Origin of the sequence: Azohydromonas lata (assembly GCF_034427735.1) — a bacterium.
GTDB lineage: Bacteria > Pseudomonadota > Gammaproteobacteria > Burkholderiales > Burkholderiaceae_C > Azohydromonas > Azohydromonas lata.
Genome location: NZ_JAXOJX010000002.1, coordinates 1 through 56,485, shown reverse-complemented (window position 1 = coordinate 56,485; position 56,485 = coordinate 1). Strand labels below are relative to the sequence as shown.

General features: G+C 70.3%; 49 protein-coding genes and 1 pseudogene (1 of these 50 cut by a window edge). 27 read left to right on the top strand and 23 right to left on the bottom strand.

Going from position 1 to position 56,485, the window contains the following annotated elements; genetic code table 11:
- From gspD to SM757_RS02295, 4 genes are all read left to right on the top strand, one after another.
- Positions 1-2,306 carry the 3' portion of a type II secretion system secretin GspD gene (gspD, locus tag SM757_RS02310; RefSeq protein WP_238455683.1) on the top strand. Its footprint begins 130 nt before the window's first position, so 2,306 of the gene's 2,436 nt are visible here — the last part of the coding sequence; its start codon lies beyond the left edge, outside the window; its stop codon occupies positions 2,304-2,306.
- Between the two features lie 48 nt (positions 2,307-2,354).
- Positions 2,355-3,776 carry a type II secretion system ATPase GspE gene (gspE, locus tag SM757_RS02305; RefSeq protein ID WP_066332169.1) on the top strand — a complete coding sequence of 474 codons (1,422 nt, stop codon included), beginning with the start codon at positions 2,355-2,357 and terminating at the stop codon, positions 3,774-3,776.
- Between the two features lie 8 nt (positions 3,777-3,784).
- Positions 3,785-5,005: a type II secretion system inner membrane protein GspF gene (gene gspF / locus SM757_RS02300; RefSeq protein ID WP_066332171.1), complete on the top strand. Its 1,221-nt coding sequence runs from the start codon at positions 3,785-3,787 to the stop codon at positions 5,003-5,005.
- 189 nt (positions 5,006-5,194) lie between these two features.
- The gene (locus SM757_RS02295) at positions 5,195-6,199 is read left to right on the top strand and encodes an AAA family ATPase (RefSeq protein ID WP_066332260.1); all 1,005 of its coding nucleotides are present in this window, start codon (positions 5,195-5,197) and stop codon (positions 6,197-6,199) included.
- Between the two features lie 31 nt (positions 6,200-6,230).
- Here SM757_RS02295 and ydiK read toward each other — a convergent pair whose 3' ends face one another.
- The 3 genes from ydiK to SM757_RS02280 form a co-directional block, all read right to left on the bottom strand.
- Positions 6,231-7,343: an AI-2E family transporter YdiK gene (gene ydiK / locus SM757_RS02290; protein ID WP_322464234.1), complete on the bottom strand. Its 1,113-nt coding sequence runs from the start codon at positions 7,341-7,343 to the stop codon at positions 6,231-6,233.
- A 74-nt stretch (positions 7,344-7,417) separates the two neighbouring features.
- Positions 7,418-8,359 carry a hypothetical protein gene (locus SM757_RS02285; protein ID WP_066332174.1) on the bottom strand — a complete coding sequence of 314 codons (942 nt, stop codon included), beginning with the start codon at positions 8,357-8,359 and terminating at the stop codon, positions 7,418-7,420.
- Positions 8,360-8,558: 199 nt separating this feature from the next.
- Positions 8,559-9,287 (bottom strand): Crp/Fnr family transcriptional regulator, encoded by a 729-nt coding sequence (locus SM757_RS02280; RefSeq protein WP_066332176.1) that lies wholly within the window; start codon positions 9,285-9,287, stop codon positions 8,559-8,561.
- Positions 9,288-9,414: 127 nt separating this feature from the next.
- Between SM757_RS02280 and SM757_RS02275 the strand changes: the two genes are divergently transcribed.
- The 9 genes from SM757_RS02275 (at position 9,415) to SM757_RS02235 (ending at position 19,232) form a co-directional block, all read left to right on the top strand.
- Positions 9,415-11,355 (top strand): AMP-dependent synthetase/ligase, encoded by a 1,941-nt coding sequence (locus SM757_RS02275; RefSeq protein ID WP_066332177.1) that lies wholly within the window; start codon positions 9,415-9,417, stop codon positions 11,353-11,355.
- A 44-nt stretch (positions 11,356-11,399) separates the two neighbouring features.
- Positions 11,400-12,215 (top strand): ABC transporter ATP-binding protein, encoded by an 816-nt coding sequence (locus SM757_RS02270; RefSeq protein ID WP_066332262.1) that lies wholly within the window; start codon positions 11,400-11,402, stop codon positions 12,213-12,215.
- Between the two features lie 32 nt (positions 12,216-12,247).
- Positions 12,248-13,177, top strand: a complete 930-nt coding sequence (locus SM757_RS02265; RefSeq protein WP_066332179.1) for a branched-chain amino acid ABC transporter permease — start codon at positions 12,248-12,250, stop codon at positions 13,175-13,177.
- 13 nt (positions 13,178-13,190) lie between these two features.
- Positions 13,191-14,252, top strand: a complete 1,062-nt coding sequence (locus SM757_RS02260; protein WP_066332181.1) for a branched-chain amino acid ABC transporter permease — start codon at positions 13,191-13,193, stop codon at positions 14,250-14,252.
- 108 nt (positions 14,253-14,360) lie between these two features.
- Entirely contained in the window at positions 14,361-15,674 is a 1,314-nt protein-coding gene (locus tag SM757_RS02255) for an ABC transporter substrate-binding protein (protein ID WP_066332182.1), read from the top strand.
- Between the two features lie 81 nt (positions 15,675-15,755).
- A complete protein-coding gene (locus SM757_RS02250; protein WP_066332265.1) occupies positions 15,756-16,586 on the top strand; it encodes an ABC transporter ATP-binding protein in 831 nt (276 codons plus the stop codon).
- A 17-nt stretch (positions 16,587-16,603) separates the two neighbouring features.
- Positions 16,604-16,897 carry a hypothetical protein gene (locus SM757_RS02245; RefSeq protein ID WP_066332183.1) on the top strand — a complete coding sequence of 98 codons (294 nt, stop codon included), beginning with the start codon at positions 16,604-16,606 and terminating at the stop codon, positions 16,895-16,897.
- The gene (locus tag SM757_RS02240; RefSeq protein ID WP_322464233.1) at positions 16,890-18,161 is read left to right on the top strand and encodes a phenylacetate--CoA ligase family protein; all 1,272 of its coding nucleotides are present in this window, start codon (positions 16,890-16,892) and stop codon (positions 18,159-18,161) included. Before SM757_RS02245 ends, SM757_RS02240 begins: the two co-directional genes overlap by 8 nt.
- Positions 18,162-18,263: 102 nt before the next feature.
- A complete protein-coding gene (locus SM757_RS02235; protein WP_322464232.1) occupies positions 18,264-19,232 on the top strand; it encodes a tripartite tricarboxylate transporter substrate-binding protein in 969 nt (322 codons plus the stop codon).
- A gap of 76 nt (positions 19,233-19,308) precedes the next feature.
- Here SM757_RS02235 and dtd read toward each other — a convergent pair whose 3' ends face one another.
- The 3 genes from dtd to tyrS all read right to left on the bottom strand — a co-directional run bounded on the left by dtd (position 19,309) and on the right by tyrS (position 22,024).
- Positions 19,309-19,749, bottom strand: coding sequence for a D-aminoacyl-tRNA deacylase (gene dtd / locus SM757_RS02230; protein WP_322464231.1), 441 nt, complete (start codon positions 19,747-19,749; stop codon positions 19,309-19,311).
- Positions 19,746-20,645, bottom strand: coding sequence for a cation diffusion facilitator family transporter (locus SM757_RS02225; RefSeq protein WP_322464230.1), 900 nt, complete (start codon positions 20,643-20,645; stop codon positions 19,746-19,748). The genes dtd and SM757_RS02225 overlap by 4 nt, the downstream gene beginning before the upstream one ends.
- 125 nt (positions 20,646-20,770) lie before the next feature.
- Positions 20,771-22,024 carry a tyrosine--tRNA ligase gene (gene tyrS / locus SM757_RS02220; protein WP_066332193.1) on the bottom strand — a complete coding sequence of 418 codons (1,254 nt, stop codon included), beginning with the start codon at positions 22,022-22,024 and terminating at the stop codon, positions 20,771-20,773.
- A 213-nt stretch (positions 22,025-22,237) separates the two neighbouring features.
- Between tyrS and SM757_RS02215 the strand changes: the two genes are divergently transcribed.
- On the top strand, positions 22,238-23,602 hold the full coding sequence (locus tag SM757_RS02215; protein ID WP_066332195.1) for a M23 family metallopeptidase: 1,365 nt from the start codon (positions 22,238-22,240) through the stop codon (positions 23,600-23,602).
- Positions 23,599-24,750, top strand: coding sequence for an anhydro-N-acetylmuramic acid kinase (locus tag SM757_RS02210; RefSeq protein WP_407655730.1), 1,152 nt, complete (start codon positions 23,599-23,601; stop codon positions 24,748-24,750). Before SM757_RS02215 ends, SM757_RS02210 begins: the two co-directional genes overlap by 4 nt.
- A gap of 96 nt (positions 24,751-24,846) precedes the next feature.
- Here the strand turns inward: SM757_RS02210 and erpA are convergent, their stop codons facing one another.
- The 3 genes from erpA to rplM form a co-directional block, all read right to left on the bottom strand.
- Positions 24,847-25,224 carry an iron-sulfur cluster insertion protein ErpA gene (gene erpA, locus SM757_RS02205; protein WP_066332197.1) on the bottom strand — a complete coding sequence of 126 codons (378 nt, stop codon included), beginning with the start codon at positions 25,222-25,224 and terminating at the stop codon, positions 24,847-24,849.
- 257 nt (positions 25,225-25,481) lie between these two features.
- On the bottom strand, positions 25,482-25,874 hold the full coding sequence (gene rpsI / locus SM757_RS02200; protein ID WP_066332199.1) for a 30S ribosomal protein S9: 393 nt from the start codon (positions 25,872-25,874) through the stop codon (positions 25,482-25,484).
- A 9-nt stretch (positions 25,875-25,883) separates the two neighbouring features.
- Positions 25,884-26,312, bottom strand: coding sequence for a 50S ribosomal protein L13 (gene rplM, locus SM757_RS02195; protein ID WP_066332201.1), 429 nt, complete (start codon positions 26,310-26,312; stop codon positions 25,884-25,886).
- A gap of 321 nt (positions 26,313-26,633) precedes the next feature.
- On the opposite strand from rplM, the gene SM757_RS02190 reads away from it, so the two are divergent.
- Positions 26,634-27,290 carry a GNAT family N-acetyltransferase gene (locus SM757_RS02190; protein WP_322464229.1) on the top strand — a complete coding sequence of 219 codons (657 nt, stop codon included), beginning with the start codon at positions 26,634-26,636 and terminating at the stop codon, positions 27,288-27,290.
- Positions 27,291-27,430: 140 nt separating this feature from the next.
- Positions 27,431-28,453, top strand: coding sequence for a serine/threonine protein kinase (locus tag SM757_RS02185; protein WP_322464228.1), 1,023 nt, complete (start codon positions 27,431-27,433; stop codon positions 28,451-28,453).
- Positions 28,454-28,597: 144 nt separating this feature from the next.
- Here SM757_RS02185 and htpG read toward each other — a convergent pair whose 3' ends face one another.
- Together htpG and SM757_RS02175 are read right to left on the bottom strand one after the other, a co-directional pair.
- Positions 28,598-30,469: a molecular chaperone HtpG gene (gene htpG, locus SM757_RS02180; protein WP_066332207.1), complete on the bottom strand. Its 1,872-nt coding sequence runs from the start codon at positions 30,467-30,469 to the stop codon at positions 28,598-28,600.
- Between the two features lie 89 nt (positions 30,470-30,558).
- The gene (locus SM757_RS02175; RefSeq protein WP_322464227.1) at positions 30,559-31,059 is read right to left on the bottom strand and encodes a hypothetical protein; all 501 of its coding nucleotides are present in this window, start codon (positions 31,057-31,059) and stop codon (positions 30,559-30,561) included.
- A gap of 98 nt (positions 31,060-31,157) precedes the next feature.
- Between SM757_RS02175 and SM757_RS02170 the strand changes: the two genes are divergently transcribed.
- The gene (locus tag SM757_RS02170; protein ID WP_322464226.1) at positions 31,158-32,486 is read left to right on the top strand and encodes an SDR family oxidoreductase; all 1,329 of its coding nucleotides are present in this window, start codon (positions 31,158-31,160) and stop codon (positions 32,484-32,486) included.
- Complete coding sequence (locus SM757_RS02165) at positions 32,486-32,950, top strand: DUF2269 family protein (RefSeq protein ID WP_066332215.1); 465 nt, start codon at positions 32,486-32,488, stop codon at positions 32,948-32,950. The genes SM757_RS02170 and SM757_RS02165 overlap by 1 nt, the downstream gene beginning before the upstream one ends.
- Before the next feature lie 7 nt (positions 32,951-32,957).
- Here the strand turns inward: SM757_RS02165 and SM757_RS02160 are convergent, their stop codons facing one another.
- The 3 genes from SM757_RS02160 to SM757_RS02150 all read right to left on the bottom strand — a co-directional run bounded on the left by SM757_RS02160 (position 32,958) and on the right by SM757_RS02150 (position 35,292).
- On the bottom strand, positions 32,958-33,395 hold the full coding sequence (locus SM757_RS02160) for a hypothetical protein (protein ID WP_066332216.1): 438 nt from the start codon (positions 33,393-33,395) through the stop codon (positions 32,958-32,960).
- 130 nt (positions 33,396-33,525) lie between these two features.
- Entirely contained in the window at positions 33,526-33,726 is a 201-nt protein-coding gene (locus SM757_RS02155) for a hypothetical protein (RefSeq protein ID WP_066332217.1), read from the bottom strand.
- Between the two features lie 495 nt (positions 33,727-34,221).
- Positions 34,222-35,292, bottom strand: coding sequence for a flavodoxin family protein (locus SM757_RS02150; RefSeq protein WP_322464364.1), 1,071 nt, complete (start codon positions 35,290-35,292; stop codon positions 34,222-34,224).
- A 102-nt stretch (positions 35,293-35,394) separates the two neighbouring features.
- Between SM757_RS02150 and SM757_RS02145 the strand changes: the two genes are divergently transcribed.
- From SM757_RS02145 to SM757_RS02135, 3 genes are all read left to right on the top strand, one after another.
- Positions 35,395-37,434: an AsmA family protein gene (locus SM757_RS02145; protein ID WP_322464225.1), complete on the top strand. Its 2,040-nt coding sequence runs from the start codon at positions 35,395-35,397 to the stop codon at positions 37,432-37,434.
- Positions 37,435-37,681: 247 nt separating this feature from the next.
- Entirely contained in the window at positions 37,682-40,948 is a 3,267-nt protein-coding gene (locus SM757_RS02140; RefSeq protein ID WP_322464224.1) for a hypothetical protein, read from the top strand.
- A gap of 625 nt (positions 40,949-41,573) precedes the next feature.
- The gene (locus SM757_RS02135; RefSeq protein ID WP_322464223.1) at positions 41,574-42,581 is read left to right on the top strand and encodes a cyanophycinase; all 1,008 of its coding nucleotides are present in this window, start codon (positions 41,574-41,576) and stop codon (positions 42,579-42,581) included.
- Between the two features lie 126 nt (positions 42,582-42,707).
- On the opposite strand, the gene SM757_RS02130 is transcribed toward SM757_RS02135, so the two are convergent.
- Both SM757_RS02130 and SM757_RS02125 read right to left on the bottom strand, forming a co-directional pair.
- Positions 42,708-44,168, bottom strand: coding sequence for an RNA polymerase factor sigma-54 (locus SM757_RS02130; protein WP_322464222.1), 1,461 nt, complete (start codon positions 44,166-44,168; stop codon positions 42,708-42,710).
- Positions 44,169-44,461: 293 nt separating this feature from the next.
- Complete coding sequence (locus tag SM757_RS02125; protein WP_322464221.1) at positions 44,462-44,812, bottom strand: hypothetical protein; 351 nt, start codon at positions 44,810-44,812, stop codon at positions 44,462-44,464.
- Between the two features lie 186 nt (positions 44,813-44,998).
- Between SM757_RS02125 and SM757_RS02120 the strand changes: the two genes are divergently transcribed.
- Entirely contained in the window at positions 44,999-45,553 is a 555-nt protein-coding gene (locus tag SM757_RS02120; protein ID WP_322464220.1) for a hemerythrin domain-containing protein, read from the top strand.
- A 70-nt stretch (positions 45,554-45,623) separates the two neighbouring features.
- Positions 45,624-47,984, top strand: coding sequence for an FAD-dependent oxidoreductase (locus SM757_RS02115; protein ID WP_322464219.1), 2,361 nt, complete (start codon positions 45,624-45,626; stop codon positions 47,982-47,984).
- Positions 47,985-48,028: 44 nt separating this feature from the next.
- On the opposite strand, the gene SM757_RS02110 is transcribed toward SM757_RS02115, so the two are convergent.
- The 6 genes from SM757_RS02110 to SM757_RS02085 all read right to left on the bottom strand — a co-directional run bounded on the left by SM757_RS02110 (position 48,029) and on the right by SM757_RS02085 (position 52,841).
- Positions 48,029-48,589: an NAD(P)H-dependent oxidoreductase gene (locus tag SM757_RS02110; RefSeq protein ID WP_322464218.1), complete on the bottom strand. Its 561-nt coding sequence runs from the start codon at positions 48,587-48,589 to the stop codon at positions 48,029-48,031.
- Positions 48,590-48,696: 107 nt separating this feature from the next.
- Positions 48,697-49,089, bottom strand: coding sequence for a MerR family transcriptional regulator (locus SM757_RS02105; protein ID WP_322464217.1), 393 nt, complete (start codon positions 49,087-49,089; stop codon positions 48,697-48,699).
- Positions 49,090-49,457: 368 nt separating this feature from the next.
- On the bottom strand, positions 49,458-50,120 hold the full coding sequence (locus SM757_RS02100) for a dienelactone hydrolase family protein (protein ID WP_322464216.1): 663 nt from the start codon (positions 50,118-50,120) through the stop codon (positions 49,458-49,460).
- A 28-nt stretch (positions 50,121-50,148) separates the two neighbouring features.
- On the bottom strand, positions 50,149-50,823 hold the full coding sequence (locus SM757_RS02095; RefSeq protein WP_322464215.1) for a phosphoribosyltransferase: 675 nt from the start codon (positions 50,821-50,823) through the stop codon (positions 50,149-50,151).
- A gap of 149 nt (positions 50,824-50,972) precedes the next feature.
- The gene (locus SM757_RS02090) at positions 50,973-51,905 is read right to left on the bottom strand and encodes a ZIP family metal transporter (RefSeq protein WP_322464214.1); all 933 of its coding nucleotides are present in this window, start codon (positions 51,903-51,905) and stop codon (positions 50,973-50,975) included.
- A 6-nt stretch (positions 51,906-51,911) separates the two neighbouring features.
- The gene (locus SM757_RS02085) at positions 51,912-52,841 is read right to left on the bottom strand and encodes a manganese catalase family protein (protein ID WP_322464213.1); all 930 of its coding nucleotides are present in this window, start codon (positions 52,839-52,841) and stop codon (positions 51,912-51,914) included.
- 295 nt (positions 52,842-53,136) lie between these two features.
- On the opposite strand from SM757_RS02085, the gene SM757_RS02080 reads away from it, so the two are divergent.
- Positions 53,137-53,463: a BON domain-containing protein gene (locus tag SM757_RS02080; RefSeq protein WP_407655729.1), complete on the top strand. Its 327-nt coding sequence runs from the start codon at positions 53,137-53,139 to the stop codon at positions 53,461-53,463.
- Between the two features lie 32 nt (positions 53,464-53,495).
- Here SM757_RS02080 and SM757_RS02075 read toward each other — a convergent pair whose 3' ends face one another.
- On the bottom strand, positions 53,496-54,623 hold the full coding sequence (locus SM757_RS02075; protein WP_322464212.1) for a YihY/virulence factor BrkB family protein: 1,128 nt from the start codon (positions 54,621-54,623) through the stop codon (positions 53,496-53,498).
- Between the two features lie 127 nt (positions 54,624-54,750).
- On the opposite strand from SM757_RS02075, the gene SM757_RS02070 reads away from it, so the two are divergent.
- Positions 54,751-56,076: an AI-2E family transporter gene (locus SM757_RS02070; protein WP_322464211.1), complete on the top strand. Its 1,326-nt coding sequence runs from the start codon at positions 54,751-54,753 to the stop codon at positions 56,074-56,076.
- A gap of 124 nt (positions 56,077-56,200) precedes the next feature.
- Positions 56,201-56,485, top strand: a pseudogene (locus SM757_RS02065) (hypothetical protein); the annotation flags it as partial.

The following is a 56,485-nucleotide window of genomic DNA, read 5'->3' as shown; positions in this document are numbered from 1 at the left end:
CGGCTTCAGCCCCGGTCCCGGCGCAGCCCAGCGGCCCGGCACTGAACTCGCGCACGCCGGTGACGCTGAACTTCGTCAATGCGGAGATCGAGGCCGTGACGCGCGCCGTCGCGGCCATGGTGGACCGGCAGATCCTGGTCGATCCGCGCGTGCGCGGCCAGATCACGCTCTACAGCGAGCAGCCGCTGACGGTGCGCCAGGCCTACCAGAACTACCTGGCGCAGTTGCGCGGGCTGGGCTTCACGGTGGTGGAAAGCGGCGGGCTGCTCAAGGTGGTGCCGGAAGCCGACGCCAAGCTGCAGGCCGGCACCGTGTCGGTTGGGCCGCCGGTGCAGCGCGGCGACCAGGTGCTCACGCAGATCTTCAGGCTCAACCACGAGAACCCCAACAACCTCGTGGCGGTGCTGCGGCCGCTGATCAGCCCAAACAACACCATCAACGCCAACCCCAGCACCAACACGCTGGTGATCACGGACTACGCGGACAACCTGCAGCGCATAGGACGCATCATCGCGGCGCTGGACCAGCCGGCCAACACCGACGTCGAGATCATCCCGCTGCGCTACGCCGTGGCCAGCGACGTGGTGACGCTGGTGCAGCGCCTGGCCGATGCCAGCGCCGGCGCGGGTGGCGTGCCGGGCGCGGCCCCGGGCGTGGCCGGCGGCGGCACGTCCATCCTGGCCGACCCGCGCAGCAACTCGCTGCTGGTGCGCGCGGCCAGCCCCGCGCGGCTGGCGCAGATACGCGCCACGGTGGAGAAGCTGGACCGCCCCATGGACGGCATGAGCGACGCGGGCAACATCCGCGTCGTCTACCTCAAGAACGCCGACGCCGTGCGCCTGGCCACCGTGCTGCGCGCGGCCTTCGCGGCGCAGACCCAGGCCGGCACGGGCGCGGGTGGTGCCGGCGGCGCAGGAGGAGGCATCGCCTCCGGCGCGGCCGCGGCCCCCGTGGCGCAGCAGCCCGTGGCGGCCCAAACCAGCTTCGGCGCCACCGGCGCGGGCAGCGGCACCAGCACCGGGCTGTCAGCCCAGGCCACCTCGCCGGTGCAGGCCACCGCACAGCCCAACACCGGCGGCTTCGTGCAGGCCGACCCGGCCACCAACTCGCTCATCATCACGGCGCCGGAGCCGCTGTACCGGCAACTGCGCGCCGTCATCGACCAGCTCGACTCGCGCCGCGCGCAGGTCTACGTCGAGTCCATGATCGTGCGCGTGGACGCCACCAAGCTCGCGCAGTTCGGCTTCCAGTGGCAAGGCATCCTGGGCAAGGAAGGCGACAAGAACTTCTTGTACTCGGGCACCAACTACAGCAACAACAACAACAACGTCTTCAGCATCATCCAGGGCGTCAACAGCCTGGTGGGCGGCTCGACGTCCAGCACCAGCAGCACGGGCTCGCTGCCCGGCGCGGGCTTGAACGTGGGCCTGGTGCGCCGCGTCAACGGTGCGGTCACGCTGGTGTCGCTGGCCAACTTCCTGCAGAACGACGTCGGCGGCAACGTGCTGTCCACGCCCAACCTCGTGGCGTTGGACAACGAGGAAGCCAAGATCGTCGTGGGCCAGAACGTGCCCTTCGTCACCGGCACCTTCACCAACACCGGCACGGGCACCGGCGCCATCAACCCCTTCCAGACCGTGGAGCGGCGCGATGTGGGCCTGACCTTGCGGCTGCGCAGCCAGATCGGCGAAGGCGGCACGGTGCGCATGACCATCTTCCAGGAGAACTCCGCCGTGGTGCAGGGCGCCACCACCGTCAACGGGCCGACCACGGACAAGAGCTCCATCGAGACCTCCGTGGTGGTGGACGACGGCCAGATCCTGGTGCTGGGCGGCCTCATGCGCGATGAGTACGCCGACAGCGAGGACCGCGTGCCCGGCCTGGCCGACCTGCCGGTGGTGGGCGCCCTCTTCAAGAGCCGCAACCGCCAGCGCGTCAAGAGCAACCTGCTGGTGTTCCTGCGCCCGGTGGTGCTGCGCACGCCCACGGACGCGCAGGCCCTCACGCTGGACCGCTACGACGCCATACGCGCCATGCAGCAAGGCAGCCAGCCGCAGCCCAGCTCGGTCACGCCCGTCAACGACGCGCCGGTGCTGCCCGTGCAGCCCCAGGTGCCCGGCCGCGGCTCGCCCATCGTGCCGGTGCGCCCCGTGTCGCCGCACGACGACAACACGCCGCCAACGCCAGCCCCCGTGCCTTTGCCGCCGCCGGCCAGCGCGCCGCCCGTGCCGTCCTCGATGGACGCGCCGGCCGCGCAGCCCCAGCCCGTGCCCGACGCCCGCGTGGACACGCCGCAAGGCCGCTGAAGGGCGGACTGCCGCACACGCCCCACCCGCAGTACCGAGGACCAAGCCATGGGTCGCTACCCCCTGCCCTACGCCTTCGCCAAGGCCAACGCGCTGCTGCTCGAAAGCGACGGCAGCCAGTTCACGCTGTGGAGCGGCGACACCACGCCGGCAGCGGCGATGTCGGAGGTGCTGCGGCTCTACGAGGTCGGCACCTTCGAGCGCGAGGCCGGCGCGACGCTGTCGCAGCGCATCGCCGCGGCCTACGCCGGGGGTGAGTCCAGCGCCGCGGCCGTGGTGGGCGAGGTGGAAAGCGCCGTGGACCTGAGCCGCATGATGCAGGACCTCCCCGCCGTGGAAGACCTGCTGGAAGCGGCCAACGACGCGCCCATCATCCGCATGCTCAACGCGCTGCTGACGCAGGCGGCCAAGGACGGCGCCAGCGACATCCACATCGAGCCCTACGAGCGCAGCTCCTCCGTGCGCTTTCGCGTGGACGGCACGCTGCGCGAGGTGGTGCAGCCCAACCGCGCGCTGCACGCGGCGCTGATCTCGCGGCTGAAGATCATGGCCGAGCTCGACATCGCCGAAAAACGCTTGCCGCAGGACGGGCGCATCTCGCTGCGCATTGGCGGGCGCGCCATCGACGTGCGCGTCTCCACCCTGCCCAGCGCCCACGGCGAGCGCGCCGTGCTGCGCCTGCTGGACAAGGGCGAGTCCAAGTTCTCGCTGGAGGGCCTGGGCATGAGCGGCAACGTGCTCTCCACCTTCGACCGCCTGGTGCACCAGCCCCACGGCATCGTGCTCGTCACCGGCCCAACCGGTTCCGGCAAGACCACCACGCTCTACGCCTCGCTGGGCCGGCTGGACACGGCCACCACCAACATCCTCACGGTGGAGGACCCGGTGGAATACGAGCTGCCGGGCATTGGGCAGACGCAGGTCAACGCGCGCATCGAGCTGACCTTCGCCAAGGCGCTGCGCGCCATCCTGCGCCAGGACCCGGACGTGATCATGATCGGCGAGATCCGCGACTACGAGACGGCGCAGATCGCCATCCAGGCCTCGCTCACCGGCCACCTGGTGCTGGCCACGCTGCACACCAACGACGCGCCCAGCGCCGTCACGCGGCTGACCGACATGGGCATCGAGCCCTTCCTGCTGTCCTCCAGCCTCCTGGGCGTGCTGGCGCAGCGCTTGGTGCGCAAGCTCTGCCCGGACTGCAAGCGCCAGGACGACGTGGGCCGCTGGCACCCCGTGGGCTGCCCGAACTGCGGCCACAGCGGCTACCGTGGCCGCACCGGCGTGTACGAGCTGATGGTGGCCGACGAGCAGGTGCGCGCCCTCATCCACGGCCGCGCCCCCGAGGCGCAGATGCGCGCCGCGGCCGAGGCCGCGGGTCTGCGCTCCATGCGCGAGGACGGCGACCGGCTGGTGGCCGAGGGCGTCACCTCGCCTGAGGAAGTGCTGCGCGTCACGCGCGAAGGCTGAAACGACCCATGCCCGCCTACCGCTTCGAGGCCCTCAAGGCCGACGGCAAGACCAGCACCGGGCTGCTGGAAGCCGACAACGCCCGCGCCGCCCGCGCCCAACTGCGCGCGCAGGCGCTGGTGCCGCTGCAGGTGCAGCCCGTGGCCGCGGGCTCGGAAGGCGCGGCCGGCGGCGCGGCGCGCTGGCGGGGGCGGGTGTTCGGCAACACGGCGCTGACGGTGTGGACGCGCCAGCTCGCCGGGCTGGTGTCCTCCGGGCTGCCGCTGGAGCGCGCCCTCACGGCGCTGGCCGACGAGGCCGAGGACCCGCGCCAGCGCGAGCTGGTGGCGCACCTGCGCAGCGAGGTCAACGCCGGCTCCTCCTTCGCCCGCGCGCTGGCCGGCGCGCCGCGCGAGTTCGACGACGTCTACCGCGCCGTCGTTTCCGCAGGCGAGCAAAGCGGTGCGCTGGGCACCGTGCTGGAGCGCCTGGCCAACGACCTGGAGGAGCGCCAGGCGCTGCGCGCGCGGCTGTTGGGCGCCACGCTCTACCCGGCCATCGTGTCGGTGATCGCGGTGGTGATCGTGGTCTTCCTGGTCACCTACGTCGTGCCGCAGGTGGCCTCGGTCTTCACCAGCTCCAAGCGCGCGCTGCCGGCACTCACGGTGGCCATGCTGGCGCTGAGCGACTTCGTCCGGCACTGGGGCTGGCTGATGCTGGCGCTGCTGGTGGCCGGCGGCATAGGCCTGGCCGCGGCGCGGCGCAATCCGGCCTTCCGCGAGCGCTTTGACGCCGGCTGGCTGCGGCTGCCGCTGGTCGGCCGCCTGGCGCGCGGCTACAACGCGGCGCGCTTCGCGGGCACGCTGGCCATGCTGGCCGACGCGGGCGTGCCCATCCTCAAGGCGCTGCAGGCGGCCGCCGAGACCCTCTCCAACCGCGCCATGCGCGCCGACGCGCTGGACGCCCTGGTGCAGGTGCGCGAGGGCGCGCCGCTGGCGCTGGCGCTGGCGGCGAAAAAACGCTTTCCGGGCCTGCTGCCCATGTTCGCCCGCCTGGGCGAGCAGACCGGCGAGCTGCCGCAGATGCTGGGCCGCGCCGCCGCGCAGCTCGGCGCCGAGGTGCAGCGCCGCGCACTGGCGCTGGCCACCATCCTGGAGCCGCTGCTCATCGTGGGCATGGGCGGCGTGGTGATGCTCATCGTCCTGGCCGTGCTGCTGCCCATCATCCAGCTCAACACCTGGGTCAAGTAAGCGCCCTGGGCGCTGCGTCGCGGCGGCGTCCGGCAGAACAACCGTGAACTTCGTCCGCACCACCGTCTGCACAACGGGCCTGTCTCTTGCTTAAATGACAGGGAAACAAGGCGCCGCGGCACTGGCCATCCGCGCTGGTTGGCGGTTGGTGGGCAGCGGGCGCCTCGCGAAGTGCAAGGAGGTGTGTTCATGGCTGCCCCGTCGACCGATCTCGTTCCGTCCCCGCCGCCCAGCGCGATCCCGATCGCCAGCCTGCGCAACCTCTACCGTGTCGATGAGGTCGAGCGCCGGCTGACCAAGCTGCCCCCGCGCGAGCACGAGCACCTGCGCAGCACCTATGAGCGCATGCTGGAAAAGGGCCCCGAGCGCTTCCAGGTCAAGCCTTCCGGCCTGCCGGCCATGCAGCACCTGTACGAGGAGCTGCCCAACTTCCGCGAGGTGCTGGACGACGTGCGCCGCCAGCTCGCGCTCTGCCACGACAGCCGCGACGCGCTGGAAATCACGCCCATGCTGCTGCTTGGGCCGCCCGGCATAGGCAAGACGCACTTCGCCCGCGCCGTGTCGCAGTTGCTGGGTACCGGCCTGGGCTTCATCTCCATGAGCTCGCTCACCGCCGGCTGGGTGCTCAGCGGCGCCTCCAGCCAATGGAAGGGAGCGCGCCCGGGCAAGGTGTTCGAAACGCTGGTGGACGGCGCCTACGCCAACCCGGTGATGGTGGTGGACGAGATCGACAAGGCCCGCGCCGAGCAGGCCTACGACCCGTTGGGCGCGCTCTACGGGCTGCTGGAGCACGACACGGCGCACAGCTTCACCGACGAGTTCGCCGAGGTGCCCATAGACGCCAGCCAGGTGATCTGGATCGCCACGGCCAACGACGAGCGCGGCATTCCCGAGCCCATCCTCAACCGCATGAACGTGTTCGAGGTGCAGTCGCCGGACCATGACGCGGCGCGCAGCATCGCGCTGCGGCTGTACGCGGGCATACGCGCCACGCACGACTGGGGCCGGCGCTTCGAGGCCGAGCCGCTGGAGGAGGTGCTGGAGCGGCTAGCGGCCATGGCGCCGCGCGAGATGCGCCGCACCTGGATGACGGCCTTCGGCAACGCCCGCCTGGCCGGGCGCGACCACATCGAGCTGGCCGACCTGCCCGGCGCCGCCGCCAAGCGCACGCCCATGGGTTTCACGGCGCAGTAGCCCGCCACGGCGCCCCGCGCAGACCGCCCCGTCAGGCCGTGGGCGGCTCCTTGGGCGGCGGCCGCGGCGCCACCATGGCTGCCGCTAGGCCGTCCGAGGCCGGCCGCGCCCAGGCGTCCAGCAGCGTGTAGGCCACGGCCAGCACCACCGGGCCGATGAAGATGCCCACCAGGCCGAAGGCCAGCAGCCCGCCGATCACGCCGGTGAAGATGAGCAGCAGCGGCAAGTCCGCCCCCAGCCGTATGAGCACCGGGCGAACGATGTTGTCCATGGTGGCCACCACCAGCGACCACACCGCCAGGAACACGCCCCAGCCGGTTTCGCCGCTCCAGAACACCCACACCGTGGCCGGCACCAGCACCGGCAGCGCGCCGATCTGCGCGATGCAGAGCATGAACATGGCCATGGTCAGCAGCCCCGCCATGGGCACGCCGGCCAGCGCCAGCCCAACGCCGGCCAGCAGCGCCTGTATCAGCGCCGTGCCGCCCACGCCCAGGGCCACGCCGCGGATGGCCTGCGCAGCCAGCTCCACCACGGCCACGCCCTGCTCGCCCCCCAGCCGCCGCGCAAAGCGCACCAGCGCCGCGGCCCAGCCCTCGCCCGTGGCGTACATCACCGAGGCCAGCGCCGCGGTCACTAGGAACTGCAGCAGCAGCCGCCCAACGCTGCCCACCTCCAGCAGCAGCCAGCGCGTGAGGTTGCCCGCGTAGGGCGTGAGCAGGTTGAACAGGCCGTCCACGCCCAGCGAGACGGCCTCGGACCAGGCGCGCTTGAGCTGCACGCCGACAAAGGGCAGCCCGGAGAGCCACTGCGGCGGCGTGCGGGGCGGACGCCAGGTGGTGAGCAGCCGCACGGCCTCGCCGATCTGGTCGATGTGGTTGATCAGCGCCGCCACCGCCAGCGTCAGCGGCAGCAGCAGCAGCACGACCAGCAGCAGCGTCATCACCGTCACCGCCAGCCAGCGCCGGTTCCACAGCCGGCGCTGCAGCGTCAGCAGCAGCGGCCAGGTGGAGACCACCAGCATGGCCGCCCAAATGCCCGGGCCGAGGAAGGGGCGCAGTATCCACAGCGAGCCGACGATCAGCGCCGCGATGAACAGCACGCCCAACGTGGTGCGGGGCAGGTCTTGGGAGGGCATGGACATGGGCGGCGCGCGTCGTTGGCAAGGAACCCGGGGATGCTACCCACCCCGTCCCCGGGGATCGCCTTGCCAGGGGCTCAGTACGACAGGCCGGTGGTGCTGGCGTCAGGCGTGCCGCCGGTGTTGCCGGCGCTGAAGTACTGGTAGATGAAGTGGCCGGTATCCGCTTTCACGAGCACGCGTTCGCCAAAAGCCGCTTCACGGATTTGCAGCACGCCGCCGGGCTGAAGGCTGCCGCCCACCAGCTTGGTGAAGGACGTGGGCTGGGTCAGGACGTAGTCGTGGCCGTTCACCCTCACGTTGCCGTGCACGGCCACGCTGGAGCTGTCCGCGGAAGTCGCCACGTCAACCGCGTAATCGGCTCGCACCGCCGTGCTGCCCTCGTTGAAGGTGGCATTGCTGAGGCTGATGGACAGCGTGTTCACGGTCCCGATGGCAAAGCTCACCGCCGCGCCGCCACTGAGGGTGGCCCCATCCGCATTCAGGCCGTTGAAGCTCAGCGACAGCGAGCCGGACGAAGCGCCGTACCCCGTCACCGAAATGCCCAATCCGCCATTGATGGGCATGCCGTCCACGACGCAGCCGTGGAACTGGAGGTTGGCGGAATCGCCCTGCGACAACCGGCCGTTGTTGTCGGCGTCCGAAACCGATCCGTCCACGTATCCACCGTCCGGACAAGACACAGGCTTGGTTTGCGTCGCCTGGGCCTGCTCGCGCCCGCTGGCGCCCTGGTCCAGCAGGCGCTGGAGCAGGCCCACGGGGTCGGCGGGGATGCTTGAAGCCTGGCCGGCTTCCTGAATTCCCTCCAGGCTGGAAATACCTCTCAGGCCGTCGGCTGCGGCCAGGACGGCAAGCATGGAGTCCGACACCGAGCCGGCAACCTCCTGGTAGGTCGTGGCCGTGATGCCCGGCGACGTGGGTGCCGGCTCGGAACTGCCCCCGCCTCCACCGCCGCAAGCGGACAACAACAGGCCGGCTGCGCAGGCCACGGGCAGCAGCCGCATCGAGATCTTGTTCATGCTTGTTTTCCTGGTTTGAGATGTCCCCTGCCGCGCCACCACGGCGCCGGCAGCAGGACGCGGCCCCCTCGACCGCCGCCGCGCATTGTGGAGAAGCCCGCAACCGGAGCGCCTCGCGCCGCTTGCGGCACATCAAGACCCGGGTGCAAAGCGCCGCCAGCCGGCCGCGGCCGCACCCACGCGCCACGGCAACGCGGGCTCAGTCCGCCGGCCCGTAGTGGCGCAGCTTGTCGAGTGCCAGCACGCGCACGCCGCCGTATTCGATGCGGATCACGCCCTCGGCCTGCATGCTGCGCAGCGCGCGGTTGACGCGCTGGCGCGACAAGCCCACCAGGTAGGCCAGCTCCTGCTGCGTGATGCGCAGCATCTCGCCCACGCCCGGGTACAGCACCGGATCGAACAGCGCGGCCAGGCTGCGCGCCACGCGGGCATCGGGCTGCGTCAGCCGGTCGATGTCGCGCGCCGCGATGAACTGGCCCAGCCGCTCGTTGAGCTGCTGCATCAGGAAGCGGTTGAAGCCCAGGCTGCTCTCCAGCAGCCGGTCGAAGCAGTCGATGGGCAGCCCGGCAATGACGCTGCGCCGCAGCGCCTGCACGTTGAAGCGGTAGCCCTCGCGCTTGAGCGCCGTGCCCTCGCCGAACCAGCCGCCCGGCGGCACGCCCATGTAGGTCACGGTGGTGCCGTGGGCGCCGTCGTTGCCCACCTTGAGCAGCCCGTCCAGCACGCCGAACCAGTAGATGGGCGGGCGCCCAACCCGGCACAGCAGCTCGCCGGGCTCCACCTCCACCACGCGCAGCGACGCCAGCGCCTGCTCGCGCGCCCCGGGCTCCAGCCGGGACAGCCACGGGATGCCCGGCAGCTCTTGAGCCCGCGGCATGCGCGAGCGGGAAAGCAGCGGGGCCGAGGGCGTGAGGTCGGTCAAGGCCATGCGGGAAACCCCCTTTGGGACAGACCCGGAGATTGTCGCCGTCGCGACAACTCGGCGTCAAAGTGCCGCCCAGAATCCGTGCACTTCGCCGCCACACCGGGGGCGAAGCCGCTGTCGGGAGACGCCGTTGACGACTTTTCCTCACCTGCTGCTTGAACATGCCGCCCAACGCCCGCAGGCCCCCGCGCTGCGCGAGAAGGACCTGGGCATCTGGCAAACGCTGACCTGGGGCGAGCTTGCGGAGCTCGTGCGCGCGCTGGCGCATGGCCTGTCCGCGGCCGGGCTGCGGCGCGGCGAGCACCTGATCGTCGTGGGCGAGAACCGGCCGCGGCTGTACGCGGCCATGCTGGCGGCGCAGTCGCTGGGCGCGGTGCCCGTGCCGCTGTACCAGGACGCGGTGGCGGCGGAGTTCGTCTTCCCGTTGCGCAATGCCGAGGCGCGCTTCGTGGTCGCCGAGGACCAGGAGCAGATCGACAAGTTCCTGGAGATCCGCGAGCAGTGCCCGCTGCTGCAGGGCCTGTGGTTCGATGACCCGCGTGGCCTGCGCAACTACCGCGAGCCGGGCCTGGCCTCGCTGGATGCGCTGGCGGAGTCCGGCCGCGCCCACGCCGCGCAGCACCCCGGCTTCTTCGAGGCCGAGGCGCGCCGGGTCCAGCCCGCCGACGTCGCGGCCATGTTCTACACGTCGGGCACCACCGGCACGCCCAAGGGTGTGGTGCACACCCACGCCTCGCTGCTGGACCGCGCGCAGGCCGGCGCGCGCTTCGACAAGCTCACCGCCGCCGAGGAGGTGCTGGCCTACCTGCCGCCGGCCTGGATAGGCCAGAACATCTTCAGTTATGCCCAGTGGCTGGCTTGCGGTTACGTCGTCAACTGCCCTGAGTCGGCCGCCACGGTGTCCATCGACCTGAAGGAGATTGGGCCGACCTACTACTTCGCGCCGCCGCGCGTCTTCGAAGGCCTGCTCACCAGCGTCATGGTGCGCATGGAGGACGCCGGCAAGCTCAAGCGCTGGCTGTTCGAGCGCTTCATGGCGCTGGCCCGCCGCGTGGGCCCGGCCCGCCTCGACGGCAAGCCGCTGCCGCTCACCGACCGGCTGGCCTGGAAGCTGGGCGACTTGTGCATCTACGGTCCGCTGCGCAACCAGTTGGGCATGTCGCGCGTGCGCGTGGCCTACACCGCGGGCGAGGCCATTGGGCCGGACCTGTTCAGCTTCTACCGCGCCATAGGCGTCAACCTCAAGCAGCTCTACGGCTCCACCGAGACGGCGGTGTTCGTGTGCTTGCAGCCCGACCACGAGGCGAAGGCCGATACGGTGGGCGTGCCGATCGAGGGGGTGGAGCTGCGCATTACCGCCGACGGCGAGGTGCTGGTGAAATCCTCGGGGCTGCTGCAAGGTTACTTCCGCAACCCGCAGGCCACGGCCGAGGCGCTGCAGGACGGGTGGTTTCGCACCGGCGACGCCGGCTTCCTGGACGCGGGCGGCCACCTCAAGATCATCGACCGCGCCAAGGACGTCGGCCGGCTCAAGGGCGGCGCTTTCGACGGCGCCATGTTCGCGCCCAAGTACGTGGAGAACAAGCTGAAATTCTTCCCGTACGTGAAGGAGGCCGTGGCCTTCGGCGACGGGCGCGACCAGGTCTGCGCCTTCGTCAACATCGACATGGAAGCCGTGGGCCATTGGGCCGAGCGCCGCAACCTGCCCTACACCGGCTACACCGACCTGGCAGCCAAGCCGCAGGTGCTGGAGCTCATCCGCGGCTGCGTCGAGCAGGTCAACGCCGACCTGGCGCGCGACGAGCAGCTCGCCGGATGCCAGGTGCACCGCTTCCTGGTGCTGCACAAGGAGCTGGACGCCGACGACGGCGAGCTCACCCGCACGCGCAAGGTGCGCCGCGGCTTCATCGCCGAGCGCTACGCGCCGCTGTTGCAGGCCCTCTTCGAAGGGCGCGAGAGCCAGTTCATCGAAACCCCGGTGAAGTTCGAGGACGGGCGCAGCGGCGTGGTCAGCGCCACGCTGCGCATCGCCGACGCCAAAACCTACCCCGTCGCCCGGAGGGCCGCTTGATGAACGCCATCGTCAGCTCCGAGCTGCTTGCCCAGCCCGCCACCATGCCCTCGCCCGACCTGGAGCCGCCCGCCGCCACGGGGCGCCGCATCGGCGACGTCATCCTGGCCGTCAACCACATCACGCTGCGCTTTGGCGGCGTCAAGGCGCTCACCGACATCAGCTTCGACGTGAGGGAGCACGAGATCCGCTCCATCATCGGCCCCAACGGTGCCGGCAAGAGCTCCATGCTCAACTGCATCAACGGCGTGTACCAGCCGCAGGAAGGCTCCATCACCCTGCGCGGCAAGAGTTTCAAGAACATGAACCCGCGCCAGGTCGCGGAAGCGGGCGTGGCCCGCACCTTCCAGAACCTGGCCCTGTTCAAGGGCATGAGCGTGCTGGACAACATCATGGCCGGGCGCAACCTGCGCATGAAGGCCAACATCTTCCAGCAGGCGCTGCGGCTGGGCCCGGCGCTGCGCGAGGAGATAGCGCAGCGCGAGAAGGTGGAACGCATCATCGACTTCCTGGAGATCCAGCCCTGGCGCAAGACGCCCGTGGGCCGCCTGCCCTACGGCCTGCAAAAGCGCGTGGACCTGGGGCGGGCGCTGGCGATGGAGCCCTCGGTGCTGCTGCTGGACGAGCCCATGGCGGGCATGAACGTCGAGGAAAAGCAGGACATGTGCCGCTTCATCCTCGACGTCAACGACGAGTTCGGCACCACCATCGTCCTCATCGAGCACGACATGGGCGTGGTGATGGACATCTCCGACCGCGTCGTGGTGCTGGACTACGGCAAGAAGATCGGCGACGGCGCACCGGATGAAGTGCGCAGCAACCCCGACGTCATCAGCGCCTACCTCGGCGCCGGCCACTGACCGCGGCAGCGGCGAACGCAGGAACGACATCCATGGGCTTTTTCCTTGAAACCCTGATCGGCGGCCTGATGGTGGGCATGCTGTACGCGCTGGTGGCACTGGGCTTCGTGCTCATCTTCAAGGCCAGCGGCGTCTTCAACTTCGCGCAGGGCGCGATGGTGCTGTTCGCGGCCCTGGCCATGGCGCGCTTCTCGGAGTGGCTGCCGGCGTGGCTGGGCATCGAGAGCCGGCTGCTCATCAACGTGCTGGCCGGGCTGTGCGCCGCCTCGCTCATGGTGCTGGTGGCGTGGATGGTGGAGCGCTTCGTGCTGGGCAAGCTGGTCAACCAGGAGGGCATCACACTGCTCATGGCCACGCTGGGCATCGCCTACCTGATGGACGGCACGGGCCAGCTCATCTTCGGCAGCTCGACCTACAAGATCGACGTGGGCATGCCCAAGGACCCGCTGTTCGTCCTGGACAGCGTCTTCCCCGGCGGGCTGCTCATCAACCAGGAGGACCTCGCCGCCGCGGCCGTCGCCGCCGCGCTGGTGGCTGTGCTCTCGCTCTTCTTCCAGAAGACCGGCACGGGCCGCGCGCTGCGCGCCGTGGCCGACGACCACCAGGCCGCGCAATCCATCGGCATCCCGCTGTCGCGCATCTGGGTCATCGTCTGGTCGATCGCCGGCGCCGTGGCGCTGGTGGCGGCCATCATCTGGGGCTCCAAGCTGGGCGTGCAGTACTCGATTTCGCTGGTCGCGTTCAAGGCTTTCCCGGTGGTGATCCTGGGCGGGCTGACCTCGGTGCCGGGCGCCATCATCGGCGGGCTGATCATCGGCGCGGGCGAGAAGCTGTCTGAAATTTATGTCGGCCCCATGCTTGGAGGCGGCATAGAGAACTGGTTCGCCTACGTGCTGGCGCTGGGCTTCCTGCTGGTGCGGCCGCAGGGACTGTTCGGCGACCGCATCATCGACCGCGTCTGAGGAAGGCCAAGCCATGCTTTACCGCGAAAACGGCCAGTTCAAGCAGAGCTACGCCGCCGACCTGCAGATCTTCCCCGTGCTGCAGGACCGCGTGGCCGTGCTGGCCCTGGTGGCCTGCGCCATCTTCCTGCCCTTCGTCGCCAGCGACTACCTGCTGCGCGCGGTGCTCATTCCGTTTCTGATCCTGTCGCTGGCCGCGCTGGGCCTGAACATCCTGGTGGGCTACTGCGGGCAGATCTCGCTGGGCACGGGCGCCTTCATGGCCATCGGCGCCTACGCCGCCTACAACCTGCACGCGCGCGTGCCCGGCATGCCGCTGCTGGTGTCGCTCATCGGCGGCGGGCTGGCGGCCACGGTGTTCGGCGTGGCCTTCGGCATCCCCAGCCTGCGCATCCGCGGCCTGTACCTCGCGGTGGCGACGCTGGCGGCGCAGTTCTTTACCGACTGGTTCACCAACCGCGTCAAGTGGGTGACCAACGACTCGGCCTCCGGCTCGGTGAGCGTGGGCGACCTGCAGTTCCTGGGCCTGGCGCTGGACACGCCCGCGCGCCGCTACCTGCTGTGCCTGGGGCTGGTGATGGTGTTCGCGCTGCTGGCCAAGAACCTGGTGCGCGGCGCCATAGGCCGGCAGTGGATGGCCATGCGCGACATGGACGTGGCCGCCGCCGTCATCGGCATCCGCCCCATCTACGCCAAGCTCAGCGCCTTTGCGGTGAGCTCCTTCATCGTGGGCGTGGCCGGCGCCTTGTGGGGCTTCGTGCACCTGGGGAGCTGGGAGCCCGCGGCCTTCGGCCTGGAGCGCTCGCTGCAGCTGCTGTTCATGGTGATCATCGGCGGGCTGGGCTCGATTTCCGGCGCCTTCCTGGGCGCGGGCTTCATCGTGCTGTTGCCGCTGCTGCTGAACTACGCGCCGCACTGGCTGGGCCTGCCCATCTCCACGGGCACGGCCTCGCACCTGGAGCACATGATCTTCGGCGCGCTGATCGTGTTCTTCCTCATCGTCGAGCCGCACGGCCTGGCGCGGCTGTGGCTCACCGGGCGCGAGAAGCTGCGCCTGTGGCCCTTCCCGCATTGACCGCACCGAGCGCCCAACACCAACCGCATGGACCACGGCGCCCGCCCGTTGCGTGCGCCCCCGCTTTCCCGACCGCACAGACCAAGACACCGGAGAAGGAGACAACGCATGAAGCTCAAGACTTTCGCACTGGCCGCCGCCACCGCCGCCGCCATGCTGGCCGCCCCGCTGTCCACCGTGGCCGCGCCCGCGGACCAGGGCGAGCAGTTCATCCCGCTGCTGGTCTACCGCACGGGCCAGTTCGCGCCGCTGGGCATTCCCTGGGCCGATGGCAAGCAGGACTACCTGAAACTGGTCAACGCGCGCGACGGCGGCGTCAACGGCGTGAAGCTGGTGTTCGAGGAGTGCGAGACGGCCTACGACGCGGCCAAGGGCGTGGAGTGCTACGAGCGGCTCAAGGGCAAGGGCGGCGGCGCGGCGGGGTTCGACCCGCAATCCACCGGCATCACCTTCGCCGTGACCGACAAGGCCTTCAACGACAAGGTCTCCATCGAGACCCTGGGCTACGGCCTGTCGGCCTCGGCCGACGGCACGGTGTTCGAGTGGAACTTCCCGCTGCTGGGCACCTACTGGACGGCCGCCGACGTGATGCTGCAGGACATCGCCAAGAAGGCCGGCGGCTTGAAGGGCAAGAAGATCGCCCTCGTCTACCACGACTCGCCCTACGGCAAGGAGCCCATCGCGCTGCTGCAAAAGCGCGCCGCGCGCGACGGGTTCGATCTCGCCCTCTTCCCCGTGACGCCGCCCGGCGTGGAGCAGAAATCCACCTGGCTGCAGATCCGCCAGCAGCGCCCGGAGTACGTGCTGTTCTGGAGCGCGGGCGTGATGACGCCCGCCGGCATCCGCGAAGCCCAGGCCAGCGGCTACCCGCGCGACAAGATCTACGCCATCTGGTGGGCCGGCTCCGACCACGACGTGAAGGACTTGGGCGACGCGGCCAAGGGCTACAACGCCATCACCATCCACAACAGCGCCGCGCGCGACAAGGTCCACGACGACCTGAAGAAGTACGTCTACGACAAGGGCCAGGGCGCGTCCGCCGGCGAGATCGGCGCCATGGCGCACACACGCGGGATGATGATCGCCATGCTGCAGGTCGAGGCCATTCGCACCGCGCAGGAGAAGTACGGCAAGGGCAAGGTCATGACGCCGGAGCAGGTGCGCTGGGGTTTCGAGAATCTCAACCTCACCGCGGAGCGCCTGAAGGCGCTGGGCTTCTCGGAAATTATGCGGCCGGTCAAGACCAGCTGCGAGAACCACATGGGCACCGACTGGGCCCGCGTGGCGCAGTGGGACGGGGCCAAGTGGAACGTCACCAGCGACTGGTACCAGGCTGACAAGTCGCTCATTGACCCGCTGGTCAAGGAAGCCTCGGCCAAGTACGCCAAGGACAAGGGCCTCAAGGTCCGCAGCTGCAACTGACCCGGCAGCCGCCGCCGCACCTTCGCTCCACCACCGCCACGAGAGGCCCAGCCCATGCTTCCTGCTGCCGCCGCCACCTCCATGCCGGCCGCCGCCGCGGCGCCCGGCGCCCAGCCGCTGCTGGACGTCAACGGCATAGAGGTCATCTACAACCAGGTGATCCTGGTGCTCAAGGGCGTCTCGCTGCGCGTGGACGAGGGCGCCATCGTGGCGCTGCTGGGCGCCAACGGCGCGGGCAAGACCACCACGCTGCGCGCCGTCTCCAATTTGCTGCGCGGCGAGCGCGGCGAGGTGACCAAGGGCGCCATCACGCTGCGCGAGCAGCGCATCGAGGCGCTCTCGCCGGCGGAGCTGGTGCGCCGCGGCGTGGTGCAGGTGATGGAGGGGCGACACTGCTTCGCCCACCTCACCATCGAGGAGAACCTGCTCACCGGCGCCTACACGCGCACCGACGGCAAGGCGGCCGTCGCGCGCACGCTGGAAAAGGTCTACGACTACTTCCCGCGCCTGAAGACGCGCCGCCACTCGCAGGCCGCCTACACCTCCGGCGGCGAGCAGCAGATGTGCGCCATCGGCCGCGCGCTGATGTCCGAGCCGCGCATGGTGCTGCTGGACGAGCCGTCCATGGGCCTGGCGCCGCAGATCGTGGAGGAGGTGTTCTCCATCGTCCGCGACCTCAACCAGCGCGAGCGCGTGAGTTTTCTGCTGGCCGAGCAGAACACGCACATGGCGCTGACCTACGCCGACCACGGCTACATCCTCGAAAACGGCCGCGTGGTGATGGACGGCGCGGCGGCAGCGCTGCGCGAGAACGAGGACGTCAAGGAGTTCTATCTGGGCATGGGCGGCGGCGACCGCAAGAGCTTCAAGGACGTCAAGAGCTACAAGCGCCGCAAGCGCTGGCTGGCTTGATGCACCGGGGTAAAGCCATGAGCGACGACCTCTTCGCCCCACCGCCCTTCCATGCCGACGAGGGGCTGCAGCGTTTGAAACGCGAGTTGCGCGGCCTGGGGCTCACCGAGCGCGAAGGCCGCTTCGAGCGCCGCGGCCAGCCCATCGCCCGCGTGTGGCTCGACGGCGCGCAACTGCGGGCGGCCCGCGTGCGCCAGCCGGCGCGCAGCCCGCAATGGGTGGAAAAAAGCATTCAAGACCATGCCGCGCTGCGCGACTTCGTCGCCGAGCTTAAGCGCGAGCTCGCACGCTGGGGGGACCGTGATGACTGACTTCTACGACGCGCTGGAAACGCGCGAGCCGGCCGCGCGCGAGGCGGCCCTCCTGGCCGCGCTGCCCGGCGTGGTGGCGCAGGCCCAGGCGCACAGCAGCGCCGCGGCCGAGCTGCTGGCCGGCGTGGACGCGCGCGAGGTCACCAGCCGCGCGGCACTCGCGCAGTTGCCCGTGCTGCGCAAGTCCGAGCTGCTGCGCCGCCAGCGCGAGCGCCGCCATGGCGACCCCTTCGGCGGCCTGGCCACCGTGGGCTGGCGCGGGCTGGCGCGGCCGCAGGGTGCGCGGCGCGTGTTCCAGTCGCCCGGGCCGATCTACGAGCCCGAAGGCGAGGCGGCGGACTGGTGGCGCATGGCGCGGGCACTGTTCGCGGCAGGGTTCAGAAGCGGCGACCTGGTGCACAACAGCTTCAGCTACCACCTCACGCCGGCCGGGTCCATCATGGAAACCGGCGCGCACGCGCTGGGCTGCACCGTCTTTCCCGGCGGCGTGGGCAACACCGAGCTGCAGTTGCAGGCCATGGCCGAGCTGGGCCCGCACGGCTACGTCGGCACACCCAGCTTCTTGAAGATCCTGCTGGAGCGCGCGGCCGAGCAGCAGATCGCGCTGCCCAGCCTTGTAAAAGCGCTGGTCAGCGGCGAGGCCTGTCCGCCCTCTCTGCGCGCCTTCTTCGCCGAACACGGCGTGCAGGCCTTCCAGTGCTATGCCACGGCCGACCTGGGGCTCATCGCCTACGAGACCGCGGCGCGCGAGGGGCTGGTGGTGGATGAGGGCGTGATCGTGGAAATCGTCCAGCCCGGGGGCAGCGAGCCCGTGGCGCCGGGCGACATCGGCGAGGTCGTCGTCACCACCCTCAACCCGGACTACCCGCTCATACGCTTTGGCACCGGCGACCTCTCCGCCGTGCTGCCGGGCGAATGCCCAAGCGGGCGCACCAACGTGCGGCTGCGCGGCTGGCTGGGCCGCGCGGACCAGGCCACCAAGGTGCGCGGCATGTTCGTCCACCCGGGGCAGTTGGCGCAGGTGGCGCAGCGCCACCCGGGGCTTGGGCGGCTGCGGCTGGTGGTCAGCGGCGAGCCCGCGGCCGAGCGGCTGCTGCTGCGCGTGGAAATACCGCAGGCGCAGGCACCGGCCGGAGAGTTGGCGCAGCAGCTTGCGGCCAGCGTGAGGGAAGTCACGAAGCTGCGCGCCGAAGTGGAACTCTGCGCACCGGGCAGCCTCCCAGACGACGGCAAAGTCATTGAGGACGGCCGCCGTTACGAGTAACGGTTCTTAAGTCCTCGGAGCACCTGGCCGATACGCAGCCCAGCCCGCTTGGCGGCACCCGCCGCCGCGGATAGCCTGCAGTTCCACCTTGAGGTAGTCCCGATGAAAAAAATCCTGTTCGCCACCGCGGCGCTGGTCGCCGCTTCTGCCGCGCTGGCGGAGTACCCGGAGAAGCCCATCACCATCATCGTGCCCTTCTCCGCGGGCGGGCCGACCGACAAGGTGGCGCGCGACCTGGCCGAGGCGCTGCGCGTGCCGCTCAAGGCCACCATCGTCATCGAGAACGTGGGCGGTGCCGGCGGCACGCTGGGCACGGCCAAGGTGGCCAAGGCTGCGCCGGACGGCTACACGCTGCTGCTGCACCACATCGGCATCGCCACCGCGCCCGCGCTGTACCGCAGCCTGAGCTTCAAGCCGCTGGAGGACTTCGAGTACCTGGGCCTCATCAACGAAGTGCCCATGACCGTCATCGGCAAGCCCGGGCTGCCGGCCAACAACTGGGGCGAGCTCACCAAGTGGCTCAAGGACAACCAGGGCAAGGTCAACCTGGCGCACGCGGGCCTGGGTGCGGCCTCGCACCTGTGCGGGCTGCTGTTCCAGCAAAGCCTGAAGATGGAAATGACCACCGTGCCCTACAAGGGCACCGGCCCGGCCATGACCGACCTCATGGGCGGCCAGGTGGACCTGATGTGCGACCAGACCACCAACACCACCGCGCAGATCGCCAGCGGCAAGGTGAAGGCCTACGCCGTGACCACGCCCAAGCGGCTGGCCACGCCCGCGCTGGCCAAGCTGCCCACGCTGGACGAGTCCGGCCTCAAGGGCTTCAACGTCAGCATCTGGCACGGGCTGTACGCGCCCAAGGGCACGCCCAAGGCCGTGGCGGACAAGCTCAACACCGCGCTCAAGACGGCGCTCAAGGACCCGGGCTTCGTCAAGCGCGAGGAGGAGCTGGGCGCCGTCGTCGTGAGCGACGCGCGCACCGGCCCGGCCGAGCACAAGAAGTTCGTGGGCGACGAGATCGCCAAGTGGGGGCCGGTCATCAAGGCGGCCGGGCAGTACGCGGACTGATCCCCGCCTACGCGTCTCCCATGAGCAAAGCCGCCCGCGGGCGGCTTTTTCACGTCCGCTTCAGGGACGTTCCTCGTCAGGCGATGTGCATGGGAATGGTCACCGGCCCGTCGTTGACCAGTTCCACCTGCATGTCCGCGCCGAAGATGCCGGCGGCCACCTGCGGGTGCCGTTCACGCGCGAGCTGCAGCACGCGCTCGTAGAGCTGCCGGCCCAGCTCGGCCGGTGCCGCGCCGGTAAAGCTCGGCCGGTTGCCGCCGCTGGTGTCGGCCGCCAGCGTGAACTGCGAAACGATGAGCAGGCCGCCGCCCACGTCCTGCACGCTGCGGTTCATCTTGCCGGCCTCGTCGCTGAACACGCGCAGCTTCAGCAGCTTGTCCACCAGCTTCACGGCCTGCGCCTCGCCGTCCGCGGGTTGGGCGCACACCAGCACCAGCAGGCCCTGGGCGATCTCGCCCACGGTGTCGCCGGCCACCTGCACGCGGGCGCGGCGCACGCGCTGAATCAACGCGATCACGAAGCCACGCTCCTTTGCTCGTCCATCACGTCCTGCGCCTCCACGTCGCTGGACAGCAGCTGGATGCTGGCGCGCAGGCCCGGCACGGCGTCCATGAGGGCGCGCTCCACGTCGCCGCGCATGGCCGCGGCGCGGCCCAGGGGCCACTCGGCCGGCAGGTGCAGGTGCAGGTCCACGAAGCGGCGCTGGCCGGCGCGTCGCGTGGCCACGTGGTCGAAGCGCACCTGCGGGCTGCGGAAACGCTGCAGCGTCGCGTCGATGCGGGCTTGGTCCTGCGGGTCCAGCGCGTGGTCCATCAGCCCGTCGGCCGAACGCCTCAGGAGCGACAGCGCCTCGCGCACGATGTTCAGCGCCACGCCTATGGCCAGCACCGGGTCCAGCCACAGCCAGCCGGTGAAGTGCACGGCGATGAGGCCGCCCACCACGCCGGCGGAGGTCCACACGTCGGTGAAGAGGTGGCGTGCATCGGCCTCCAGCGCCATGGAGCGGTGCTCGCGCGCCTTGCGCAGCATGGCCCAGGCCAGCACGCCGTTGAGCACGGAGCTGACCACGGACAGCAGCACGCCCGCGCCCAGCCCTTCCAGCTGCTGCGGGTGCAGCAGCCGCTGCACGGCGGCGTAGACAATGGCCAGCGCCGCCACGAGGATGAGCACGCCCTCGAAGCCGCTGGAGAAGTACTCGGCCTTGTGGTGGCCGTAAGGGTGTTCCTCGTCCGGCGGCTGCGCGGCCAGCGTGACCATGGCCAGCGCGAAGCTGGCGCCGGCCAGGTTGACCAGCGACTCCAGTGCGTCCGACAGCAGGCCCACCGAGCCGGTGAACCACCATGCCAGCGTCTTCAGGGCGATGGTGACCACCGCCACGCCCACCGAAATCTTCAGATAGCTGCTGACCTGCATGGCGTGATTCTCAGCGTGCGCGCGCGCCGGCCGCGGGACGCTGCGGGTTTCATGCGCGCCCGCGGCTCACGGCAAACGCACGGCCTCCGGGCTTTGTGGCTTGGGGCTGCCTTCTTGGAGCCGTCTCAAGCCAGCGTGACGCGGGCGAACTTGCGCTTGCCCACCTGCAGGACGAAGGTGCCGGCGTCCAGCTTCAGGCCCTTGTCGCTCACGACGTTGCCGTCCACGCGCACGCCGCCCTGCTCGACCATGCGCATGGCCTCGCTGCCGGAGGCCACGAGGTTGGCCTGCTTGAGCAGCGCACCAATGCCCAGCGGGGCGCCGGAAAGGGTGACTTCCGGGACGTCGTCCGGAATGCCGCCGCGCGCGCGGTTGTTGAAGTCGGCTTCGGCGGCCTCGGCCGCGGCGGCCGAATGGAAGCGCGTGGTGATCTCCTTGGCCAGCAGCACCTTGGCGTCCTTCGGATTGCGCCCGCCCTCCACTTGCGCCTTGAGCGTCGCGATCTCCGCTTCGGAACGGAAGCTCAGCAACTGGAAATACTTCCACATCAGCGTGTCGCTGATGGACAGCAGCTTGGCGAACATGGCGTTGGCCGGCTCGCTGATGCCGATGTAGTTGCCCTTGCTCTTGGACATCTTCTCGACGCCGTCCAGGCCTTCGAGCAGCGGCATGGTCAGGATGCACTGGGGCTCCTGGCCGTACTCGGCCTGCAGCGCGCGGCCCACGAGCAGGTTGAACTTCTGGTCGGTGCCGCCGAGCTCCAGGTCGGACTTCAGCGCCACGGAGTCGTAGCCCTGCATCAGCGGATACAGGAACTCGTGCACGCTGATGGGCGTGCCGGCCTTGAAGCGCTCGGCGAAGTCGTTGCGCTCCATCATGCGCGCCACGGTGTAGCGGGCGGCCAGTTGGATCATGCCGCGCGCACCCAGCGCGTCGCACCACTCGGAGTTGTATCGAATCTCGGTGCGCGCCGGGTCCAGCACCAGGCTGGCCTGCTTGTAATAAGTCTGCGCGTTGGTCTCGATCTGCTCGCGCGTGAGCGGTGGGCGCGTGGTGTTCCGGCCGGACGGGTCGCCGATGGTCGAGGTGAAGTCGCCGATCAGGAAGATGACCTGGTGCCCCAGGTCCTGGAGCTGGCGCAACTTGTTCAGCACCACGGTGTGGCCGAGGTGGATGTCCGGCGCCGTCGGGTCCAGGCCCAGCTTGATGCGCAGCGGCACGCCCGTGGCCTGGGAGCGCGCCAACTTGGCCGTCCACTCGGGTTGGGGCAACAACTCCTCACACCCTCGCAGCGTCACGGCCAGCGCGGCGCGCACTTCTTCCGTCACCGGGTAAGTCGGGGTTGCCGGGGGCGTGGCAGGCGTCACGTTTTCTGACATGGCACTATGAATTGCAAGATTTTTGAATGTAAGTGCCCGTCACGCGGTGGTTATACTCCGCGCCGTTGCCTCAAGTCGGCAACTCTAGACGTACAACTTGCAGACGAAGTCGCAATTCTAGCGATTAGCTCTGTAGGTTTTCTCAGACACCTGCAGCCAGTCTCATTTCCGTGCTGCAAACTTAGCGGGCGCCTGCCCGGCATTGAAGTTCAGATGACGGAATGGCTCTCCCGCGCGGCCGAGGACGCGCACAAATTTGCTCAACGACACCCGCGTGCCATGGCCGCGGGCGTGCTCGTTTCGCTGGCGGGTTTCGCCGCGACGGCGTTCGGTGTGGCCTCGCCCACCGCGCCGGGCACTGAAATTCCTCAACAGACCGTCAGCGAGGCCGTGCAGCCTCTGCCCGTGCACGAGCAGCTCGAAGCGCTGGCCGACCACCGCCTGGAGCTCTATCGCAGCACCGAGGGCCGCCGCAACGACACGGCCGACAGCCTGTTGACCCGCTTGGGCGTGAGCGACGCGTCGGCGCGCAATTTCCTGCACCGCAATCGTGACCTGCGCGACCTGCTGGACGCACGGGTGCCGCGCCTGTTCCGCGCCCTGGCCGACGAGAGCGGCCGCCTGTCGGAGCTGGTGGCACGCATGCCCGCGCCGCGCAAGGAGCTGCTGGAGACGCACTTCACCCGCGTGGTGATGCGCCGCGACGACAAGGGTGGCTGGCGCGTGACGCGCGAGCTGGCCAAGCTGGAGTCGCAGGTGCGCATGGGCAGCGGCACGGTGAGCGGCTCGCTCTTCGCCGCCACCGACGACGCCGGGCTGCCGGACGCCATCGCCTCGCAGCTCTCCAAGATGTTCTCGGACGAGGTGGACTTCCACCGCGAGATCAAGAAGGGCGACACCTTCAGCGTCGTCTACGAGACGCTGACCGCCGACGGCGAGCCCATCAACTGGAACGAGGGCGCGGGCCACCTGCTGGCGGCCGAGTACGTCAACGACGGCCAGACTTACCAGGGCATGTGGGTGCGCGATGCCAGCGGCCGCGGCGCCTACGTGGGCCTGGACGGCAAGCCCAAGCACCGCAGCTTCCTGGCCAGCCCCATGGAGTTCTCGCGCGTGACCTCGGGCTTTGCCATGCGCATGCACCCCATCCTGCAGACCATGCGCGCCCACCAGGGCGTGGACTATGGCGCGCCCGTGGGCACGGCGGTGCGCACGGTGGGCGACGGCACGGTGAGCTACGCCGGCTGGCAGAACGGCTACGGCAACGTGGTGGAAATCCAGCACCCGGAGAACCGCAGCACGCTGTACGCGCACCTGAGCCGCATCGACGTGCGCAAGGGCGAGCATGTCACCCAGGGCGACCGCGTGGGCGCCGTGGGCGCCACGGGCTGGGCCACGGGCCCGCACCTGCACTTCGAATTCCGCATCAACGGCGTCTACCAGGACCCGCTGCAGGTGGCCAAGGCCACGCAGAGCAACATGCCGCCGGTGTCGCGCGCCGAGATGCAGCAACTCGCCAGCGCCGCGCGCACGCAGATCGCCGCCGCGCGCAGCGTGGGCGCCGTCAACGACGAGTGAGCGATACCGCGTTGGGTGCCGCCGCGCCGGCGCTCTACATCGGCTTGATGTCCGGCACCTCGCTGGACGGAGTCGATGGCGTGCTGGTGGATTTCTCCGCCCAATCTTCGGGCGCCGCATTGTGCGTGCTGGCGCACACCCACAGCCCGCTGCCGCCCGCCTTGCGCGCCGAGGCCCTGGCCCTCAACCGCAGCGGCGCGGATGAGCTGCACCGCTCGGCGCTGGCAGCCAACGCGCTGTCCGTGCTGGAAGCCGAGGTCGTGCGCACCTTGCTGGCGCAGGCCGACCTGTCTCCCGCCGCCGTGCGCGCCATAGGCGCCCACGGCCTGACGCTGCGCCACCAGCCGGGCCTGCACGACGGCCTGGGCTACACGCTGCAGATGCACAACGGCGCCCTGCTGGCCGAGCTCACCGGCCTGGACGTGGTCTGCGACTTCCGCACCCGCGACGTGGCTGCCGGCGGCCAGGGCGCGCCGCTGGTGTGCGCGTTCCACCAGGCGCTGTTCGCACAGCCCGGCGCCGACGTGGCCGTGCTCAATTTGGGCGGCCAGTCCAACGTCACGCTGTTGCGCAGCGGCGGCGGCATCCTGGGTTTCGACTGCGGCCCGGCCAATGCGCTGCTGGACGGCTGGTGCGAACGGCACTTGGGCCATGCCTTTGACGACGCCGGCCGTTGGGCCGCCGGCGGCCAGGCCGATGCCGCGCTGCTGGGCGCCCTGCTGAACGAACCCTTCTTCACCCGCCGCCCGCCCAAGAGCACGGGCCGCGACGATTTCAACCTCGCCTGGCTGGACGCCAAGCTGGCCGCCCTGCCCGCGTCCCTGGCGCCGCAGGACGTGCAGGCCACGCTCTCGGCCTTCGTCGCCCGCACCGTGGCGGACGCGCTGCGGCTGGACGCCCCGGCCACGCGCGAGCTGCTGGTGGCCGGCGGCGGCGCGTTCAACCTGGATCTGCTGCAGCGGCTGCGCGCCCTGCTGCCCGGCGTGGCCGTGCTCACGACCGGCGATCGCGGCCTGGACGTGAGTCACGTCGAGGCCACGGCCTTCGCCTGGCTGGCGCAGGCCCACGTGCAGCGCCTGGCCGGCAACCGGGTGGAAGTCACCGGTGCGCGCGGCCCCCGCGTGTTGGGCGCGCTGTACCCAGCCTGAAGCCGGCGTCACGCATCACCGGAGCTGCCCGCGTTTCACGCACCCACGAAAAAGCCGCCCTTGGGCGGCTTTGTCTTGTGCGGAAGGCGGGACGCTTCAGGCCGAGAAGCTGGAGCCGCAGCCGCAGGTGGTGGTGGCGTTGGGGTTCTTGATGACGAACTGGGCGCCCTGGAGGTCTTCCTTGTAGTCGATCTCGGCGCCCATCAGGTATTGCAGGCTCATGGCGTCGATCAGCAGCGTGACGCCGTTCTTCTGCATCTGGGTGTCGTCCTCGTTGACCAGCTCGTCGAAGGTGAAGCCGTACTGGAAGCCTGAGCAGCCGCCGCCTTGGACGAACACGCGCAGCTTGAGGTCGGGGTTGCCTTCCTCGGCCACCAGGTCAGCCACCTTGGCCGCGGCACTGTCGGTGAAGACGATGGGTGCGGGCATGCCGTCGGTGGTGAGATCGGTGCTTTGCTCGGCGACTGCGCTCATGCGGGACTCTCCTGGAAAATTTGAAACGGAACGCATGGGAATTGTCCCCGATGCGCCCGGCCGGCCATGGCAACAGCGTCAATTCAACCGTGCCAAAAAAGGCCAAATCGGCGCCACGCGCAAACGTGCACGCCGCAAACAGCAAAGGCCGCCCGTGTGAACGGAAGCGGCCTTGGCGGGCGTGTACATCGCAGGGCACGCCGCCCTGGCGCCGCGTGCGGCCTGAAAACAGGCCCCGCGCGGCGGCTGGGTCGCGATCAGCGCTTGCTGAACTGCTTGCGACGGCGGGCGCCGTGCAGGCCGACCTTCTTACGCTCGACTTCACGCGCGTCACGCGTGACGAAGCCGGCGCGGCTCAGCTCGGGCTTGAGCGTCGCGTCGTAGTCGATCAGGGCACGGGTGATGCCGTGGCGCACGGCGCCGGCCTGGCCGGATTCGCCACCGCCTTCGACGTTGACCTTGATGTCAAACGCTTCGCCGTTGTTCGTCAGCATCAGGGGCTGCTTGACGATCATGATCGACGTCTGACGGCCGAAATACTGGTCGACGGGCTTGCCGTTGACCAGGATCTGGCCCGTGCCGCGCTTGATGAACACGCGGGCCACCGACGATTTGCGGCGGCCGGTGCCGTAGTTCCATTCTCCGATCATCACCGCTCCTTAGATCTCGAGGACCTTGGGTTGCTGGGCGGTGTGCGGGTGCGAGGCACCACCGTACACCTTCAGCTTCTTGACCATGGCGTAACCCAGGGGACCCTTGGGCAGCATGCCCTTGACGGCCTTTTCCAGGGCGCGGCCAGGATGCTTGGCCTGCATGTCCTTGAACTTCGTGGCGTAGATGCCGCCAGGGAAGCCCGAGTGACGGTAGTACACCTTGTCGTTGGCCTTGTTGCCGGTCACGCGCAGCTTGTCTGCGTTGACGACGACGATGAAGTCACCGGTGTCCACGTGGGGCGTGTAGATGGCCTTGTGCTTGCCGCGCAGACGGAGTGCCACTTCGCTGGCGACACGTCCGAGCACCTTATCGGTGGCGTCAATCACAAACCACTCGTGCACGACTTCGGCCGGCTTGGCGCTGAAGGTCTTCATGAGGGGGTCTTTCGGTTGGGGATCACCCAAAAAACGCTGGGCGATCCGGTGACGGCTGCTTGCGTTGCGCTCGGCCCCGGTGTCGCCGGTTGCCCGATCGACCTCAAAACTCATGCTCCACGCCGCTCGATGAGTAGCGGCAAAGCAGGCGCAACTTCCCCGCCGTTGACAGGAAAGCCCGCGAGTATAGCGCGATCCTTGGCACCGTGGGGAATGTGCAAGCCTCACGGAAGCTGACACTCCCCGTAAGTTTGGGCAAGGGTTTTCCCGAGGATCGGCTAATATCGCGCCTTCTGTATCGGGGAAACCCGGAGTCATCGTATGTCTGCCAGTCCGTCCCAGCCGATCCAACGCCCTGCCGGTGCCCTGCGCCCGGCCTGGGTGCCGATCCGCTCGCTGGCGGTGCGGCACCGGCCGCTGATCGTGGCGCACCTGCTGGCGCTCTCCGACAACGACCGCTACCTGCGCTTCGGCTATGCCGCGTCGGACGAGCAGGTGCGCCGCTATGTGGACGGCATCGACTTCGGCCGCGACGAGGTGGTGGGCATCTTTGACGAGGCGCTGGAGCTGGTGGCCATGGCGCACCTGGCCTACATCGCCGGCCATGACGGCGGCGCGCCCATGGCGGAGTTCGGCGTTTCGGTATCGACGCGCGCGCGGGGCCGCGGCTGGGGCAGCCGGCTGTTCGACCGCGCCGTGCTACACGCGCGCAACTGGGGCGCCGAGATGATGATCATCCACGCCCTCACCGAGAACACGCCCATGCTGCGCATCGCGCGCAAGGCCGGCGCCCGCATCGAACGCGAAGGCGGCGAGGCCCAGGCCCTGCTGCGGCTGCCGGCGGAGGACGCCAAGTCGCGCATGGACGCCCTGGTGGCCCAGCAGGCCGGCGAGTTCGACTACCAGGTGAAGCTGCAGGCCCTTCGCGTGCAGCAGTGGTGGCGCATGATGCTGCGCCGCACCTCGGCCACGAACTGAGCGCCGGCGCCCGTCAGGCGCACGTTCGAACGCACCCCACTTGCCGGCGCCGCCGGCATTTCTTTTTGCGCCGGCTCTCCCCGCTTTCCCGCTTGGCCCTGCCGGCTGGAGCCCCCCAGGGCGGGGGCTAGCATGTGCGCATGCCTCATTACGCCGCACTGCGACCCGAATCCGTACTCGACGCCGTGGCCGCCGCCGGCCTGGACCCCGACGGCCGGCTGCTGCAACTCAACTCCTACGAGAACCGCGTCTTCCAGGTCTTCCTGGAGGACGGCTCGGTGGTCGTGGCCAAGTTCTACCGCCCCCAGCGCTGGAGCGACGCGCAAATCCTGGAAGAGCACGCCTTCGCCCTGGCACTGGCCGCGGCCGACGTGCCGGTGGTGGCACCCCTGGCACTGGTGCCCCGCGACGAGGGCGCCATCACGCTGCAGGGCGAGCCGCCCACGCTGGCGCAGATCACGCTGGAGGGCGAGCCCTTTCGCTACAGCATCAGCCCGCGCCGCGCCGGCCGCGCCCCCGACCTGGAAGACCCCATGGTGCTGCAGTGGCTGGGCCGCTTCCTGGGCCGGCTGCACGCCGTGGGCGCGGAGTCCGGCTTCAAGCACCGCCGCACCCTGGACGTGGCCACCTTTGGCGAAGCCGCGCGCGAGCGCCTCCTAGCAGGCGACTTCATCCCGCCGGACCAGTTGCCCGCCTGGCGCAGCACCTGCGACGCAGCGCTGTCCGCCGTGCGCGAAGTCTTCGCCAGCGTGGGCGCCGTGCGCCGGCTGCGGCTGCATGGCGACTGCCACCCCGGCAACATCCTGTGGCGCGACGAAGGCCCGCACGTGGTGGACCTGGACGACGCCTGCACCGGCCCCGCGGTGCAGGACCTGTGGATGCTGCTCTCCGGCGAGCCCCAGGCCATGGCGGCGCAGATGCACCAGATCCTGCAGGGCTACCGACTCTTCATGCCCTTCGATGCGCGCGAGCTGGCGCTGATCGAGCCGCTGCGCACGCTGCGCATGATCCACCACAGCGCCTGGCTGGCCGAGCGCTGGAGCGACCCGGCCTTCCCCGCCGCCTTTCCCTTCTTCGGCACCGGGGCCTACTGGTCGCAGCAGACCTCGCAATTGCGCGAGCAACTGGCGGCCATGGCGGAGCCGCCGCTGCAGCTGTACTGAGGCTGGCGAACCGCTTGTAGGAGGCCCGCCAGCGGGCCTCCTACAAGGCTTGCGTCGGCCGTGATCAGGGACACGTGCAAACAAAACGGGCCGCATGCGCGGCCCGCTTCTCAGGAACAGGACCGCTCAGGCGGCCCCGTCAACTCACGCGCTCAGCAGCCGCGTCACGCGCTGCACGTGCTCGGCCGGGTTGTCGAGCTGGCCGCCTTCGGCCAGCCAGGCCTGGTCGAACAGCAGGTGCGCCAGATCCTCGAAGCGCGCCTCGTCGCTTTGCAGCTTCTTCACCAGCGCGTGCTCGGCGTTGACCTCCAGGATGGGCTGCGACTTCGGAGCCTGCTGGCCGGCCTGCTTGAGCAGCCGGGCCAGGTGCGCGCTCATGTCGCCCTCTTCCACCACGATGCACGCGGGCGACTCCACCAGGCGCGTGGTCACGCGCACGTCCTTGGCGCGGTCCTTGAGCGTCTCCTTGAGCTTGTCCAGCACGGGCTTGAAGGTTTCAGCCGCCTCTTCGGCGTGCTTCTTCTCTTCCTCGCCCTGCAGCTTGCCCAGGTCCACCGCGCCCTTGGCCACGCTTTGCAGCGGCTTGCCGTCGAATTCGTACAGGTGCGAGAGCATCCACTCGTCCACCCGGTCCGACAGCAGCAGCACCTCGATGCCCTTCTTGCGGAAGATCTCCAGCTGCGGGCTGTTCTTGGCGGCGGCCAGCGTCTCGGCGGTGATGTAGTAAATGGCCTCCTGGCCTTCCTTCATGCGCGAGACGTAGTCGGCGAAGCTCACGTCCGTGTCGGCATGCGTGGAGGCGAAGCGCAGCAGCTTGGCCAGGCGCTCCTGGTTGGCCTGGTCCTCACCGACGCCTTCCTTGATCACGGCGCCGAACTGCTCCCAGAACTTGGCGTACTGCTCCTTCTGGTTCTCGGCCAGGTCTTCCAGCATGGACAGCACGCGCTTGGTCGAGCCCTCGCGGATGGCCTTCACGTCGCGGCTTTCCTGCAGCAGCTCGCGGCTGACGTTGAGCGGCAGGTCGGCCGAGTCGATCACGCCCTTGACGAAGCGCAGGTACACCGGCATCAGCGCCTCGGCGTCGTCCATGATGAACACGCGCTTGACGTAGAGCTTCACGCCGCCGCGCTTGTCGCGGTTCCACAGGTCGAACGGCGCCTTGCCCGGGATGTAGAGCAGCTGCGTGTACTCGGTGCGGCCCTCGACGCGGTTGTGCGTGTAGGCCAGCGGCGGCTCGCTGTCGTAGCTGAGCTGCTTGTAGAACTCCTTGTACTCGGCGTCGGTCACGTCGCTCTTGCTGCGCGCCCACAGCGCGGCGGCCTTGTTGACCGTCTCCCACTCGTCGGTGACGACCTGCGCGCTCTTCTCCGCGTCCCACACCTCCTTGCGCATGAGGATGGGCAGCGAGATGTGGTCGGAGTACTTGCCGACGATGGACTTCAGCCGCCAGGCCGAGAGGAACTCCTCCTCGCCCTCGCGCAGGTGCAGCGTCACGTCCGTGCCGCGGCCGGCCTTGGTGATGGTTTCCACCTCGAACTCGCCGGCCCCCTCGCTGGTCCAGCGCACGCCTTCCTCGGCGCTCAGCCCGGCGCGGCGCGATTCCACGGTGATGCGGTCCGCGACGATGAAGCCGGAATAAAAACCCACGCCGAACTGGCCGATGAGCGAGGCGTCCTTCTTCTGGTCGCCTTCCAGGCGGGCCATGAACTCGCGCGTGCCGCTCTTGGCGATGGTGCCCAGGTGGGCCGTGGCCTCCTCGGCGCTCATGCCGATGCCGTTGTCGCTGATGGTGATGGTGCGCGCCTCGGCGTCGAAGCTCAGCCGCACTTCCAGGTTGGGCTGGTCGCCGTACAGCGCGTTGTTGTTCAGCGCCTCGAAGCGCAGCTTGTCGCAGGCATCAGAGGCGTTGGAAACCAGCTCGCGGAGAAAGATCTCCTTGTTCGAGTACAGCGAGTGCGTGACGAGGTGCAGGATCTGCTTGACCTCGGCCTGGAACGAAAGCGTCTGTTTTTGCATGGTCTTGTGATGAGGGTCCACCCGCTCCAGCGCGGGGCGGCCCCTCAGATGGGGCCTTCCTCCCAAGCTTCAAGAGGGGCGCCCACAAATCACTTCAGGTCCGACACGGTAGGCGCGTCCTGCATGCGCTGCAGCCCGCCCAACGCCAGGCCCAGCGCGAAGCTGCCGTAGACCATGAGCAGGCTCTTGTCGCTCATGCGGTGCTGGAAGCCGGGCGTGAGGCGCTCCGGGACGAGCTTCAGATCCACCACCGCCGCCAGCGCCGCGACGCCCGCGGCGTCCACCACCGCGCCGGTGAAGGTGCGGCGGCGCCGGCGCGCCTGCAGCGTTTCGTACAGGCCGGCCCACAGCATGGCCGAGGCGGTGTGCACGGCCGCGCCCACCAGGGTGTGCTTGGCGGAAACGTCCTCGCGCTGCAGGGATTCCTCGCCGTGCACCAAGTGCGCCGGGGCGTTCACCGCGGCGACGGCGCTGCCGCTGTCCTTCTTGCTGCCCACCGCCATGGTGCCGCCGGAAAGCGCCGCGGCCAGCAGGCCGTCCTTGATCGCGCGTTGCGCCGTGTTCATCAGGAATCGGGATGTCAGGCCCATGGAAGCCACCTCTGTCTTGATTGGGGAATGCTGATTGCCAAAACGGCTGGCCCAACTCGGCAAGCGCCGTTCCCCGGGCTCAACCCAGATCCACAGGAATGAAAGTGCTGCTCACCGGCGCCAGCGGCTTCATGGGCAGCCGGCTGCGCCAGGCCCTGCTGGAGGCGGGGCACCACGTCGTCGCCGTCGCGCGCCACGCCCGGCCTTCCGCGTCCGAGCCCGCACGGCTGCAGTGGCTCGCACTGGACTTCACCCAAGCCACCACGCCCGCGCAGTGGCTGGCGCACCTGCAGGGCGTGGATGCGGTGGTCAACGCCGTGGGCATCTTCCGCGAGTCGGGTTCGCAGACGTTCGACGCCCTGCACCACCGCGCCCCCGCCGCGCTGTTCCAGGCTTGCGCCCAGGCCGGCGTGCGCCGCGTCATCCAGATTTCGGCTTTGGGCGTGCAGGCCGGCGCCACCGCCTACCAGCGCAGCAAGCACGCCGCGGACGAGGCGTTGCTGTCCCTGCCGCTGGACGCCACGGTCGTGCAGCCCTCGCTGGTGTTCGGCGAGGACGGGCCCAGCGCCCGCTTCTTCCTCTCGCTGGCCAGCCTGCCGCTGCTGGCCTTGCCGCGCAGCGGCCCGCTGCAGCCCGTGCACGTGGACGACGCCGTCGCCGCCGTGGTGGCCCTGCTGCGCGCCCCCGTCGCGCGATGGAGCGGACGCCGCGTGCCCTTGGTCGGCCCGCAGCCGCTGCCGCTCGCCGAGTACCTGCAGGCGCTGCGCGCCGCGCAAGGCCTGCCGCGCGCGCCCGTGCTGCGCGTGCCCGCCCCCTTGGGCGCCCTGGGCGCGCGCGTGGCCGGCGCCTTGGGCAGCACGCTGCTGGACGCCGACAGTTGGGACATGCTGCAACAGGGCAACGCCGCGCCGGCCGACGGCATCACCGCGCTGCTGGGCCGCGCGCCGCGCCCGCCGCGCGACTTCATCCCCCGCGGCCGTGCCGACGCGGCCCGCGCCCACGCGCGGCTGGCCTGGACGCTGCCGCTGCTGCGGCTGTCGCTGGCGCTGGTGTGGCTGATCACGGCCGTGGTGTCCTTCGGCCTGTACCCGGTGCAGAAAAGCTATGAACTGCTCGGCCGCACCGGCGTGCCGCCCGCGCTGCAGCCGCTCATGCTCTACGGCGCCTGCGGCCTGGATTTGCTGCTGGGCGTGCTCACGGTGTGGCCGCTGCGCCCGCGCGCGCGGCGCCGGCTGTGGGCGGCGCAGGCGCTGCTCATCGCCTTCTACACGGTGCTGATCACCTGGCGGCTGCCGGAATTCTGGCTGCACCCCTACGGGCCGCTGAGCAAGAACCTGCCCATCCTGGCCGCGCTGGCGCTGCTGGCAGCGCTGGAGCCCGGCGATCCGCGCGACAGGCCGCCCCCACCCGCCCCTGAGGCCCGCTGATGGAATACCTCGTCGCCAAGTGGCTGCACATCCTCTCCAGCACGCTGCTGTTCGGCACCGGGCTGGGATCGGCCTACTACATGTTCTTCACCAGCCTCACGCGCGACGCACGCGCCGCCGCCGTGGTGGTGCGCTACGTGGTGCTGGCGGACTGGCTGTTCACCACCACCACCATCGTCTTCCAGCCCCTGAGCGGCTGGTACATGGCGCACCTGGCCGGCATCCCGCTCACCACGCCGTGGATCTTCTGGACCCTGGTGCTGTACGTCCTGGCCGGCGCCTGCTGGCTGCCGGTGGTGTGGATCCAGATCCGCATGCGCGCCCTGGCCCAGGCCGCGGCCACGCACAACCAGCCCCTGCCGCCGCGCTATTTCCAACTGCTCAAGATCTGGACGGCGCTGGGCGTGCCGGCCTTCCTGGCCATGGTGGCCGTCTTCTACCTGATGGTGGCCAAGCCGACGTGAACGCGGCTCACGCCGCCGCGTAGTCCTCGCGCACGTAGTAGTCGCCGGTGTTGTCGGTGGAGGCGAAGTGGCGGGCGCGGTCGGCGTCACGGACGACGTTGAACTTCACGTCCTCGTGCCGCGCAAACATCACCACCGTGTCGCCGCCTCGCAGGTGCAGCAGCACGTCGCCGTTGACCAGCGGCTCGGCCAGCAGCACGTGGGCGCCGGACAGCCGCTCGCACATGGCGCGCCGGCGCGCGTTCTGGAACCGCTGGTCGTGCAGCGCATCGGTGCGCTTGGCGGGCTGCAGCTCGTCCTCGGCGCGGAACAGCGCCTGTTCGATCTGGCGCTGCCAGTCGCGCAGCACGTCGCGGCGGAAAGCCGCGGGCATGTCCGCCAGGCGGGCCATGTCGATTTCGCCTTGACCGGTTTCCCAGTCCACGTGCAGGGCAGGCATGTCCATCGCGCGCGCTCTTTTCCAAAAAACTACATCGGAGCGCACAGTCTGCCGCCGGCAGCGGCAGGTCAATTGAAGCAACAAGCGCCCACGAAGGGCGCTGTTCAGGGGTTCAAGGGCGCCGGCGGCCGCACGATCAGTGCAGCAGCGGGCGAGGCGTATGCGGGTCCTGCAGCGGCGCGTCGCCCGGGGGCGGGTCGTCGATTTCGCGCGGGGGCTCGTCTGGTTCCGGCTCCTCGGCCGGCCGCGCCGGCCCGCGCGGCGGGGCGTCGGGCGGCGGCGTCACGGGCAGCTCGCCCAACCGCCAGGACAAGGCGGCAATGGTTTCGGCATTCATGTTTCGCTCCGGACAGAAGGCGGGCGCGCATTCTTGCAAGCCACTTGCCCGCTGCACAGGCCAACCATGACCTATGCAAGAACCGGCGCCAGCAGTTCTTGCCAGCCCCGTCCTTCACTGCTCCCGGCTTTGCCGACCCCCGGCAAAAAACACCGGGCGCTGCAGTCCGGCCGCACTGCCGCGCACGCCAAAAAAGCGCATCAGACGGAAATTCACCCTTCTGCCAACGCGCCGAATGGCGATCGAGAACAGGGGGCTGGATATGGGCACGTGCTGTGCTCTATAAGTGTTCAGCCCCGGGCGCAAACACCGTCGCTGCCAGTCTCCCTCCCCTCCTTCCCCAATATGGCGGCTTCGGGCCCGGGGTCCTTTTCGGACCCCTCCCTTCTCCCTCTCCCTCCCTTTTTCCCCTCCCTTTTCTCCCCCCTTTCCCTCCCCCGGCTTTCCTGAGTTGAATCCACGTCCGCCTGCTGGCCAGGCCGGGGGCGCAGCAGCCTACTTGGGCCGCGGATGCTTCAAAGCCGCTCCCGGCACCGACAGCCGCCCCGCGCGCAGGTCGTCTATGCCCTGCGCCAACGCCCGCGCCACGTTGCGCACCTCCTCCTGCACGGCGGTGTCGGCGTCCAGGCTGTCGTGGCTGGTGGCGTAGGGCTCCCAGTAGCCGATGAAGCGGTCCAGCCGCGCCTCGGGGCCCACGGCAATCAAGCCCATCCAGTCCAGCCAGTCCGCCAGCGCGCGGCGCACGCCCTCGATGCCGGCCACGTCGCCATGGACCACCAGCCCATAGGCGCGCCCGTCCAGGTGCTTGGGATAAGGCCAGCCCTCCAGCTCCAGCGCCTTGGCCTTGGCCGGGTCCTTGCCGCCGGTGCTGGTCGGGTCCGGGTTGCCGCCGTCGGCGCACACCAGGCGGTCGATCATCAGCTTCAACGGGCTGGTGGCCTGGTACCAGTGCACCGGCGTGACGATCAGCACCCCGTGCGCCGCTACCCAGCGCTCATAAATCTCGGCCATCCAGTCGCCCACTTGGCCCAGCGAGTGGTTCGGGTAGCACGAGCATGGCCAGTGGCACAGCGGCATGGCGGTGGAGACGCAGGCCTTGCACGGATGAATCTTGAGCCCGGGTTGCGAGGTCATCAGGCTCAGGTCCAGCAGGTCCGGCTGCACCCCGGCGGCCGACAGCACCTCGCTGGCCAGCAGCGTCAGGCGGTGCGTCTTGGACTGCTCGCCCGGACAGGTGCCGTCGTTGCGCGGCGAGGCGCAGATCAGCAGCACCCGCGACGGCGCCGCCCCATCGCGCTGCCGCGCCTGCGCGGCGTGCAGCCGCTCGCGCGTGGCCCGCCACTCGTCCGACAGCTCGTAGGCGGGATCGGCGAAACCCGGCCCCGCCGGCGAGGACAGCGGCGCCTTGCGCCCTTCCTGGTAGGCCTGCCAGGCGATCTCCTCCAGCCGCGCGATGGCCGCGTCCTCGGCGCGGAACGCCGGATCGAAGAAGTTGTGCCGGAAGCGCTCGCCGAAAGCGGCCCGCTCCAGCATGGGCGGCGTCTGCCCCTTGCGCACTTCGGTCATGGCCTGCACCTCCAGGAAAAGCCTGGGGCTCACGACGGCAAGGCCTATTCCCGGCGGAGGGCGGGCAGGCCCGCGCGGCATGGAGCTTGCCGAAGCACACCCATGGCAACCGCATTCCGCATCGGCCGCGCCGGCCGCTGGCTGCTGGGCGCGCTGGCGTTCATCGTCCTGGCCCTGGCCTTGTGCGAAGCGCTGGGCTGGCGCTTCCTGCGCGACCCGCTGCAAAGCCGCCTGTCCACCGCGCTGCAGCGCGAGGTGCGCTGCGGGCCCGCGTTCCGCTTGCACCTGCTGGGCTCGGTGCGCCTGGCGTGCAGCGAAATTTTCCTGGGCTCGCCCGCGGGCCAGCCCGTGCTGCTGGACGAGCAGAAAAACCCCCGCCCCCTGCTGCATGCCACCGACGTGCGCGTGGCCGTCCCCTACGCCTCGCTGTTCGCGCTGCGCCGCGGCGAAGGCCTGGAGGCCGTGGACATCACCGCCCTCACCGTGCAGACGCTGGAGGCCAACCTGGCCCAAGCCGAGGACGGCCGCGCCAATTTCAAGTTCGGCCCGCCCAAACCGCCCAAGCCGGACACCGCGGAAAAGGAGCCCATCCCGCTGCCCCGCTTCGGCGAGCTGCAGGTGCGCCAGGGCCGGCTGCGCATGGAGGACGCGCAACACGACCTCAGCGTGGACGGCCAGCTCAGCACCGACGAGGGCAGCGCCGGCGGCGCCAACGCCGGGCTGCGCGCTGAGGCCACGGGCCGCTGGCGCAACCAGCCGCTGCAGGCCCGCCTGGAAGCCGGCGGCGTGCTGCCCTTGGTCGGCGGCGCCAACGCGCAGCCCGTGCCCGTGAAACTGCACGTGGAAGCGGCGCAAACCCTGGTGGACCTGGACGGCCGCGTGGCCGACCTCATGTCGCTGCGCGCGCTGGAGGCCGACTTCCATCTCAAGGGCGCGTCGCTGGCGGGCGCGGGCGGCTTCCTGAGCCTCACGCTGCCCACCACGGGCCCCTTCGAGATGCGGGGCAAGGTCAGCAAGCAGGAAGCGCTGTGGCATGCCGCCGTCGCCTCCTTCACCGTGGGCACCAGCCGCCTGCACGGCGACTTCGACTTCGACACCGGTGTCAAACCGCCGCGCCTGGCCGGCACCCTGGCCGGCGAGCGGCTGGCGCTGTCGGACCTGGCGCCGGCCCTGGGCAGCGCGGCCCAGGGCTCAGGCGCGCCCACGCCGCGGCCCAAGGGCACGCCGCACCAGCGCGTGCTGCCGGACAAGGAATTCGACCTGCCCTCCTTGGGCGCCATGCAGGCCGACGTGCGCGTGGACCTCGCCAACGCCGACCTGGGCACGGGCGCGCTGGAGGACTTCAAGCCGCTGCAGGGCCGCATCCTGCTCAAGGACCGCGTGCTCACGCTGCAGGACCTCGTGGCCCGCACGGCCGGCGGCGAGATGCGCGGCGCCATCGCGCTGGACTCGCGGCCCAAGCAGCCGCTGTGGAAGGCCGACCTGCGCTGGTCCGACGTGCAGCTGGAGCGCTTCGTCAAGCCGCGCAATCCCACCGCCGCCGAGCACCGCGGCGGCGAGCAGCCCGCGCCGGGCTACGTCAGCGGCATCTTGGGCGGGCAGGCCAAGCTGCAGGGCGCCGGCCGCTCCACCGCCGCCATGCTGGGCTCGCTGGACGGCGGCATGGACCTGTGGATACGCAAGGGCACGCTGTCGCACCTGGTCATGGAAGCGCTGGGCCTGGACCTGGCGCAAGCCTTGGGCGTGGCGCTCTCAGGGGACAAGCGGCTGCCGCTCAACTGCGCCCTGGTGCGCGTGCAGGTGCAGGACGGCCTGGTGCGCCCGCAGGCCGCCGTGTTCGACACCAGCGACTCCACCATCGTGGCCGACGGCGAAATCTCGCTGGCCCAGGAGCGCCTGGCCCTCACCGTGGCCGCACGGCCCAAGGACTTCTCGCCGCTGACGCTGCGCTCGCCCGTGCACATAGAAGGCACTTTCGCGCAGCCCAACGTGCGGCTGGAAAAGGGGCGCCTGGCGCTGAAGCTGGGCGCCGCCGCGGCGCTGGCCATGGTCAACCCGCTGGCCGCCGTGCTGCCGCTCATGGACATGGGCGAAAAGGACAAGGCCGGCTGCCAGCAGGCGCTGCAAAAGCTTCAGCGCTGACGCGGCGGCGCGCCGCCTCCCCCCGTATCCCTACGCAGCCCCCATCAGGAACCCGCTGGTGCCTCAGGGAAGCCCCGCCCCTTTCGGGGAGGAGGCTCCCTGCCCGTGGCGTCGGCGCCACACCAACCCTGGGAACAGGGCTTGCCGGATTCCCGGGACTGACAGGCTTTCCCCGCCGCGTTTCAAGCCCGGCGGACGTGCAAAGCCACGAGGTCGGTAGCGAAGCGCAACCATGAAAGGACAGCACATGAGCCAGCACGACCAATCCGGCCGGCAAGACACCCGCGGCAGCGAGGAGGGCCGGTCGGGTCAAGGCCACCGGCAGCACGAACAGGGTGGCTACAGCGCCGGCCAGCGCACCGACGCCGGCAGCACCTACGGCGACTACAACGGCGGCCGCCAGGTCAGCGCCCAGGACATGGCCGGCGGCGCCTACGGCCGCGGCATGGGCAATGACGCCAACTACGGCGGCTCGCAAAGCGACCAGTGGAGCGGCCGCAGCGACTTCGGCGCGCAGCAGCAGGCGCAGCACTGGGGCGGCGGCTCCCACGAGCAGGGCAGCCCCTTCGGCAGCGGCCTGGGACGCCTGGGCCCCACCGACCAGGGCGGCCTGCAAGGCGGCCAGCGCCACCAGCAAGGCGGTACCTACCAGGGCGGCAACCAGCAGCACCAGCAAGGCGACTGGAGCCGCCAGCAGCAAGGCGGCCAGCAGGGCCGCGGCACCGAGTACGGCGCCCACAGCCTGCACGGCGGCCATGAGGGCGCCTACCAAGGCAGCTACCAGGGCAGCGGCCAGCATGCGCAAGGCGGCAGCCTGCCCGGCCAGCAAAGCGGCGACTGGGGCCTGCAAAGCCGCAGCCACCAGGGCACCGACTACGGCTCGCACTCCATGCAGGGCGGCCATCAAGGCAGCTTCCAGGGCAGCTACCAGGGCCAGGGCAGCGGGCAGCACAGCCAGTCCGGCTCCAGCGGCCAGCAAGGCGGCCAGTGGGCGCCGCAGCGCGACTGGGGCCAGCAGGCCGGCGCGTCCAGCATCTACGGCAACCAGCACAGCCAGGCGTCCTCGCACCAGGGCGGCCAGCCATCGCAGCAGGACTGGAGCCGCCAGGGCGGCGGGCAGTACAGCCAGGGCCAGGGCGCCAACCCGGGCCAGCAGCACGGCGGCAACCAGGGCGGCTATGCCGACGACATGCGCGGCGGCATGGGCAGCAGCGGCTACGGCGCCCAAGGCGGCTATGGCGGCTACCAGGGAGGGCAGCACAGCCAGTCCGGCGGCGGCTACCAGCACACCCAGGGCGGCGAGGAAGGCCGGCAATGGGGCCAGTCCGGCCAGTCCGGCACGGGCTTCAGCACGCAGCAAAGCCAGTCCGGCGGCGGCTTCGGCGGCGGCCAGCACGCCACCAGCTTCACCGGCGGCCAGAGCGGCTCCATGAGCGGCGCCTGGGGCGGCAACCAGCAGTCCGGCCAGTGGGGCAGCCAGCACAGCGGCATGGGCGGCGGCACGGGCGGCGACTACAGCGGCCAGGGCGGACAAGGCGGCAGCCGCCAGGGCGGCATGCAGGCGGCCATCCTGGGCGGCGGCCAAGGCGGCTATGGCGACGACATGCGCAGCGCCCCCGGCCTGGGCACGGGCAGCCACCACAGCGGCTACGGCAGCGGGCTGCAGGGCAGCACCTACGGCCCCGGCATCAATGAAAACCGCTCCGGCGGCCAGCAGCAGGGCAGCCAATTCAGCGGCGGCCAGCAGGGCCCTACCCAGTCCGGCAGCTACGGCGGCCAGCACACGCAGGCCGGCGGCGGCTACGGTACCCAGGGCGGCTTCGGCAGCAACCCGCAGCACAGCCAGTCCGGCGGCATGGGAGGCCAGCAGGGCCAGGGCGGTTCCTGGAGCGGCCAGGGCGGTCAGCACAGCCAGTCCGGCTCCAGCGGCCAGCAAGGCGGCTATGGCGACGACATGCGCGGCGGCCAAGGCCAAGGCTTTACGAGCCCCCGCCAGGGCACGGACTACGGCTCGCATTCCCTGCAAGGCGGCCACCAGGGCGGCTACCAAGGCAGTTACCAGGGCAACAACCAGCACAGTCAGTCCGGTGGCGACTGGGGACAGTCGGGCAGCCCGTCCTGGGACCAGCAGCACCGCGGCTCCACCTGGGGCCAGCAGGGCGGCCAGCAGGGCAGCTCGCAGTACGGCGCCTCCGGCGGTGGCCAGCAAGGCGGCCCCTCGCCCAGCAGCTACGGCGGCGGCAGCCACCAGGCCAGCCAGTTCAGCGGCAACCTGCACCAGCAGGGCGGCGGCTCAAACCTGGGCTCGCAGGGCTTCGAAGGCTCGCAAGGCCGCGGCTACGGCGGCCCGCAAGGCACGGTGTCCCAAGGCAGCCAGCACGGCACGCAAGGCGGCCAGGGCTCGCATGACGAGCACTTCGACCCCGAGTACCAGCAGTGGCGCACCGAGCAGATGCGCAGCCTGGACGACGACTACCGCAGCTGGCGCCAGGACCGCTACAAGCGGTTCAGCGACGAGTTCAGCCAGTGGCGCTCCAGCCGCACCGGGCAGCAAGGCAGCGCTTCGCAGGGTGGCACCGGCTCGCAAGGCGGCGGCAGCCTGCCAAGCGGCAGCGGCCTGCACGGCAGCGCCAGCCCCATGAGCAGCGGTGGCAGCAGCACGCACAGCACCAGCAGCCAGAGCGCGGGCGGCGGCTTGGGCGCGGCCTCCGGTGGCCTGGGCGCCGAGCGCTTCGGCAACCAGGGCACGCCGGGCACCATGGGCTCGCAGTCCGGCTCGGCCGGGGGCGAGGCCAGCGCCTCCTCCACCGGCGGCATGAGCCAGAGCAGCGCCGGCATGGGGGCCAGCCTGTCCTCGCTGGACAGCAGCGCCGGCACCTCGGACCTGAGCCGCGGCAGTGACGGCGACCGCGCCCTGGGCAGCACCGGCAGCGGCGCCTCCGGCTCCGGCGGCCTGTCCGCCGGCAGCATGGGGGCCACCGGCAGCAGCGGCGGCGGCACGGGCAGCAGCGCCACAGGCGGCAGCGGCACGTCCGGCGCCGGTCTGGGCAGTGGCAGCGGCTCGTCGCTGACGGCCGGCGGCGGCAGCACGGGCGCGGGCATGGGCTCCAGCCTGTCCACGGCGGAAACGTCCGGCAGCGGCAAGTCCTCGTCCTCCAGCCTGGCCTCCAGCGGCTCCGGCGGCACGGGCAGTTCTTCAGCGGCGGGGCTGACCACCGCGGGCGGCAGCGGCAGCACCGCGTCCAAGAGCAGCGGCGCCGGGTCGGCCGGCAGCAGCGGCACGAGTGCTTCCGGCAGCGCCTCCAGCGGCGGCGGCAAGGCCGCGGGCCTGCCCAGCGGCAGCAGCAGCCTGAACAGCGGCATGACGGGGCCGGCCTCCACGGGCACGACCGCCAGCGCCGGCGGCGCCGCCAAGGGCAGTGGCAGCTCGGCCACCTCCATAGGCTCGGCCGGCAGCAGCAGCGCGGGCGCGCCGGGGTCCTCGACCGGCAGTTCCGGCGGCGGCAAGCGCTGAAGGTGACGATGGCGGCGCGCCTCCCGGCGCCGCCACCGCAGGCAGGCGCCCCACCGGGGCGCCTTTTTCATGGCGCGTGCCGGCGGATGAGGTGGCGTGGGCGGCAGGACGGTCCGGGAAACTTTGCAGCGTCAGCCGCCAGCCGATGAGCCGCGCTCTCTACCGCGTCATCCCCGCGCAGGCGCACTGCTGCCCGGGGAAAGTGGACAAGCGCCAGCCGGAGACAGACCCGCAGCGCCCCCCGAGTCGTCATTCCCGCGAAGGCGGGAATCCAGGCAGCCCCCAAGCTGGCCGCCAGCTCATGGGCCGACGTCACAAGGACCCAGACCGCGCTTTTCCTGCGTTGCCCCTTCGCTCTGGCGTGGGGCCGCCTAGATTCCCGCCTGCGCGGGAATGACGAAGTGGGATGCGGCGCCTTGGCTCACGAGCGCTATGGAAACCGACTGTTCCCAGGCAGCAATGGGCCTGCGCGGGATAACAGCCCGCTCGCCACATGGCCCACAAGTTCGCCGTTACGTCGCCCCCTGCCGCCCCCCAAGGCCATGCCCGCCCAAGGCAAAGTGCCGCCATGAGATACAGGGCCATGCGGCCCGTGTCCCGTCAGTTGCTTCGCCCAGGAAGTCGTATGAAACGTGTTCCCCGTGCCTTCAACCGGCTGCTGCAGCGCCGCCGTGCGCTGCTGCTGAGCGTGGCCGCGTTGGGCGCGCTGCAGCCGCGCCACGCCCGCGCGGCGGCGCTGCCCTCGCCCGCCGCCACCGCGCGCGAGCGGCCCGCCGCGGGAGCGCTTGAAAGCCAGCCTGGCGCCGTGCTCATGGCCATAGGCGGCAACGAGGACAGGCGCGACGACATGGCCGTGCTGCGCCGCTTTCTGCACCACTGCGGCGGTCCGCGGGCGCGCATCGTCGTCCTCACCGCCGCCAGCGCCGTGCCGCAACTGCTGTGGGCGGGCTACGAGCGCGCCTTCACGGCGCTGGGCGTGCAGCGCTGCGTGGAGCTGGGCCTGGCCTCGCGCGAGGAGGCGGATTCGCCCGCGGCGGTGCGCGAGATCCTCGCGGCCGACGGCATCTTCATGACCGGCGGCGACCAGCGCCGGCTGCTCGCCGTGCTCGCCGGCAGCGCCGTGGCCGAGGCCATGCGCCGCGCCCGCGCGCAGCGCGGCGTGTGCATCGCCGGTACCAGCGCGGGCGCGGCGGCGCTGTCGCGCCAGATGCTGGCCGGCGGCCGCGCGCCGCTGCTGCCGGAAAAGGACGTGGCCCTGCTGGACGAGGGCCTGGACCTGCTGCCCGGCGCCATCGTCGACCAGCACTTCTCCGAGCGCCGCCGCCTGGCGCGGCTGATGTCGGCCGTGGCCCGCCACCCGCACCTGCTGGGCGTGGGCGTGGACGAGGACACGGCGCTGGTGGTGGAGCGCGGCGCCATAGAGGTGGTGGGCGCCGGCGCCGTGACCTTGCTGGATGGGCGCCACATGGGCTCCAGCATCGAGCGCGCCCAGCCCGGCGAGCGCCTCACGCTGGCAGGCCTGCGCATCCACGTGCTGCAGGCGGGCCAGCGGCTGGCGCTGGACGGCGCACAGGCCACCGTGGCCGCACCGGGTTTGAAGGAAGCCGTGGAGGTGCTGACGCGGGCGGTTTGAACTGCCCCCGCCCCCGCCCCCGCCCCCAAGCGAAAACGCCGCCGGACCTCCTCGGCCCGGCGGCGTTTTCGGGAGTGCCGGCCGGCCCCGGCGCTCCCACTCACACCCGGAAAAACAGGCTTGCGCTCACGCGTGCTTGCGCCGCCGCTCCACGGCCTCGATGCGCAGCGTCTGGCGGTACTTGGTGACGGTGCGGCGCGCCACCACCAGGCCCTGGCGCGCGAGCTGGCGGGCGATCTCGGCGTCCGACAGCGGCGCCTCGGCCTTCTCGGCCTCGATCATGTCCTTGATCAGCCCGCGTATGGCCGTGGCCGAGCAGGTGCCGCCGCCGGCCGTGGCCATGGCGCGCGAGAAGAAATACTTCAGCTCGAACACGCCCAGCGGCGTGGCCATGTACTTGTTGTTGGTCACGCGCGAAACCGTGGATTCGTGCAGGCCCACCTCGTCGGCAATCTCGCGCAGGCCCAGCGGCTTCATGGCCATGGCGCCGTACTCCAGGAAGTGGCGCTGCCGGTTCACGATGGCCTGCGCCACGCTCACGATGGTCGAGAACCGCTGCTCCACGTTGCGCACCGTCCAGCGCGCCTCCTGCAGGTGCGCCGCCAGCTCCGCGTGCATGCCGTTGCGGTGGCGCTGGAACAGCTCGGCATAGACGCGGTTCAGGCGCACCTTGGGGACGATGGCGGGGTTGAGCGTGGCGATCCACTGCCCGCGCACCTTGCGCACGATCACGTCCGGCGTCAGGTACTGGATGTTGGCCGCGCCATAGCGCCAGCCCGGGCGCGGGTCCAGGCGGCGGATGCGGGCGCACACGGCCTCCACCTCCTCCACCGGGCGCGACAGGAAGCGCGAGAGCGTGTTCACGTCCTTGGCCGCCAGCGCGTCCAGCTTCTCGCTGATGACGGCCTGCGCCAGCGCGCGCTGGTGCGAGCACTCGAAGCTGGGCAGCTGCAGCAGCAGGCACTCCTGCACGCTGCGCGCGGCCACGCCCGCGGGCTCCAGCGACTGCACGCGTTTCAAGGCGATCTGCAGCTCCTCCAGCGTGGCCAGCGGGTCCATCTCGCAGAACTCCACCAGCTCGTCCAGGCCCACGCGCAGGTAGCCGTCGTCGTCCAGCGACTCCACGATGGCCTTGGCCAGCGCCAGGTCGCGCGCCGTCAGCGGCAGCAGGTTCAACTGCCCATGCAGATGCTCGGCCAGCGAGGTCTGCACGGCCATGGTGTCCATCAGGCTGAGTTCGCCGTCCTCGCGCTTGCGGTTGCTGCTGCTGCCGTCGGCCTGCCAGCTGTCGCGCTCGGTGTCGCGCTCCATCCCGCTGTCGGAGCTGCCGTAATCAGGGGTTTCACTCGTCTCGGGCACGGTGACGCTGGTCAGCGCGTCAGCGGCCAGCGGCGCGCCTTCGTTGTCCGGGGCGGCCGGGGTTTCCTCGCTTTCGTCAGCCTCCAGAAAAGGATTGCGGCCCAACGCTTCCTGAACTTCCTGCGCGAAATCCAGTGAAGAAAGCTGCAGCAGCCGAACGGCCTGCTGCAGACGCGGAGACAAAGCCTGCTGCTGCCGGTGCTCGGTGCGAAGCACGGGTGCGTTCATCCAAGTACTCCTCTTTCGTTATCCGGCACCTCACGCGGCACCGTTGCAGGCACTCAGTCCGCAGACTTCGTGCCAGCTTTGCTCAAGCGAACGCATCCGGTTGCAATTGACAAGAACTTTCCGCGCCGCCACCCATAACCACGGGCAAGTTTCCTCACACCGTGTGTTTCCGGGGGTCTGCATTTCGTTAACAAAAAAATTGGCGGAGGGAGAAAGCTCCCTCCACCAGTCACGGGGGACGGCCGGCGGGCAACAGCTTTGCCGCAAGCGCTGCGGCGACGCGGCAGGAAGGTTCAGCGCGTGCGCTTGGGCGGCGGGCTGGTGGTGCCGGGCGTGACCTGCCGGTGGTAGGCCGGATCGGTGGCGTGGCCGTAGCTGGTGTCGGGCAGCCCGGCCTGGGCGTCGGCATAGGCCTGCTGCGCTTCCTGCGTCTCGGTATTGGCGCCGGGCTGCTGCTCGTGGGCCGACTCGTCGTGCTCGTGGGGCAGCCGCGGCCCCGGGGCGCCGCCCTTGGAGGACTGCGTCACGCCGTGGCCCGGGCGGGCGTCGGCCGGCTGGCTTGCAGCGCCCTGGGTCACGGCGGTGTCGGCGCCTTCAGGGGTCTGCGCGGGCGCCTGCTGGGGGCTGTGGTGGATGTTGGGCATGTGGGCTCCTGGGAAGCCCCGGAAACGGCCCGGGGCGGTGTGGTCTTGCGCGGTGCGCCGCCTTGGTGGCAGGCGTTTTCAACCGCGGTCGGTGGTTGAGCCGGCAGCTTTCATTCCCACGGTTTGGGGCACGTCGATTGCCGAAACCAGACTTGTCACGAAATCAACTCCAACCAGGAGCTCCACATGCCCACCACCGAAAAGACCGCGCCCCGCGCCGGCAGTGCCGCCGCCGCCCGCGAGGACGTGCTCAACATGCTCATCGCCGACCACAAGCGCGCCAAGAAGTCCTTCAAGGACTTCGAGAAGCTGGACGCGCAAAAGCAGGCCGACGCGTGCAAGGAGCTCGTCGAGCAGACCTGCGCCGAGCTGCAGGTGCACACCACGCTGGAGGAGGAAATCTTCTACCCGGCCGTGCGCCAGGCGCTCAAGGAGCAGGACCTGCTGGACGAAGCCGAGGTCGAGCACGCATCGGCCAAGCAGCTCATCGAGCAGTTGCAGTCCATGCAGCAGCAAGGCCAGCTCGACGGCAAGTTCTCCGCCACCTTCACCGTGCTCGGCGAGTACGTGAAGCACCACATCAAGGAAGAGGAAGGCGAGCTCTTCGAGCAGTGCGAGAAGGCCGGGACCAAGATCGATTGGGCGGCCCTGGGCGAGCAGATGAAGGCGCGCAAGGCCGAGCTGATGGAGGAGCTGCTGCCGCAGCCCGCCGTCGCCGCCGACCAGCGCAACCAGGCCTGACGCAGCCCGTGCGCCGCAGGCCGGGAACTCCCCGGCCTCTGCGGCTGAACCAGCAACCCAAGGAGCCGCCATGCCTTCGCCGACCGCCGCCTCGCCGCTGCCCCCTCTTGTCGTGTTCTGCCACCTGCGCTGGGGTTTCGTGTACCAGCGGCCGCAACACCTGCTCTCGCGCCTGTCGGAGCACTACCGCGTGCTCTTCGTCGAGGAGCCCGTGCACTGCGAGGGCGAGCCGCGCCTGGACCGCGTGCCGCAAGGCTCCAACCTGGAGGTGCTGGTGCCGCGCACGCCGGTGACGGCCCCCGGCTTCCACGATGACCAGTTGAGCGTGCTCAAGCCGCTGCTGGCCGAGTTCATGCGCCAGGAGGCCATAGAGGACAGCCTGGTCTGGTTCTACACGCCCATGGCGCTGCCGCTGGTGGCCGCGCTCAAGCCCCGCGCCGTGGTCTACGACTGCATGGACGAGCTCTCGGCCTTCAAGAACGCGCCCAAGCAGTTGCGCCAGCGCGAGAACGCGCTGATGAAGATGTCCAGCGTGGTCTTCACCGGCGGCCCGGCCCTGTTCGAGGCCAAGCGCCCGCTGCACCCCAACGTGCACTGCCTGCCCAGCTCGGTGGACGTCCACCACTTCGCGCCGCAGCGGCTGCGCGCCGACAGCGCCGAGGCGCAGGAGGCGCAGCGGCTGCAGGCCCACATCCCGCCGGGGCCGCGGCTGGGCTTCTACGGCGTGATCGACGAGCGGCTGGACCTGGCGCTCGTCGCCGCCGTGGCCGATGCCCACCCCGAGTGGCAGCTCGTCATGGTGGGGCCCGTGGTCAAGATCGACCCCGCCTCGCTGCCGCAGCGGCCCAACATCACCTACCTGGGCATGCAGAGCTACGCGCTGCTGCCGCACCTGATGGCGCCATGGGACCTCTGCCTCATGCCCTTCGCGCTCAACGAGTCCACGCGCTTCATCAGCCCGACCAAGACGCTGGAATACATGGCCGGCGAAAAGCCCGTGGTCTCCACCGCCGTGCGCGACGTGGAAGTGCCCTACGGCGGGATCGTGCGCATAGGCCGCGACCCCGTGGACTTCATCCAGGGCTGCGAGGAGATGCTGGCGCTGAGCGAGGCCGAGCGCCGGCTGCTGGTGGGCCGCATGCAGGAGGCGCTGCGCAAGGTGTCCTGGGACCGCAGCGCGCGCACCGTGGCGCGACTGCTGCGCCAGGCGCTGCGCGCGTCCACGGCCGACTCGCCCGCCGCGCTGCGCGAGTTCGCCGGCCTGGCCCCCGCCGAAGGTTTCAGCAGCACCAGCGCCGCCACGCCGGTGGTGCGCACGGCGGGCGCCTCGCAGCCGCCGGCCGTGCGCCACATGGTCATAGGCGCCGGGGCCACGGGGTTGTCGGCCGCCTACCACCTGGGCCTGCACGACGAGGGGCACGATACGCTGGTGGTCGAGCGCGAGGAGCACGTGGGCGGCGGCTGCCGCTCGGTGCACCAGCAGGGCTACACCTTCGACCACGGCGCCCACGTGCTGCAAAGCGGCGACCCGGAGGTGAAGGCGCTGGCCGAGCGGCTGCTCGGCGACAACCTGCACTGGCTGCCGCCTCGCGTGCGCCACGTGGAGCAGCCCGCGCCGCAGGTGGGCCTGCCCCCGCTGCGCGCGGACCGCGACTTCGGCTACCCGCTGCACGGCGGCTTCCAGGCGCTGATGGACGCCTTCCTGCCCAAGCTGGACTGCGAGCTGGCGCTCAAGACCACGCTGCTGCACCTGTCGCCCTCGCGGCGCACGGTGCGGCTGGACGACGGGCGCTCGCTGCGCTTCGACACGCTCATCAGCACCATCCCGCTGCCCGCGCTGGTGCAGGCCTGCGGCGAGGAGGCCCCGGCCGAGCTGCGCAACGGCGCGCGAACGCTGCGCCAGGGTTCGTTGCGCTGCGTGAACCTCGGCATCGGCCTGGCGCCGGGCCGAGAAAAGCTCACCGACGCGCACTGGATGGAGGTGCCGGCCGGCACGGTGTTCCAGCGCGTGTTCGTCCAGGGCAACGCCAGCGCGCACAACAACGCGCCGGGCGGCTTCGCGCTCTCGTGCGAGATTGCCTACGGGCCGGACCAGCCCCTGCCCTGCGAGGGCGCGGCGCTGATAGACCGGGTGATTGCCGACTGCCGCCGCATCGGCCTGTTCTCCAGCGCCGACCCCGTGCACTTCGCCTCGCAACTGGACCTGCCCTGCGCGCGGGCGCTGCCGGACGCGGCGCAGCAGGCCGCGCTGCTGCTGATACGGCAGTGGTTCGGCGAGCACGGCATCGTCCTGGCCGGCCACCACGGCCGCTGGCAGGCCGAGGGCGCGCCCCACGCCTTCACCGCCGGACGCCAGGCGGCCGAATTGGTGATGACGCTGCTGCGCCAGCGCGGCGCGTTGACCACCACGGCGCTGCAGCAGGCGGGCTGACCAGCCCGTGCGCGACAGGGCGCCGCGGCCGGCCGGCCGCGGCGTCAAAGCTTCTCGGCCAGATCGCGCACTTTTTCCAGCCACCGCGCGCGCCGGGGCGACGAAGAGCCCATCACGGGCCCAAGCGCCAGCGTGCGCACTGGCCGCACGCCGCAAAACTCCAGGGTGTTCCTTTTCAATTGCCTGAGCCCGGGCGCCAGGTAAAGCCAACGGAAATACCAGGGCGGCGTGTCCATGGTCGCGACGATGTGCGCGGAACGCCCTTTCAGCAATTTCTCCGGGAAATAATTTCCGGGCTGATACTCAAAGGCAAATCCGGGCAGCAGCACCCTGTCCAGAAAACCCTTGAGCACCGCCGGCACGCTTCCCCACCAGATGGGATAGATGAAAGTCAGGTGCTCCGCCCAGCGCAGGGCTGCCTGGGCCATTGCCAAATCCGGCTCCAGCGGCTGCACGCTGCGGTAGCCCCCGTGCAGCACGGGATCGAATTGCAGCATGTTCAGGTTGAGAACCCTGACCTGGTGGCCGAAATACCGCGCGTGGCCCACATAGGCCTCGGCGAGCGCAGCGCCATAACATCCCGTTGGCGCATGTGCCGCAATCACCAAAACCCGCCTGCTGCCCATTTCGCGCACATCCCATGCCTTTGAAATCGGCGCGGAGTGTGAACTCTGTCCCTAGGGGCAGAGTCAAGCCGGGCGTGCCCAATTTTTCACACCGCGAGCAGATCGCAATCCTGCGAAGGATTCACCGGCGGCGTGCTGAGGCATTGGGCCAACTCTTCCAGCACCAAGCCGATGTGCACATCGAGTTGCTCCAGCCTTTCGATTTCCTGGCGTAGGGCCCGCTGCTTTTGCTTGAGGAATCCGACGACCTCGTCCCGGTCCGGTCCGCCATCGCGGCACGTCAGCACGGGCTGCAGCTCGGCCAGCTTGAAACCCAGCAGTTGGGCATGGCGTATGAGCTGCACCTGCATCACGTGCTGCTCTGAATAAATCCGGTAGGCACCGCGGCGCTGCACGCCATAAAGCAGGCCCATGGATTCATAAAGCCGTATGGCCTTCGGGCTGGCGCCTGTGGCTTGGGAAAGGGAACCGATGTACATGGCACAACAGACGACTGGCACGACGAATTGATTTTATACGGCCGGATTGAAGTTGGAATTCATGCCAGCCTTTACTTGAACCTCTTTGCCGAAATCAATACGCCATACGCCGAAGCAAACACAGACCACCAACCATTACGTCATGCCCGCGAAAGCGGGTATCCACGCGCACCGGGGCGGTGCCCTGGAAACACCGGCGCAATGCAATACAACCCGACGGCAAAACCTCGGCAATCGTGGATGCCCGCTTTCGCGGGCATGACGGAATGGAGTGCCTGCACTTGTGCCGCAAGGCAGGCATTTACCAACGATCCAATGACCGCCGCATCCGGCAAATCGGCAAATCGGCAAATCGGCAAATCGGCAAATCATCCTTCCAGCAATTTCCCGGAAACCCATTCCACCGCCACCCGCGCCGCCTCTTCCAAACAGCCATCCTCTTCGAACAAATGCGAAGCGCCGGGAATGATGATCAGCTCGCAGCGATTTCCCAATTGCGCCTGAGCCTGCCGGTTCAACGCCAGCACCTCGGTATCGCGCTCGCCCACGATCAACAACACCGGGATTTGCAGCGACTCCAGCGCCGCCCCGGCCAGATCCGGCCGCCCGCCGCGCGAGACCACGGCGCGTATGGCGGGCAAGTGGTGCGCGGCCAGCAGCGCGGCAGCGGCGCCCGTGCTCGCACCCAGGCAGGCCAGCGGCAGGTGGGCCGTGCGCTCGTCCTGCGCCAGCCACTGCGCAAACGCCACCAGCCGCGCCGCCAGCAGCGGGATGTCGAAGGTGTTGCGGCGGTCCAGCACCTCCATGGCGTTGAGCATGTCCGCGCGCAGCGAGGCGAAGCCCGCCTGCGCCAGCACCTGCGCCGTGTGGCGCTGGCGCGGGCTGAGGTGGTCGCTGCCGCTGCCGTGGGCAATCAGCACCAGGCCGCGCGGCTGCGGCGGCAACACCAGCAGGCCCGGCAGGCCGTGCGGTGGCAGCGTCACGAGTTGTTCGTCCGCGGGGGTGGCGACGGTGGCAGGCGTGGCTTTCATGGCGGGGCTCCTTGCTGCAAGTTGAGGTTCAGGCACCGGAGACGCTGCGGGCAGTCATGGCGGCTTGCGCCAGCAGGCGCACCACCTCGTCGTCGTCGACCTGCGCGAAGTCGTCGTAGAAGCGGCCCACGGCACCCAGGTCGTGGGGCTGCAGCGGGCAGACGATGTCGGACGCCGGCAGCGGCAATTGCGCCACCGTCTGCGGCGGCGCCACAGGCACCGCCAGCACGACGCGCGCCGCCCCGGCGTGCGACAGCGCCTGCAGTGCCGCGCGCACGGTGCCGCCGGTGGCGATGCCGTCGTCCACCAGGATCACCTCGCGCCCGGCCGCCACCGGCGGCGGCCGGCCCTCACGCAGCCGCAGCCGCTGCTCGGAGATGCACGCCAACTGCCGCGCCATCTCGCCTTCCAGGTATTCGTCCGACAGGTGCAGGCGCCGCACCAGCTCGGCGTTGAGCACGCGCCGCGGCGGGTCGCCCTCCACCACCGCCCCCAAGCCCAGCTCGGGGTTGCCCGGCGCGCCCAGCTTGCGCACCAGCAGGATGTCCAGCGGCGCCTGCAGCGCCTGGGCGATTTCGAAAGCGACGGGCACGCCCCCGCGCGGCAGCGCCAGCACCAGGGGCTGCGCGCCCGTCCAGGGCATGAGGAGTTGGGCCAGGCGGCGGCCGGCGTCGCGGCGGTCGCGGTACAGGAGTTCGGGCATGGCACTTCACGTCGGTCCCCGCGCATACGGCAAGGCCGGTGCCTTGAAGGCGGCGCTTGCCGCCGCCCCGGGCTTCCTGCCCCGCCGCCGGTCTTGCCGCGCGGTTGATGACAGACTGCGCCGCACCGCCTGCATCGGATTGCGACAGATCAGCCCAATGCGGTATCCAAAAGCATCATCAGTACGAAACCGATGACCAGGCCCATGGTGGCGTGGCCTTCGTGGCCGGCGCGGTGGGACTCGGGAATGACCTCGTGGCTGATGACGAACAGCATGGCCCCGGCCGCGAAAGCCAGGCCCCAGGGCAGCAGCCCCGCCGACAGGCCCATCACCGCCGCGCCCAGCACGGCGCCCACGGGTTCGATGGCGCCGGAGATGGCGCCCAGGAACACGGAGAAGCCTCGCGAATAGCCCACGCCCTGCAGCGCCAGCGCGATTACCAGACCCTCGGGCACGTCCTGTATGGCGATGCCCGTGGACAACGCCGCCGCGCTCACCGCACTGGTGCCCCCGAAGGCCACGCCCATGGCCAGCCCCTCCGGCAGGTTGTGCAGCGACACGGCGAACACGAACAGCCAGGTGCGCTTGAGGGCGTGCGCGCGGGGGTTGTCGCGTTCGAAGCCCTTGATGAAGTGCTCGTGCGGCAGCCAGCGGTCCAGCGCCAGCAGCAGCAAGGCGCCCAGCAGGATGCCGCCGCCCACGACGGCCCCGGCCTCCCAGGGCCCGGCGCCTTGCGCCTGCGCCGCGCGCAGGCCCGGGATGGTGAGCGAGAAGGCGCAGGCCGCCAGCATCACGCCCGCGCCGAAGCCCAGCAGCGTATCGCGCGTGCGCGTGGAGCTTTGCTGCGCCAGCAGCACGGGCAGCGTGCCCAGGGCGGTGGCCGCGGCGGCGATGCTGCCGGCCAGCAGCGCCTGGCGCACGGGCAAGGGCCAGTCGGCCAGCGACTGCCACACCAGCACGCCGCCGGCGATGCAGCCCGCCGCGAACAGCAGCAGTCCCAAGCGCTGGCGCGGCTTGAGGGCCGCGGACGGGGCCGCCCGCGCGGCGGCGGCCGCTGTTGAGGAGCGCTGCTCCGCGGCCATGGCGCATCAGCCTTGCTGGCGGCCGGACTTGGGCGGCTGCGAGGCCTGCGGCGACTGCGGCGCCGTGCCGTCGCTGCCCAGCTCGGCGCCGGTGATGGGGTCGCCGGTCTGCAGCGAGGCCGTGCGCGCCATGAGCTGCTGGGCGATCTTGGCCTCGGTGGAGGTCAGCCGCACGTCGAAGCCGCCGCCCGCGCCGTCCACGCCGATCTGCTGGCCGCGCTCGCTCACGACGTTGAAGTGCTCCTCGCTGTTCCAGGGCCCGCGCGCGTTGCCCTCGCCCTGCGACATGTCGTAGTAGACCTGCGAGAACTGCGGCATCCCGGGCAGCTTGCCCGGCGGGAAGTTGCCCTGGATGGAGTACAGCGCCTTCTCGAACTGCTGCTGGTGGGCGATCTCGCGCGTCATCAGGAAGCCCAGGGCCTCCTTGACGCCGGCGTCGTCGGTGAGGTTGATGAGGCGCTCGTAGAGGATCTTGGCGCGCGCCTCGGCGGCGATGTTGGAGCGCAGGTCGGCCGTGGGCTCGGTGATGGTGTCGATGTACGCGGCGGTCCAGGGCACGCCCGCGGAGTTGGTGAGCGGGGCACCGGCGCCGTAGAGCACCTGGGTGATGTGCGAGTCGTTGCCGCGGCCGGAGATCTTGCGGTAGAGATCGCCCTCCTCGTCCAGGCCCTCGGCGACCTCGCCCTTGGCGCCTTTGTTGAGCATGCACACGAGGGTGCCAATCACTTCGAGGTGGCTAAGCTCCTCGGTGGCGATGTCTATGAGCATGTCGCGGCGGCCCGGGTCGTCCTCGCCCAGGTACTGCGTGAAGTAGCGCGCCGCGGCGGCCAGCTCGCCCTGCGGGCCGCCGAACTGTTCGAGCAGCAGGTTGGCCAGACCGGGGTTGGTCTCGTTGACGCGGACCGTGTACTGAAGGGCCTTGTTGTGGGCAAACATCCTGGTGACTCCTTGGGGAGGCCGGCGCGCCGCGTCGGCCAGGGTTCATGCGAAGTAAGCGATGGGGAAAGCGGCTGCCACCTGAGCCGCCCGCAACGGTGGTGCGGGGGCCCAGGCGCGTCAGGCACTCGAAGAGGATTTCGGCAAGCCCCATACCTTGGGGGGATAGACCCGTCTTCCCCCGGAAATGCCTGGGCTCCGGCCCCTGCATGGCGCTGCCGGGAGCGGGATTTGCCTTGAGGGCGTCGGAATCGCCGGCGCAGGGCCGGAGACCATGACCAGGAGGAATTTCCCCATGTCCAAGCGCATGTCGCCTTTTGCCGCCACCGTGATGGCCGTGAGCCTGCTGTTTGGCGCCGCCGGTTGCGCCGTCACCAGTGGCCAGAGCACGGTGGGCCAGTACGTCGATGACGCCACCATCACCACGCGCGTGAAGGCGCGCATGGCCAAGGATCCCAAGGTCAGCGCCATGCGGCTGAACGTGGACACGCTCAACGGCGTGGTGCAGCTCTCCGGCTTCGCCACCAGCGAGGCCGAGCGCGTCGAGGCCGGCCGCCTCGTCCGCGAAGTGCCGGACGTGAAGGACGTGCGCAACAACATCGTGGTGCGCGCGCCGCAGTAAGCAAACCTTTTGGCAGGCGGTGCAGGCGCTTTTCAGTGCCGCCGCGCCCGCCCTGCGGGTGGCGTGGGCACGGTGCGCTGCGCCACGCCGCCGCCCGGTTGCCCGGGCAACCGGCGTGATGGTTGAGCCGGCGCCGGATGCGGCGCGGCAGCCGCGCCCGCCGCAGGGCCCTGGGGGCCTGGTGCGCGGGAGGCCTGGGCACCGTGGTGCCCGCCCTGTACCGCGCCGTGATGCACCCCGTGCATCCCTTGCGCTCCATGCCCCCCGTGCGCCTGCGCCAGGCGCTGGCGCCGTGCGTCCCATTCGCGCCCAAGCGCGGCGCCGAAGAGCAGGATTTGCGACGAGTAATACACCCACAGCATGACCACCACGAAGGAGCCCGCCGCGCCGTAGCTGGAGGCCACCGACGCGCGGCCCAGGTACATGCCGATGAACGTCTTGCCGAAGACGAAGAGCCCGGCGCTGAAGGTGGCGGAGATGATCAGGGCGCGGCGCGAGGGCGCCTCGTCCGGCAGCCAGCGCAGGATGGCGCTGAAGGCCACGCTCAGCACCAGGAAGGACAGGCCCAGCTCCGACACCCGCGCCAGCACCGCCAGCGCCGGGTAGCGCGCCGACACCGCCGACAGCACGCCGGCCAGCACCGCGCTCACCAGCAGCGACACGATCAACAGGAAGCCGAAGCCCAGCAGCAGCGCGAAGGCCGTCAGGCGCACGCGCAGCATGGCCTGCACGCCCGTGCGCTTGGGCCGGATGTGGCCTATGGCGTTGAGCGCGCGCTGCAACTCGGCGAACACGCCCGTGGCGCCCACCAGCAGCGTGCCCAGGGCCATCACGGCCGCGAAGCCGCCGCCGGGCTCGCGCCAGGCGGCTTCGATCATGCCCTGTATGGCCTGCGCGGCCTGGGTGCCCACCAGGTCCTGGATTTGCGCCACCACCTGGCCGCGCGCGGCCTCCTGGCCGAACACCGCGCCGGCAATGGCGATGGCGATCACCAGCAGCGGCGCCATGGAAAACACCGTGTAGAAGGCGATGGAGGCCCCCAGTTGCGGGCCCGCGGCGTTGACCCATCGCTCGGCCGACGCGATGAGCCAGCACAGCGTGCGCCGCAGGGGAGAAGGCAGTTGCCGCCAGGCATGGCGGCGCCAGGTCGAGAAGCTCATGGACGGCCCCGGTGCACATGCCGTGCCCGCAGCGGCACGAAAGCTGCTCAAACGTACCCACGACCCACCTTCCGCCGAGCGAGCCGCGCATGCGCCGTTTCCCGTTCCGCGGCCGGCGCCTTCAGCGATGAGCGCCGAGCCCCTGAGTGCCCAGCCGCTGGGCCCGCCCGCCAGCAGCGCCGCCACCCCTGCGGTCACGCCCGTGGCCTCGCCCTCGCTCGCCTCGCCGCATGGGGTGGGCCGCGGCGCCGCGCGCGGGGGCTTGCGCATGGAGCCCGGCGCGGCGGAGCTGCCGGCCGCGGCCCTGGCCGCGCCGCTGACCCCGGCGCCCACGCCCTGGCACGGCAGCCCGGCCATCAAGGGGCTGCTGGCGATCGCGCTGATCTTTCTGCTGAAACTGGCGCAGCCGCTGCTGGTGCCGATGGTGGTGGCGGTGGTCCTGACGTTTTTGCTGTCGCCGCAGGTGCGCTCGCTGCGCCGGCACGGCGTGCCGGAGGTGTTGGGCGCGCTGGTGCTGGTGGCCGCGCTGCTCGGCGGCACGGTGCTGATGGGCAGCGCGCTGGTGACGCCGGCGGCGCAGTGGTGGAGCCGCGCGCCCAGCGTGATGACGGCGCTGGAGCAGCAGATAGACCGGGTGCGGCGTTCCATTCCCATCCTGGCGCCGCCGCAGCGCGAGCCCGTCTCGCGCAGCAGCGGCAACGCGCCGCCGCCCGTGGACCCCATCAAGGACCGCATCGCCAGCGAGGGCGTCACGCTCACGCGGCTGGTGCTCAGCCACGTGTTGAGCTTCGGCTTCTCGGCCGCGTCCACCGTGATCCTGCTGTATTTCCTGCTGGCCTCGGAGCACTGGATGCTCTCGCGCACGGTGGAGGCCATTCCGCGGCGGCGCACGCGGGCGCTGGTGGTGGCGGGGGTGCGCAGCGCGCAGCAGGAGATCGGCCAGTTCCTGGGCGCGCTGAGCATCATCAACTTGGGCGTGGCGCTGGCCGTGGGGGGCGCCATGGCCTACATCGGCCTGCCCAACCCGGTGCTGTGGGGCACGGTGGCCGGGGTGCTGAATTTCATCCCCTACATCGGCCCGCTGCTCAACACGCTGCTGCTGCTCACGGCCGGGCTGCTGAGCTTTGGAGACTCGGCACTGCTGGTGGCGCCCGCCGCGGCTTACCTGGGCGTGCACGCCATAGAGGCCAACGTGGTGAGCCCGATATTCGTGAGCAAGCGGCTGTCGCTGAGCCCGATATCGGTGTTCCTGTCGGTGATGTTCTGGGGGTGGCTGTGGGGCGTGGCGGGGGCGGTGCTGGCCGTGCCCATCCTGGTGGGCCTGCGCAGCGTGTGCAAACGCAACCGCCGGCTGCGGCTGCTGTGCGTCTACATGGAAGGCAGCCGGCGCCCGCCGCCCTCGCTGAAATCGCTGCTGCGGCACAAGCGGAGGCAGCCGCGGGCAGGGATGTAAGGGCGCCAGGCTTGTGGCGCGAGCCGGCCGAGGGACGCCTGTTCAACGGTGCCCAACGGCCCGCCACCCCACCAACACCCCGTTGCGATACAGGCATGCCGGCTGCTCGCAAGCCCCCGAAACCATGGCCTCGCAACACTATTCAGGCCCGGCGCGGCGGCGCGAGCGACCGTATGCCGAGCTGGAGATCGAACACCGCCACGCGCGCGTGCTGACGCAGTGCGTGGGCCAGCCGTTGTCCGCCGGCAACCGCGCGCGCTGGCTGGAAGACCCGCTGCCGGCGCTGCTGGAGGCCGTCTCGCGCACACGGCAGCAGTTGCAGATGGACCAGTCGCTGCTGCGCGACGCGCCCACGTCGCTGCACCAGGCGCTGCTGTCCGCGGCGCGGCGCGGCGTGAGCTTCGCGCTG

Coding starts and splice junctions, on each gene's coding strand:
- SM757_RS02225 (WP_322464230.1), bottom strand. CDS start 20,645: ATGCAGGTCAGCAGCTATCTGAAGATTTCGGTGGGCGTGGCGGTGGTC.
- SM757_RS02165 (WP_066332215.1), top strand. CDS start 32,486: ATGGAATACCTCGTCGCCAAGTGGCTGCACATCCTCTCCAGCACGCTG.
- SM757_RS02115 (WP_322464219.1), top strand. CDS start 45,624: ATGCCTTCGCCGACCGCCGCCTCGCCGCTGCCCCCTCTTGTCGTGTTC.
- SM757_RS02175 (WP_322464227.1), bottom strand. CDS start 31,059: ATGGGCCTGACATCCCGATTCCTGATGAACACGGCGCAACGCGCGATC.
- SM757_RS02080 (WP_407655729.1), top strand. CDS start 53,137: ATGTCCAAGCGCATGTCGCCTTTTGCCGCCACCGTGATGGCCGTGAGC.
- SM757_RS02265 (WP_066332179.1), top strand. CDS start 12,248: ATGGGCTTTTTCCTTGAAACCCTGATCGGCGGCCTGATGGTGGGCATG.
- SM757_RS02135 (WP_322464223.1), top strand. CDS start 41,574: ATGAAACGTGTTCCCCGTGCCTTCAACCGGCTGCTGCAGCGCCGCCGT.
- SM757_RS02245 (WP_066332183.1), top strand. CDS start 16,604: ATGAGCGACGACCTCTTCGCCCCACCGCCCTTCCATGCCGACGAGGGG.
- SM757_RS02145 (WP_322464225.1), top strand. CDS start 35,395: ATGGCAACCGCATTCCGCATCGGCCGCGCCGGCCGCTGGCTGCTGGGC.
- SM757_RS02270 (WP_066332262.1), top strand. CDS start 11,400: ATGCCCTCGCCCGACCTGGAGCCGCCCGCCGCCACGGGGCGCCGCATC.
- SM757_RS02100 (WP_322464216.1), bottom strand. CDS start 50,120: ATGAAAGCCACGCCTGCCACCGTCGCCACCCCCGCGGACGAACAACTC.
- ydiK (WP_322464234.1), bottom strand. CDS start 7,343: ATGTCCATGCCCTCCCAAGACCTGCCCCGCACCACGTTGGGCGTGCTG.
- SM757_RS02240 (WP_322464233.1), top strand. CDS start 16,890: ATGACTGACTTCTACGACGCGCTGGAAACGCGCGAGCCGGCCGCGCGC.
- SM757_RS02160 (WP_066332216.1), bottom strand. CDS start 33,395: ATGGACATGCCTGCCCTGCACGTGGACTGGGAAACCGGTCAAGGCGAA.
- SM757_RS02140 (WP_322464224.1), top strand. CDS start 37,682: ATGAGCCAGCACGACCAATCCGGCCGGCAAGACACCCGCGGCAGCGAG.
- SM757_RS02295 (WP_066332260.1), top strand. CDS start 5,195: ATGGCTGCCCCGTCGACCGATCTCGTTCCGTCCCCGCCGCCCAGCGCG.
- SM757_RS02155 (WP_066332217.1), bottom strand. CDS start 33,726: ATGAATGCCGAAACCATTGCCGCCTTGTCCTGGCGGTTGGGCGAGCTG.
- SM757_RS02070 (WP_322464211.1), top strand. CDS start 54,751: ATGAGCGCCGAGCCCCTGAGTGCCCAGCCGCTGGGCCCGCCCGCCAGC.
- SM757_RS02150 (WP_322464364.1), bottom strand. CDS start 35,292: ATGACCGAAGTGCGCAAGGGGCAGACGCCGCCCATGCTGGAGCGGGCC.
- SM757_RS02130 (WP_322464222.1), bottom strand. CDS start 44,168: ATGAACGCACCCGTGCTTCGCACCGAGCACCGGCAGCAGCAGGCTTTG.
- SM757_RS02255 (WP_066332182.1), top strand. CDS start 14,361: ATGAAGCTCAAGACTTTCGCACTGGCCGCCGCCACCGCCGCCGCCATG.
- SM757_RS02105 (WP_322464217.1), bottom strand. CDS start 49,089: ATGTACATCGGTTCCCTTTCCCAAGCCACAGGCGCCAGCCCGAAGGCC.
- SM757_RS02095 (WP_322464215.1), bottom strand. CDS start 50,823: ATGCCCGAACTCCTGTACCGCGACCGCCGCGACGCCGGCCGCCGCCTG.
- SM757_RS02250 (WP_066332265.1), top strand. CDS start 15,756: ATGCCGGCCGCCGCCGCGGCGCCCGGCGCCCAGCCGCTGCTGGACGTC.
- gspE (WP_066332169.1), top strand. CDS start 2,355: ATGGGTCGCTACCCCCTGCCCTACGCCTTCGCCAAGGCCAACGCGCTG.
- SM757_RS02215 (WP_066332195.1), top strand. CDS start 22,238: ATGACGGAATGGCTCTCCCGCGCGGCCGAGGACGCGCACAAATTTGCT.
- htpG (WP_066332207.1), bottom strand. CDS start 30,469: ATGCAAAAACAGACGCTTTCGTTCCAGGCCGAGGTCAAGCAGATCCTG.
- rpsI (WP_066332199.1), bottom strand. CDS start 25,874: ATGATCGGAGAATGGAACTACGGCACCGGCCGCCGCAAATCGTCGGTG.
- erpA (WP_066332197.1), bottom strand. CDS start 25,224: ATGAGCGCAGTCGCCGAGCAAAGCACCGATCTCACCACCGACGGCATG.
- SM757_RS02190 (WP_322464229.1), top strand. CDS start 26,634: ATGTCTGCCAGTCCGTCCCAGCCGATCCAACGCCCTGCCGGTGCCCTG.
- gspF (WP_066332171.1), top strand. CDS start 3,785: ATGCCCGCCTACCGCTTCGAGGCCCTCAAGGCCGACGGCAAGACCAGC.
- SM757_RS02090 (WP_322464214.1), bottom strand. CDS start 51,905: ATGGCCGCGGAGCAGCGCTCCTCAACAGCGGCCGCCGCCGCGCGGGCG.
- SM757_RS02280 (WP_066332176.1), bottom strand. CDS start 9,287: ATGGCCTTGACCGACCTCACGCCCTCGGCCCCGCTGCTTTCCCGCTCG.
- SM757_RS02285 (WP_066332174.1), bottom strand. CDS start 8,359: ATGAACAAGATCTCGATGCGGCTGCTGCCCGTGGCCTGCGCAGCCGGC.
- SM757_RS02260 (WP_066332181.1), top strand. CDS start 13,191: ATGCTTTACCGCGAAAACGGCCAGTTCAAGCAGAGCTACGCCGCCGAC.
- SM757_RS02125 (WP_322464221.1), bottom strand. CDS start 44,812: ATGCCCAACATCCACCACAGCCCCCAGCAGGCGCCCGCGCAGACCCCT.
- SM757_RS02170 (WP_322464226.1), top strand. CDS start 31,158: ATGAAAGTGCTGCTCACCGGCGCCAGCGGCTTCATGGGCAGCCGGCTG.
- SM757_RS02085 (WP_322464213.1), bottom strand. CDS start 52,841: ATGTTTGCCCACAACAAGGCCCTTCAGTACACGGTCCGCGTCAACGAG.
- SM757_RS02120 (WP_322464220.1), top strand. CDS start 44,999: ATGCCCACCACCGAAAAGACCGCGCCCCGCGCCGGCAGTGCCGCCGCC.
- SM757_RS02235 (WP_322464232.1), top strand. CDS start 18,264: ATGAAAAAAATCCTGTTCGCCACCGCGGCGCTGGTCGCCGCTTCTGCC.
- rplM (WP_066332201.1), bottom strand. CDS start 26,312: ATGAAGACCTTCAGCGCCAAGCCGGCCGAAGTCGTGCACGAGTGGTTT.
- SM757_RS02185 (WP_322464228.1), top strand. CDS start 27,431: ATGCCTCATTACGCCGCACTGCGACCCGAATCCGTACTCGACGCCGTG.
- tyrS (WP_066332193.1), bottom strand. CDS start 22,024: ATGTCAGAAAACGTGACGCCTGCCACGCCCCCGGCAACCCCGACTTAC.
- SM757_RS02075 (WP_322464212.1), bottom strand. CDS start 54,623: ATGAGCTTCTCGACCTGGCGCCGCCATGCCTGGCGGCAACTGCCTTCT.